53 protein-coding genes, 2 pseudogenes and 2 riboswitches (1 of these 57 running past the window's edge) are annotated in these 57,671 nt (G+C 57.9%); of the genes and pseudogenes, 52 read left to right on the forward strand and 3 right to left on the reverse strand.

From position 1 onward, the window contains the following. The 52 genes and pseudogenes from ACTQ3R_RS11400 to ACTQ3R_RS11655 form a co-directional block, all read left to right on the forward strand. The coding region (locus ACTQ3R_RS11400; RefSeq protein ID WP_441779437.1) for a hypothetical protein at positions 1-850 on the forward strand (850 nt) is incomplete at its 5' end. Beyond that, positions 847-1,251 carry a hypothetical protein gene (locus tag ACTQ3R_RS11405; protein WP_441779436.1) on the forward strand — a complete coding sequence of 135 codons (405 nt, stop codon included), beginning with the start codon at positions 847-849 and terminating at the stop codon, positions 1,249-1,251. The genes ACTQ3R_RS11400 and ACTQ3R_RS11405, both read left to right, overlap by 4 nt. A 129-nt stretch (positions 1,252-1,380) precedes the next feature. Beyond that, a complete protein-coding gene (locus tag ACTQ3R_RS11410) occupies positions 1,381-1,719 on the forward strand; it encodes a hypothetical protein (RefSeq protein ID WP_441779435.1) in 339 nt (112 codons plus the stop codon). Beyond that, positions 1,716-2,678, forward strand: coding sequence for a DNA adenine methylase (locus tag ACTQ3R_RS11415; RefSeq protein WP_441779434.1), 963 nt, complete (start codon positions 1,716-1,718; stop codon positions 2,676-2,678). Before ACTQ3R_RS11410 ends, ACTQ3R_RS11415 begins: the two co-directional genes overlap by 4 nt. Before the next feature lie 29 nt (positions 2,679-2,707). Beyond that, positions 2,708-3,229 (forward strand): hypothetical protein, encoded by a 522-nt coding sequence (locus tag ACTQ3R_RS11420; RefSeq protein WP_441779433.1) that lies wholly within the window; start codon positions 2,708-2,710, stop codon positions 3,227-3,229. Continuing rightward, positions 3,226-3,957, forward strand: coding sequence for a DUF3849 domain-containing protein (locus ACTQ3R_RS11425; protein ID WP_441779432.1), 732 nt, complete (start codon positions 3,226-3,228; stop codon positions 3,955-3,957). Before ACTQ3R_RS11420 ends, ACTQ3R_RS11425 begins: the two co-directional genes overlap by 4 nt. A gap of 13 nt (positions 3,958-3,970) precedes the next feature. After that, on the forward strand, positions 3,971-4,585 hold the full coding sequence (locus ACTQ3R_RS11430; protein ID WP_441779431.1) for a hypothetical protein: 615 nt from the start codon (positions 3,971-3,973) through the stop codon (positions 4,583-4,585). Positions 4,586-4,666: 81 nt separating this feature from the next. Continuing rightward, a complete protein-coding gene (locus ACTQ3R_RS11435; protein ID WP_441779430.1) occupies positions 4,667-5,584 on the forward strand; it encodes a cell wall anchor protein in 918 nt (305 codons plus the stop codon). Then, complete coding sequence (locus tag ACTQ3R_RS11440; protein WP_441779429.1) at positions 5,581-6,363, forward strand: class D sortase; 783 nt, start codon at positions 5,581-5,583, stop codon at positions 6,361-6,363. The genes ACTQ3R_RS11435 and ACTQ3R_RS11440 overlap by 4 nt, the downstream gene beginning before the upstream one ends. 112 nt (positions 6,364-6,475) lie before the next feature. Next, the gene (locus tag ACTQ3R_RS11445) at positions 6,476-7,288 is read left to right on the forward strand and encodes a CAP domain-containing protein (protein ID WP_441779428.1); all 813 of its coding nucleotides are present in this window, start codon (positions 6,476-6,478) and stop codon (positions 7,286-7,288) included. 84 nt (positions 7,289-7,372) lie between these two features. Next, positions 7,373-12,097 carry a SpaA isopeptide-forming pilin-related protein gene (locus tag ACTQ3R_RS11450; RefSeq protein WP_441779427.1) on the forward strand — a complete coding sequence of 1,575 codons (4,725 nt, stop codon included), beginning with the start codon at positions 7,373-7,375 and terminating at the stop codon, positions 12,095-12,097. Between the two features lie 63 nt (positions 12,098-12,160). Next, on the forward strand, positions 12,161-12,496 hold the full coding sequence (locus ACTQ3R_RS11455; RefSeq protein WP_441779426.1) for a DUF3852 domain-containing protein: 336 nt from the start codon (positions 12,161-12,163) through the stop codon (positions 12,494-12,496). A gap of 91 nt (positions 12,497-12,587) precedes the next feature. Next, positions 12,588-12,854 carry a type II toxin-antitoxin system Phd/YefM family antitoxin gene (locus tag ACTQ3R_RS11460; RefSeq protein ID WP_441779425.1) on the forward strand — a complete coding sequence of 89 codons (267 nt, stop codon included), beginning with the start codon at positions 12,588-12,590 and terminating at the stop codon, positions 12,852-12,854. Further along, positions 12,847-13,155, forward strand: a complete 309-nt coding sequence (locus ACTQ3R_RS11465; RefSeq protein WP_441779424.1) for a type II toxin-antitoxin system RelE/ParE family toxin — start codon at positions 12,847-12,849, stop codon at positions 13,153-13,155. The genes ACTQ3R_RS11460 and ACTQ3R_RS11465 overlap by 8 nt, the downstream gene beginning before the upstream one ends. 22 nt (positions 13,156-13,177) lie before the next feature. Further along, a complete protein-coding gene (locus ACTQ3R_RS11470; RefSeq protein WP_441779423.1) occupies positions 13,178-13,543 on the forward strand; it encodes a nucleotidyltransferase domain-containing protein in 366 nt (121 codons plus the stop codon). Positions 13,544-13,615: 72 nt separating this feature from the next. Further along, positions 13,616-14,512, forward strand: coding sequence for a conjugal transfer protein TrbL family protein (locus ACTQ3R_RS11475; protein WP_441779440.1), 897 nt, complete (start codon positions 13,616-13,618; stop codon positions 14,510-14,512). Between the two features lie 14 nt (positions 14,513-14,526). Next, positions 14,527-16,347: pseudogene (locus ACTQ3R_RS11480) on the forward strand (DNA cytosine methyltransferase). 75 nt (positions 16,348-16,422) lie between these two features. Beyond that, positions 16,423-16,734, forward strand: a complete 312-nt coding sequence (locus ACTQ3R_RS11485; protein ID WP_441779422.1) for a hypothetical protein — start codon at positions 16,423-16,425, stop codon at positions 16,732-16,734. Between the two features lie 62 nt (positions 16,735-16,796). Further along, the gene (locus tag ACTQ3R_RS11490) at positions 16,797-17,060 is read left to right on the forward strand and encodes a hypothetical protein (protein ID WP_441779421.1); all 264 of its coding nucleotides are present in this window, start codon (positions 16,797-16,799) and stop codon (positions 17,058-17,060) included. Beyond that, the gene (locus tag ACTQ3R_RS11495; RefSeq protein ID WP_441779420.1) at positions 17,057-17,635 is read left to right on the forward strand and encodes a hypothetical protein; all 579 of its coding nucleotides are present in this window, start codon (positions 17,057-17,059) and stop codon (positions 17,633-17,635) included. The genes ACTQ3R_RS11490 and ACTQ3R_RS11495 overlap by 4 nt, the downstream gene beginning before the upstream one ends. After that, a complete protein-coding gene (locus ACTQ3R_RS11500) occupies positions 17,628-19,454 on the forward strand; it encodes a VirB4 family type IV secretion system protein (RefSeq protein ID WP_441779419.1) in 1,827 nt (608 codons plus the stop codon). Before ACTQ3R_RS11495 ends, ACTQ3R_RS11500 begins: the two co-directional genes overlap by 8 nt. Continuing rightward, a complete protein-coding gene (locus ACTQ3R_RS11505; protein ID WP_441779418.1) occupies positions 19,454-20,518 on the forward strand; it encodes a M23 family metallopeptidase in 1,065 nt (354 codons plus the stop codon). The genes ACTQ3R_RS11500 and ACTQ3R_RS11505 overlap by 1 nt, the downstream gene beginning before the upstream one ends. Positions 20,519-20,528: 10 nt before the next feature. Further along, complete coding sequence (locus ACTQ3R_RS11510) at positions 20,529-20,840, forward strand: hypothetical protein (RefSeq protein WP_441779417.1); 312 nt, start codon at positions 20,529-20,531, stop codon at positions 20,838-20,840. 132 nt (positions 20,841-20,972) lie between these two features. Then, positions 20,973-21,251: a DUF6103 family protein gene (locus tag ACTQ3R_RS11515; protein WP_418506589.1), complete on the forward strand. Its 279-nt coding sequence runs from the start codon at positions 20,973-20,975 to the stop codon at positions 21,249-21,251. A gap of 1 nt (position 21,252) precedes the next feature. Then, complete coding sequence (locus ACTQ3R_RS11520) at positions 21,253-22,266, forward strand: hypothetical protein (protein WP_441779416.1); 1,014 nt, start codon at positions 21,253-21,255, stop codon at positions 22,264-22,266. Between the two features lie 614 nt (positions 22,267-22,880). After that, positions 22,881-23,318, forward strand: a complete 438-nt coding sequence (locus tag ACTQ3R_RS11525) for a hypothetical protein (protein ID WP_441779415.1) — start codon at positions 22,881-22,883, stop codon at positions 23,316-23,318. Further along, a complete protein-coding gene (mobP3, locus tag ACTQ3R_RS11530) occupies positions 23,300-24,892 on the forward strand; it encodes a MobP3 family relaxase (protein WP_441779414.1) in 1,593 nt (530 codons plus the stop codon). Before ACTQ3R_RS11525 ends, mobP3 begins: the two co-directional genes overlap by 19 nt. A 29-nt stretch (positions 24,893-24,921) precedes the next feature. Then, positions 24,922-25,821, forward strand: a complete 900-nt coding sequence (locus tag ACTQ3R_RS11535) for a DUF3991 and toprim domain-containing protein (RefSeq protein WP_441779413.1) — start codon at positions 24,922-24,924, stop codon at positions 25,819-25,821. After that, positions 25,818-27,680 carry a type IV secretory system conjugative DNA transfer family protein gene (locus tag ACTQ3R_RS11540; protein ID WP_441779412.1) on the forward strand — a complete coding sequence of 621 codons (1,863 nt, stop codon included), beginning with the start codon at positions 25,818-25,820 and terminating at the stop codon, positions 27,678-27,680. Before ACTQ3R_RS11535 ends, ACTQ3R_RS11540 begins: the two co-directional genes overlap by 4 nt. After that, positions 27,677-27,970: a helix-turn-helix domain-containing protein gene (locus ACTQ3R_RS11545; RefSeq protein WP_441779411.1), complete on the forward strand. Its 294-nt coding sequence runs from the start codon at positions 27,677-27,679 to the stop codon at positions 27,968-27,970. Before ACTQ3R_RS11540 ends, ACTQ3R_RS11545 begins: the two co-directional genes overlap by 4 nt. A gap of 666 nt (positions 27,971-28,636) precedes the next feature. Continuing rightward, positions 28,637-31,006 (forward strand): LuxR C-terminal-related transcriptional regulator, encoded by a 2,370-nt coding sequence (locus tag ACTQ3R_RS11550; RefSeq protein ID WP_441779410.1) that lies wholly within the window; start codon positions 28,637-28,639, stop codon positions 31,004-31,006. Positions 31,007-31,071: 65 nt separating this feature from the next. Further along, positions 31,072-35,451, forward strand: a complete 4,380-nt coding sequence (locus ACTQ3R_RS11555; protein WP_441779409.1) for an S-layer homology domain-containing protein — start codon at positions 31,072-31,074, stop codon at positions 35,449-35,451. A 255-nt stretch (positions 35,452-35,706) separates the two neighbouring features. Next, positions 35,707-36,651, forward strand: coding sequence for an S-layer homology domain-containing protein (locus ACTQ3R_RS11560; RefSeq protein WP_325284746.1), 945 nt, complete (start codon positions 35,707-35,709; stop codon positions 36,649-36,651). A gap of 297 nt (positions 36,652-36,948) precedes the next feature. Then, the gene (locus ACTQ3R_RS11565; RefSeq protein WP_325284745.1) at positions 36,949-37,230 is read left to right on the forward strand and encodes a helix-turn-helix domain-containing protein; all 282 of its coding nucleotides are present in this window, start codon (positions 36,949-36,951) and stop codon (positions 37,228-37,230) included. Positions 37,231-37,854: 624 nt separating this feature from the next. After that, a complete protein-coding gene (locus tag ACTQ3R_RS11570; protein WP_325284744.1) occupies positions 37,855-37,998 on the forward strand; it encodes a hypothetical protein in 144 nt (47 codons plus the stop codon). A gap of 77 nt (positions 37,999-38,075) precedes the next feature. After that, a complete protein-coding gene (locus tag ACTQ3R_RS11575; RefSeq protein ID WP_441779408.1) occupies positions 38,076-39,647 on the forward strand; it encodes a recombinase family protein in 1,572 nt (523 codons plus the stop codon). Next, positions 39,647-40,390 (forward strand): recombinase family protein, encoded by a 744-nt coding sequence (locus ACTQ3R_RS11580; RefSeq protein WP_441779407.1) that lies wholly within the window; start codon positions 39,647-39,649, stop codon positions 40,388-40,390. Before ACTQ3R_RS11575 ends, ACTQ3R_RS11580 begins: the two co-directional genes overlap by 1 nt. Beyond that, entirely contained in the window at positions 40,387-42,006 is a 1,620-nt protein-coding gene (locus ACTQ3R_RS11585; RefSeq protein WP_325224750.1) for a recombinase family protein, read from the forward strand. The genes ACTQ3R_RS11580 and ACTQ3R_RS11585 overlap by 4 nt, the downstream gene beginning before the upstream one ends. 16 nt (positions 42,007-42,022) lie before the next feature. Next, on the forward strand, positions 42,023-42,769 hold the full coding sequence (locus tag ACTQ3R_RS11590; RefSeq protein ID WP_441779406.1) for a metallophosphoesterase family protein: 747 nt from the start codon (positions 42,023-42,025) through the stop codon (positions 42,767-42,769). Positions 42,770-42,921: 152 nt separating this feature from the next. Beyond that, a pseudogene (locus ACTQ3R_RS11595) lies at positions 42,922-43,257 on the forward strand (DUF1016 N-terminal domain-containing protein); the annotation flags it as partial. Between the two features lie 88 nt (positions 43,258-43,345). Then, positions 43,346-43,825, forward strand: a complete 480-nt coding sequence (locus ACTQ3R_RS11600) for a low molecular weight protein-tyrosine-phosphatase (RefSeq protein ID WP_325224744.1) — start codon at positions 43,346-43,348, stop codon at positions 43,823-43,825. Then, positions 43,812-44,702 (forward strand): BRO-N domain-containing protein, encoded by an 891-nt coding sequence (locus tag ACTQ3R_RS11605; RefSeq protein WP_325224741.1) that lies wholly within the window; start codon positions 43,812-43,814, stop codon positions 44,700-44,702. The genes ACTQ3R_RS11600 and ACTQ3R_RS11605 overlap by 14 nt, the downstream gene beginning before the upstream one ends. 333 nt (positions 44,703-45,035) lie before the next feature. After that, the gene (locus ACTQ3R_RS11610) at positions 45,036-45,770 is read left to right on the forward strand and encodes a hypothetical protein (protein WP_441779405.1); all 735 of its coding nucleotides are present in this window, start codon (positions 45,036-45,038) and stop codon (positions 45,768-45,770) included. 99 nt (positions 45,771-45,869) lie between these two features. Beyond that, the gene (locus tag ACTQ3R_RS11615) at positions 45,870-46,505 is read left to right on the forward strand and encodes a YcxB family protein (RefSeq protein WP_441779404.1); all 636 of its coding nucleotides are present in this window, start codon (positions 45,870-45,872) and stop codon (positions 46,503-46,505) included. 221 nt (positions 46,506-46,726) lie between these two features. Continuing rightward, a complete protein-coding gene (locus tag ACTQ3R_RS11620) occupies positions 46,727-47,653 on the forward strand; it encodes a LysR family transcriptional regulator (protein WP_441779403.1) in 927 nt (308 codons plus the stop codon). A gap of 152 nt (positions 47,654-47,805) precedes the next feature. Further along, on the forward strand, positions 47,806-49,047 hold the full coding sequence (gene gltS, locus ACTQ3R_RS11625; protein WP_441779402.1) for a sodium/glutamate symporter: 1,242 nt from the start codon (positions 47,806-47,808) through the stop codon (positions 49,045-49,047). Between the two features lie 88 nt (positions 49,048-49,135). After that, positions 49,136-50,050, forward strand: coding sequence for a glutamate formimidoyltransferase (gene ftcD, locus ACTQ3R_RS11630; RefSeq protein ID WP_441779401.1), 915 nt, complete (start codon positions 49,136-49,138; stop codon positions 50,048-50,050). A gap of 16 nt (positions 50,051-50,066) precedes the next feature. Continuing rightward, entirely contained in the window at positions 50,067-50,702 is a 636-nt protein-coding gene (locus ACTQ3R_RS11635) for a cyclodeaminase/cyclohydrolase family protein (protein WP_441779400.1), read from the forward strand. 58 nt (positions 50,703-50,760) lie between these two features. Then, a riboswitch (THF riboswitch) is annotated at positions 50,761-50,854 on the forward strand. Between the two features lie 102 nt (positions 50,855-50,956). After that, the gene (locus tag ACTQ3R_RS11640; protein ID WP_441779399.1) at positions 50,957-51,550 is read left to right on the forward strand and encodes a HutD family protein; all 594 of its coding nucleotides are present in this window, start codon (positions 50,957-50,959) and stop codon (positions 51,548-51,550) included. Continuing rightward, the gene (locus tag ACTQ3R_RS11645) at positions 51,543-52,409 is read left to right on the forward strand and encodes a bifunctional 5,10-methylenetetrahydrofolate dehydrogenase/5,10-methenyltetrahydrofolate cyclohydrolase (RefSeq protein WP_441779398.1); all 867 of its coding nucleotides are present in this window, start codon (positions 51,543-51,545) and stop codon (positions 52,407-52,409) included. The genes ACTQ3R_RS11640 and ACTQ3R_RS11645 overlap by 8 nt, the downstream gene beginning before the upstream one ends. Before the next feature lie 19 nt (positions 52,410-52,428). Beyond that, positions 52,429-53,694 (forward strand): bifunctional folylpolyglutamate synthase/dihydrofolate synthase, encoded by a 1,266-nt coding sequence (locus tag ACTQ3R_RS11650; protein ID WP_441779397.1) that lies wholly within the window; start codon positions 52,429-52,431, stop codon positions 53,692-53,694. Between the two features lie 12 nt (positions 53,695-53,706). Continuing rightward, positions 53,707-53,805, forward strand: a riboswitch (THF riboswitch). Positions 53,806-53,883: 78 nt separating this feature from the next. After that, the gene (locus ACTQ3R_RS11655; protein ID WP_441779396.1) at positions 53,884-54,441 is read left to right on the forward strand and encodes a folate family ECF transporter S component; all 558 of its coding nucleotides are present in this window, start codon (positions 53,884-53,886) and stop codon (positions 54,439-54,441) included. Between the two features lie 60 nt (positions 54,442-54,501). Here ACTQ3R_RS11655 and ACTQ3R_RS11660 read toward each other — a convergent pair whose 3' ends face one another. The 3 genes from ACTQ3R_RS11660 to rsmA all read right to left on the reverse strand — a co-directional run. After that, entirely contained in the window at positions 54,502-55,170 is a 669-nt protein-coding gene (locus ACTQ3R_RS11660; protein ID WP_441779395.1) for a YoaK family protein, read from the reverse strand. A 70-nt stretch (positions 55,171-55,240) separates the two neighbouring features. Then, positions 55,241-56,848, reverse strand: a complete 1,608-nt coding sequence (gene pckA / locus ACTQ3R_RS11665) for a phosphoenolpyruvate carboxykinase (ATP) (protein ID WP_441779394.1) — start codon at positions 56,846-56,848, stop codon at positions 55,241-55,243. A 148-nt stretch (positions 56,849-56,996) separates the two neighbouring features. Continuing rightward, on the reverse strand, positions 56,997-57,671 hold the 3' portion of the coding sequence (gene rsmA, locus ACTQ3R_RS11670; RefSeq protein ID WP_441779393.1) for a 16S rRNA (adenine(1518)-N(6)/adenine(1519)-N(6))-dimethyltransferase RsmA. It continues 195 nt past the right edge of the window; the window shows 675 of its 870 coding nt (coding positions 196-870); the start codon falls outside the window, past its right edge; its stop codon occupies positions 56,997-56,999.

Below are 57,671 nucleotides of genomic sequence, written 5' to 3' on the forward strand. Positions count from 1 at the left end.
GGCGGTCAGCGCAAAAACAGACTGCTATCATGTGGTGGAGGCCGCGGATGACGCCCAGCTTGGCCGCTTCTACGCGGAAAACGACTTTGTGCCGGAACTGGAGGGCATATCCAACGAGGTGTTCGAAATGCTGGACTTCGCCGGCATCGGAAGAATGATGCGATGCAGCGAAAACGGCGTTTTTGTGAACAGTCTGTATGTACTGCGGGATGGCGAGCTGACCACCGTGCCGCCCGTTCAAAAGACGCTGCCGGGAAAGCCGGGATACCTCTTTCGGCTGACCCTCGGCCTGTGCCCTGACTTCGGCGGCGACCGCACGGCGGTGCTGGATCTGCCCGCGTCAGAAGAAACGCTGGCTGCGGCGCAGGAGCAGCTCGGCACCTTGAATTGGGAAAACACCGTTGTCCTCAACTATGACGGCATCATCCCCAATGTGGCAACATTTGCCGACCTACCCATGGAAATGGAATCCTTCAACGAGTTTACCAAAGCGGTGAAGGACATCCCTGCCCGACAGGTGCAACTCCCAAAGCTGAAAGCGCTGCTGGAGCAGTTTGAGGTACGGGACATCGAAACCGCCCTGTTCCTGACGGAGCATCTGGCGGACTACATCCTCACGCCAGACTCGAGTTCCCCGCAGGAAACAGCCATTGACCGCCTGCGCTTCATGACGGATGACCACTCGGCAGAGCTGCTGCTCTCCCATGTGAACCTCTACGCCTACGGCTGCGACCTCATCAAGGAGGACAACGCCGTCCTCTCGCCTTACGGCCTGCTGCGCCGTGCGGACTATCAGCCCATGCTGACACCAATGCAGGAAACACAAAAAATGGAAATGAAAATGAAATGAACAAGGAACAATTTCAAGAAAAGTATAAGCTCTCCTTGCCGCTCAAGACGCGGAAGGAATTCGAAGTGGCCCGCCGCAGGATGGGCGCTCTGACCAAGGACGAAAAGACGATTCTCTCCGCCATGGTTCTGCAAAAGGGCGAGACGGAGGCTGGGGAGATCCTTGCAAATTCACCGGAGCAGTTGAGTGATTACACGGTTCTCAAGGGCGTCAACAGCTACGCCGCGCTGGGCAGATATTATCTTGCCAACGAAACCACCGTCCCGGAAGAGCTGTACGAGTACATGGATCTGGGCGCGCTGGGCTGCCGCTATGAGGACGCGCATCCCGGCGTGTTCATTGGCAGCGACTATGTGCGGTATCCCCCGCAGAAACAGAAAATGGAAATGAAAATGAAATAACACCGTCTTGACCCGCGAACGCGGATCAGGATCATTATAGGGGCCGTATTCCCGGATGGGGAAAGCGGCCCCTTCTTTTTACGCGCATTGTCCCTTCCTCCGGGAGTACAACCCCGGAAAGGAGCAAATGTGCCGATCAACAAAATCCTCGCGGAATATCTTGACCAATACCACAAAGGCGAAGCAAACGCGGTCACCAGCCGAGAACTGGAATATGCGTTCGGGATGCGCGGTTCTGAATTGCGCCGAGCGGTTAACGTTCTGCGCGTTGAGCGTATCCCTATTTGCAGCTTTGAGGGCGGATACTACTATGCCGCTACCTCAGAGGAAATTCGCCGCACCGCCCTCCAGCTTCAAAGCCGCGTCAACAAGATCGCCGCCGCGGCGCGCGGTATGATCGGAGCCCTGCCGGACTATGAGGATACCGGTCAGCTCTCCCTGCCGCTGGAGGGAGGTGATAGCGCTTGAGCAGCTTTATCCCCTGGGTAGGCGGTAAGGGCAAGCTGCTGTGGATCATCAACAAGCTGATGCCGGATCACTATAAGCGTTTCATCGATGTGTTCGGTGGCAGCGGCACGGTGACAATGAGCCGTCCTATCCAGCGGGGCTGTATGGAGGTCTACAATGACTACAACGGAAATCTAACGAACCTCTTCTGCTGCGTGAAGAACCGTACCATGGCGCTCTTAGCGGAATTGGGGTTCCTGCCGCTGAACACACGGGATGACTTCAACGTCCTCTATAAATTTTTCTCAAAGGATGAGATCACGGATGATTACCTGCAGGAGGAAATGGATCTGACTGAGGTATTCTTAGATCCTCCCGACGCGGAAGCCATCCGTGCCCTCATGTTGGAACGCGCGCCACGCGGAGATATTCGCCGTGCCGCGGATTACTTCAAGCTGGTGCGATACAGTTTCAGCGGCGGCGCCAAGTCCTTCGGCGGTAAGCCCTGCGATATCCGCCGCTTCTTCCATCTGATTTGGGAGTGCTCCCGCAGGCTGGCCAATGTTGTCATTGAGAATAAGGACTTTGAGGAGCTGATTCGCCAATATGACAGGAAGAATGCCGTACTTTACTGCGATCCGCCCTACTATATGGCAGAGGGCTGCTATCCGGTAGAGTTTCCGCTGAAGGATCACCAGCGGCTTCACGATGTGCTCATCGGGAGTGAGGGTTACTTTATTGTTTCGTATAACTATCAGGAATACATTTGCGATCTCTATCAAGATGGTTGCTTTATTTTCCGGACCTCGCGCCCAAACAGTATGTCGCAAAGGGCAGGAAGTGAATATGAGGAAATCATCATCACGAACTATGATCCCCGCAAGGCTTGCTGGCAGCTCTCCTTGGAAAACCTGCTGGGCGGTGACGGCGATACCCGCTATGAGATGATCCACGAGCCAAAGTGCCCATTGAAATGTTAAACAAATCAAAAAAAGAGGAGGCAAACATCATGAAATTCCATTTGAACCATGACCCCGCGAACAAGACCCTTACCATTCCCCGCGCCGCGCTGCAGCTCTCCGGCCTTGCAGATGTCAGCGACCTGATCCTCCATACCGACAGCGGCTGTGTTCTGTTGCTGCCGGGAGATCCCACCGTGGCAGAGCTGCTGAAAACCATTTCTCTGCTTTCCACCGTAACGCCGCAGCTGATCTCCCGTCTGGCGGAGCGAAGCCAGATGGCAATGGAGACCGGAATGACGGAAACGGCGTGCGGCGCCTGTGAACACGAACCCCACTGCTCCGGCCTTGAAATTCCGCCCTGCCAGCTGGCGGAGGCGGGGATCTCGCCCACTGCCGCGCTGGAGTCCTTTGTAGAGGAGGGCAGAGTCATCGTGCAGGCAGCGGAGAAAACCGCCGCGGATGTGCTCATCGACGAGCTGGACGATGATGTTCGCACCATGCTGGAGGATTCCGGTGTGCGGATGGAGGGCGTATGCCGCCTGCTGGAAAAGGAGGAGATCTCAGAATGAATGACACCTATCTCTACCCCTATTCCTCTGCCGAGGCGAGAGATCGGAACGAGCTTTCCCTCTGGCGGGAGAGCCACAAGGCGAACATCGCCTGCCGCAACGCCATCGAGGACACCATCCGTCAGAATTTCGACGGAATGCATCTGAACAAGGACTGCCTCACGCCGGTGCTGGAGGAATACGGCTACAAGCGCACCGCATGGGTGCTTGCCAACACCCTGCACGAACTCAAGTGGGATGGGCGTTTCGGCCATGCCAACAAGCAGTGGGCGGAGCGCGCCTGCATTCCCAAAGACATCAACCACAACAGCGATTTTGTTGTCCGAAGCCATCCGGCCGTGCTGGATGGCTTCGTCACTTTCTACCGCAAGGCGGTGCAGGCGCTGAATCTGTTTGGCGCGGAGCACTGCGTTGGTGACCGTGCGAAGCAGGACTTCACCGGAAAGGTGCTGGTGCTGTCACCGGATGTACTGCGGGAGCAGTATTGGGGGCAGGATTACCAACTTCTGTATGCTCGGAGCGGTTTTGGATGCGAGCCGCATTCCAGTGGTCGAGCAGTCTTTGCCACCTGCCTCTCAGACGGCGAAACAGCCAGATGGAACCGGGAGGATTTCATCGGCGTACTGGATGTCAAATTCCTGCCGGAATGGGCGCGGGAAAAGCTGGAGGAGTTGAAAATGCAGGAACAGACGGATGCCCCCACAATGGGCGGCATGAAAATGAAGTGAGGAGGATACTTGCATGAGCATGACCTATTACACCGTGGACGATCTTCGGCCCGGAAGATCCGGCTGGGGTGTGAAGCGTTTTTCTACATTGAATGATGCGATTTCCCATTATCGGACACTCCCTATGGATGGGGCCCGCGTCCTCGGCATGGCGGATGATGCCCACGCCTATGAGCTCATCCGCTGTGTGCGTCTTTTCCCCGGCGATGCCCAGGGTGAGGATGTGCTGGCGGCAGATTACCGGCGCGGCGGCTTGACGAAAAAGAATCCCGCCCTGAAAGACGCGCTGGATATTTGCTTGGAAAGCCTGCGTCCCCGTTTTCTGCTGGAGCCGGAGCGCCTGATACCCGTTCCCCAGCGCAAGAAGCTGCGGAAAGAACTGCGGGAGGCCCTTCTCTGGCAGGGCTATGAAGAAAACTACGATTCCGCCATCCGTGCTGTTTTTGTGGGAGGCACTGGCTGGCTCTCACCCCAGGATGTGAAAAAGCAGCGGCAGCTTCCCCTGGTGCTGCGCTACCGGGTAGACGGCATGACGAAGGATGGGGCCTACCTCTCCTTAGAAGTGGAGCCTTGGGAATATGACCTCCTGCTGGAGCAGACAAGAAATCACTATACTCTCCCATTCTAACAGCTTCGGCTTTGAGATGGAAAAAGACGCGGCTGGCTGCCGCGCCTTAAACCGTAATTATTATTGTAGGAGGATAACAACATGAAACGAATGCTTTCCCTTTGCGCCGCGGCGCTGTGCCTGACCCTGACGCTGACGCCCACCGCGCTGGCAGCGGACTTCGAGCCTGCGGTGCCGAACGCCAAGGTCTGCTACCCCACCGCCATCGTCCGCAGTGACGATGGCACGGAACTGAAAAAGATCTATGATCTGAGCCCCGAAGATGATCCTGCCGGTATCCCCCGCTCGGACTTCCGACAGGACGGTTTCCACTACACCATGACAGACCTTTTGAAGCAGGAGCTTCCGGAAAATGAGAGCCGTCAGCATACGGAGCACATTTCCGTTGAAAGCGCCAAGAAAGATATGGAATCTGTGTTGGCGCTGCTGCCACAGGAGCGGGAATTCATCACGGATGACGGTCTCATGGGGACCCTGACGCTCCGACTTGATACCGTGCAGGTGGAGCCGTCCGGCTACGGCAGCTCCACCAAGGAAATCTCCACCAAGCGCAGCTACCCCAATCTTGCCGAGCAGGATACACAGTACATCCCCAAGAGCATTGAGGATGGCGGCAGGACTCTAACGCTCACGGACATCCAGTGGCAGACGGACAACACCGCCAATCTGGACGGCTACGCTGTGGCAGACCGCTACACGGCCGTTGCCACCTATTCCGGCAGCGCCACCAGCAGCTATGTGAAAGGCTATACCGTCACGGCGGATTATACCGGAACCGTCAGCCGGATCGCCTTGAACCGTGTCCGCTATGTGGCTATCTTTGAGGGAACGCCCATCCAGCCCACGGAGTCTGCGGAGACACCCGCCACGGCATCCGCTTTCCGCTGGTCTTATGTGCTCATTCCCATTGGGATCGTGGCCGCGGCAGGCGCGGGCGTCGGCGGCGCGCTGCTGGTGAAGCACAGAAAAGAAAACGCGGATGAGGAGGATACAGAATGAAAAAGATCATCACCCTTTGCCTGAGCCTTTGCATGACAGCAGCTCTGGCGGCTCCGGCGTATGCGCTGGAATACAGTATCGCCGCGCCGGACGATTATGACTTCGGCAAGGACACATCTATTGAGGTCATCCACACGGCGGACGGCGGCGCTATGAAAAATGCCGACATGAGCAAAAACGCAGCGCTCATTCCGCCTGTTTTCGGCTCGGAGAGCATGAACGCCCTCCATACCGGCGAATACCTCACGCCCAACCTTGCCCCCGGTGGTGTTCCCGCGTCCGGCGCGGTCAGTGGCGGCAGCGCCGCCGCTGTTGTCACACACGGCAGCACGGTGATTGGCGGCAGCGGCTATCAGCCCACTGTGCTGTTCACGGAGGTGACAAGCGACCTCTATTACAAAAACGGCTCCCTCGGTAGATTGGAGATCCCCACGCTGGATCTGAGCGTCCGTATTTATCAGGGAACGGGCAGCAAGACGCTTGCCAAAGGTGTCGGACACTTCGAGGACACCTCCATCTGGAACGGCAACGTCTGCCTCGCCGCTCATAACCGGGGCGCCAACAGCTACTTCGGCCAGATCCACACGCTGGACATCGGGGATAAAATCACGTTGACCACCAAGCTGGGCACCCGCACCTACAAGGTAACGGATGTTTTCAAGGTCAGCGAAACGGATCGCAGCGGCCTTGCGGACTCCGGCGAAAATATGCTGACGCTCTACACCTGCGTCCGCAACCAGCGGGACCAGCGCTGGTGCGTTACCGCAGCGGAAACTTGATCTTTCTCCCTTTTGCCGAATCAGTTCTGTTCGACTTCTGCCCCTCACTTGTGATATGGTGAAGCTGCGAAGAAGATTTTCCCACATGCACAGTTAGAATGGAGGCAGAAAGATGAACGAGAGCAAAAATGTGAGAAAGAATGTCAGTATGATGCTCACCGGCATGGTGATCGGCGCGGCGCTGACCGGCGGCTCTATCGCAGTCGCAGCCGGGATCGCGGCAGAACCGACCTGGCAGCCCATCTTTGTGGATGGTCAGCAGGTGGAAATGGAAGCCTACAACATTGCGGGACACAACTATGTGAAGCTGCGGGACATGGGCGAACAGGTCGGTTTCAATGTATACTGGGACGCGGTCAACGGTTGTGTGCAGGTAGAAAGCGGAAAGCCCTACACCGGTGAAGCGCCAGCAAAGGCAGAACCCGATAAACCGGAATCGCAGCCAGAACCCACAGCCCCTGCCAATGATGCCGATGTGGACGCCATGAAACAGGACATCATTGACCGCACCAACGCGCTCCGAAAGGAAAACGGCATCGCGGCCCTGACCACCAGCGACAAGCTCATGCAGGCGGCGCAGGTGCGGGCCGATGAAATGGCTGCCAGCGGCGCATATTCCCACACACGCCCGGACGGGAGGAAATATACCACGGTCACGGACTGCAAATATGTCGGGGAGAACATTTGTCAAATCCCCCTTATTTATCTGGCCCAGCAGAACACGACCTTGCATGAACGAGCGGTCCTTCTATGGTCCAACTCAGATGGACACAGAAAGAATATGACAAATGCCGACTATGGAGAGATCGGCGTTGGCTTGGCAAAGGGCAGGGATGAAAACGGACTTGACTGCTGGTACTGCGTCCAGCTCTTCCTGTGGAATGGCTACTCCATAAGCTGGGTGGATGCTCCGGCAGCCAAGTAAAATCAAATCACATCAACGAGAAGCAGATCGAGAAATCGGTCTGCTTCTCCATTATTTCTAAATGACAATAAGGAGGAACCAACCTTGAAAGCATTGAGAACAAGGATCATGTCGGCGTTTCTTGTCATTATGACATTATTGACGCTGCTTCAGACTTCCGCACTGGCCGCATCCGGCAGCGGAACGGGCATCAAGCCCACCGACAACACCAACTACTGGACAACACGACTGCTCCATGACGGGACTCCCTACAGCTATAAGCCTCCTATGGCGGCAGGCAAGCTGCTTTACTGCCTTGACCGCGGCTACGGCTACCGCTGGGGCACTGCCAGCTTTCTGAATAGCTACACCTATACCTCCGCCACCGGAGCGGACGCGGATACCGTGCTGAAAACGGCGCTGGCGCAGAGCGGCATGGGTGAGCTGGATGCCCAGCAGCTTGAAAACTTCAAATGGATGATGACCTACATTGTCGATTACAAAGGAGAGATCCCCGGCAGCCTGTTCATGGCCGCGCAGACCTATGTATGGGACCACCAGACCTTCAAGGGCGAGGGCGACGGTGACATTGACGCCGGTGGTTTTGCCAACGCCGACACCTATGAAACCTATCTTGGCTATATCGATTGGATGCTAAAGGAAAAAGCCAAGGAGGACGCGGAGTTCCAGAAGCAGATCGAGAAATACGCCGCCCAGGGAACGGTTGCTACGGTCGTTGAGGATGATGCCGCAAAGTGGGCGGTTTTCGCAAAATCCAGCGTTAAAGGCCGCCAGAGCTTCTTCGGATATTATGCGCCAAGAAAATTGGTCACTACTCCCACACAGCCAGGAGAGCCGGATCGTCCACCTGCTGGCGATGCGGACATTACCTTGAAGAAAGTTGCCGCAGGAACGACCCAAGGTCTGGATGGCGCTGTATTCAACATCTATCGGGATGGACAGATCGTCGGCAGCGCCGTAACCAAAAACGGCGGAATCATTGAAGTCAACGACATCACCAAGGGCCTGTGGACATTCGTGGAAACCGAAGCGCCCGCAGGCTACTGCACCGATCCTACCCCTCACAGCGTCTACGTGGATACCACAGATGGCGACAAGCAGTACACCGTGACCGCCGAAAACCACAAGCTGCCCGATATGAAGATCACCAAGAGGGACGCCATGAGCGGCAACCCGATTGCCGGTACGGTGTTTTCCATTAAGTCCGTCACCGGCAATTATTCCACCTCCGTCACGACTGGCGTGGACGGCTCCGCCACGCTCTCCTCTATCCCCGCTGATGTTTATGTGGTGCGAGAGGAATCCGTGCCGGAGCCGTACATCGTAACCAATACCGAGCAGACCGTGGCGCTGCGCCCCGGCAAGACCAGCGAGGTCACCTTTGTGGACTACGAAAAGCCGGGTCTTGAGATCATCAAGAAGAACATCGCCAACGGAGAACCCATCGAGGGCGTGACCTACCGCATCGAGCAGATCGACGGCAGCTTTTCCACCAGCGCCACCACGGACGGCGCGGGGCGCATCTTCCTCGCTTCCATCCCCGTGGGCAGCTATCGCATCACGGAGAAAAATGTGCCTTCCCATGTCATTCTCTCTGAGATCCCCCAGGAGGTCTATCTGGAAGCGGGCTGCACCAGAACGGTGACCTTCTTCAACGCGGTCAAACCCTCCCTGACGATCCTGAAGCGAAACAGCGTCACCGGCGATCCTCTCTCCAATGCCAAATTCCATATCTATTACGGCTCGGACAATACCACCACCGGCGAGATCAACGACCTCGGCGTGTTCACAACGGCCTCTGATGGTAAAATCACGCTCACCGATGTAAACCGTGGCTGGTACAAGCTGGTGGAGGAGTCCGCTCCCAAGGGCTTCGGCATTCAGGGCAGCGGTGTCACCGAGTTCTATCTGGAAGCCAATACCTCCAAGACCGTAACGGTGGACAATGTTCCTCACAGTGCCCTCGTTGTGTACAAATATGACGCCAAAACCGGAAAAGGACTGGAGGGCTGCCGCTTTGAGCTGCGCTATCTCAGCGGCAATACCAGCGGAACAGGCGGCACGGTCATCGGGACCTATGTGACCGGCCCCAACGGAGCGTTCACCGTGACAAACCTTAAAAAAGGCACTTATGTCTGTCAGGAACTCGAAAGCGACGGAAATCACATCATCGACCGCGAACCCCAGACAGTGTGGATCTCCGGCGAGGATCAGGATGTGGTGACGCTTCGCTTCGGCAATGCCCCGCTGGGAAGTTTGCTCATTACAAAGCTGAGCGACGACAGCAAGCACGAACCGCTCTCCGGCGTAGAGTTCCTGTTGACCGACAGCAGCGGCCATTATCTCGGCAATGACAACGGCCGCTTCACCACCAATGCCGCGGGCGAAATTCTGGTGGATGGTCTGGAACCCGGCATGACGGTCATCGCCCGTGAAGTCCGGGCAAAAACGGGCTACCTGCTGGATGACAGCCCCCAGCATGCCCTCATCAAAAGTGGCGAGACTGCCCATTTACAGTTTTTGAACCAGCCTGCCGGAAATCTCATCATCCGCAAGGTCAGCACCGGTCCCAACAAGGAGCCTCTGGAGGGTGTCGAGTTTAAGATCACCTATGCGGATGGCAGCTTTGTCCCGGACGCCAACGGCGAACTGTCCAGCAACGGCATTTATTACACCAATAAATCCGGTGAGATCCGCATTTCCGGCATCGTCGGCACCGTGGTAGCAACGGAAACCAAGACGATTCCGGGCTTCACCATTGATGAAGCGACCCGCACACAGACGGTGGTCGTCAATCCCAACGACACGCAGACGCTGACCTTTTACAACAAACCCACTACAACATTGATTCTCCAGAAATACATTTCCGGCACGAAAAATGAACCGCTTGCCGGGGTACAGTTCCTTGTGACGGACTCCTCCGGTGCGGTAGTCGGCCCCAACAACGGCTACTATACCACCGACGCTGCAGGCCAGATCGTCATTGAGGGGCTGACCGACGGCATGACTGTTACCGCAAAAGAGGTCAAATCTGTGGACGGTTTCGTGCTGGACGGGACGCCGCAACGCATCAAGATCGACCAGAGCCAGTCTCCCCAGCGGCTGACCTTCTGGAATGAGCGACAGGGCGCGCTCATCATCAACAAGCTGTCCTCTCTGGACCGCAAGACGCCGCTGGAGGGCGTTACCTTCAAGATCACTACGGCTACCGGCGAGTTCGTCCCCGACGAAAACGGAAAAATCAGCTCCAACGGTCTGTACTATACCAATGAAAGCGGGCAGATCATCCTCAAGGGCGTCACCGGTACACTGGTGGTAACGGAGGAAAAATCTATTGACGGTTACACCATCGACGAAAATACCCGCACCCAAACCGTTGTAGTCAACCCCGACGATACGCAGTCTCTGTACTTTTATAACGCCCCCATCGGCGGCGTGGAGCTTATCAAGGTCAATGCGGCGGACGAGACTCAGCGCATCCCCAACACCACCTTTGAGATCCGCCGTGTCAGCGATGGCGGTCTGGTGGATACCGTCATCACCGGAACAGACGGCCGCGTGTATGTGCCCTTGGCGAGCGGCAGCTACTACGCCGTGGAAACCAAGGCGGGCAAGGGCTTCCAGCTTGACAGCACGCCCGTCTATTTCACCGTGGAGGATGGCAAGACCACGACCAAAACGGTGACCAACAAGGCCATCTCCGGCATCCTGATCCACAAGGTCAACGCCGTCACCGGCGAGGGCATCCCCGGCGTGTCCTTCCTCCTCTATGACAGCGGCAACAATCCCATCGCGCAGGAAACCAGCGATGACCGGGGCTATGTCCGGTTTGAGGGACTGGAGGATGGCCGCTACTATCTGCGTGAACTGGAAAATGAGGGCTACATCCCCGACACGCAGAAAAAGACCGTGTATGTGAAATCGGGCGAAACCACGGAAATCGAGTGGAAGAACACCCCTATTACCGGGCAGATCCAAGTGGCGAAGGTCAGCGCCGACTACAACTCTATGAACGGCTGGCCCGCTGGGGCACCCATTCCCAACACCGTCTTTGAGATCTACAACGCCCGCACCAACCGTCTGGTGGATACCATCCGAACGGACAAAAACGGCTTGGCGGTGAGTAAGCCTTTGCCTCTGGCACGGTATAAGATCGTGGAATCCAAGGCGGCGGAGTTTTACGGGCTGGACAAGACGCCCATCGAGGTGGAAATTGAGTACGCCGGTCAAATCGTCAAAGCAAGCATGACCAACAAGAGCCTGTCCACCAATGTTTCCATCAAGAAAACCGGCTATGTGGAGGTCATGCCGGGGCAGCTCGTCCGTTACAATTTTGCCGACATTGCCAACAATTCCACCACGGCGCTGGAATCTTTCTACTGGCGCGATACCCTGCCCATCAAGGCGGTTCGGCTCCAGACCATCTATACTGGCACGTGGAATACCCCCGGAAATTATAAGATCGTGTACAAAACCAATCTCAGCGGGGAGAGCTGGCGCACGCTGGCGGATAACCTGAGCACATCCAAAAACTATGTGCTGGATGCCTCTCCCGCGGCGCTGGGGCTTGCCGCCAACGAGTATGTGACGGAGTTCATGGCATCGTTTGGCATTGTTCCCGCCAACTTCCGGCAGGTGGAACCGCCCCGCGTGGACTGCAAGGCCCTTGCCAAGCTCACCGGCGGTACGCAGTTCGTTAATCAAGCTGACGCAGGCGGCGTCTACAATGGGCAGTGGATCATGGCCACCTCCCGTTGGGTCACCAGAGTTTATGCCCCCAGCAAGCCTTTGCCCCGCACCGGTTATTAAGGACTAACACACCGGATGCCGCTCCGCAAGGGGCGGCATCCCCAAATTAAGGAGGTTGAGATTTTGAAACACAAAAAAATCGTGATTTTGGCGTTGGCGCTCCTGCTCCTGACCGCACTCTGCTGCACCTCCGCCCTCGCCGCGGGCGGCGATGTGGCAGGTGCTGTGGAGCAGACATGGAAGGAGGCCGCTACGCAGATTAAAAGCGTGGTGGAGAAGGTGGTGTTCCCGGCGCTGGATATGATCCTCGCCATCGCGTTCTTTGTCAAGCTTGGCGGCGCATACTTTGATTTTCGCCAGCGAGGTCAATTTGAATGGACCGGCCCTGCCATCCTCTTTGCCTGCCTCATCTTCACCCTGACGGCCCCGAAATACATTTGGAGCATCATCGGCATCTAAGAGGTGCAAGGGTAAGGGTAATGGTAAAAATCAGTTGCGTAATATCTTGTTTCTGATATAATAATATCAGAAATATCGGGAGGTCGATGTTATGAATTTGAAACCCTCTACTGCCCTTCGGAATGACTACCAGCAGGTGGCAACTCTGGCAAAAGCATCCGGTGAGCCGATCATCATTACCAACAAAGGCGAAGCCGACTTGGTTTTACTGAGCGTGGAAGCCTATGAGGAACGTGAAAAAATGCTGGACCACCGCGCAAGTATTTTAGAAGCGGAATTTTCCCGCTTAGCCAGCGCCCCCACTTATAGTGTTGAGGAAGTACGCAGCCGTTTGAAGGAGAAATACGAAAATGCCTAAGTATCAGGTAGAGATACTGCTTGCCGCATGGCAGGATATTGACAGGATCTCGGATTTTCATCTGAAAATGGTTGGCGCCGCTTCCGCAGAAAAAATCACCGACAACATTTTAGATACGCTGGCAAAGCTCGCCTCTTTTCCGTACATGGGCGCGCAGCACCCTGACCCGGAGCTGGCCCGGTTGGAATACCGCAAGGTCATTTGCGGAGATTATGTCTGCGTTTACAAGGTGATCGAAAACCACGTCTATGTTTACCGCATTGTCAATGGCGCGACAGACTATCCCCGCCTTTTGAAATGATCACTGTTTTGGGATGATGAATATGTCGACAGAAAACGAGTATTTAGCAAAGACGGAATCCTTGCAAAACGAATTGGAGCCGGTGTGCCGGGTTATCACGGAAACTGTCAAAGCCGAGGCAATTTATCTCTTTGGCTCCCGTGCTTATGGTACGCCAACCGATGATAGTGACTACGATTTGTGCGTCATTATCCCGGAAAAATCCATGCGTCCGGCAGACGCGATCAAGACGATCCGCCGCGCGCTCCTGCCACTGCAAACCATGTCTTTGGATATACTCGTATACCGTGCCGATACATTCTTCCGCCGCGCGCAAGGCGCGACTATGGAGCGCAAAATCAAGCGGGACGGCATCCCCCTATACGAGAACTTCTCCCACAAATCATAATACCAATTATTGCGACAAGGCCGTCGCCCGAAAGGGCGGCGGCCTTGTCGCGTCTCCGGAGGTGAATGAACAATATTTATTTGGGATTTTGTCGCCGCGACAGTCCTGGATCAGCTCATGGACTGGGTCTATGGGCAGGCCATAGGCTTTCTCGGCAACTTCTTTGCCCTCATGGGCAATATGGGCGTGGAACTGTTCGAGCTGGAATGGGTCAGCGCCATCGTCCTCTTTTCCTCCCGCCTCGCGTGGGCGTTATTTACGGTCAGCGTGGTGGTCTGCGCCTTTGAGTGCGGCATCGAATACTCCGCCGGCAGGGGCAATTTACAGCAGACTGCCCTGAATATCATCAAGGGCTTTCTGGCGGTGAGCCTGTTCACCGTCGTCCCCGTCCGGCTCTACGCTTTGTCGGTGTCGCTGCAGGGAACCTTTTCCGCGGGGCTTACCGGCTACGGTCGGAGCATTGGCGAAGTGGGGCAGGATATCATCACGGAGCTCAATGAGATTCAGTCCCTGTCGGATGTGGTGAACAGCTCCCACTTCGGCCTTGGCATCATCACCAGCCCCATTATGCTCCTTTTTTGCGTGGTTCTCATGGGCTATGCGGTGCTGAAGGTGTTTTTCGCCAATCTGAAACGCGGGGGCATCCTGCTCATCCAGATCGCGGTGGGAAGCCTTTATATGTTCAGCGTCCCGCGTGGCTATCTGGACGGCTTTATGGGCTGGATGCGGCAGGTCATCGGCTTGTGCCTGACCGCCTTCCTCCAGTCCACCATCCTCGTTGCGGGACTTATGGTGTTTAAGGATCACGCGCTGATGGGCGTGGGGCTTATGCTCTCGGCGGGAGAGGTGCCCCGCATCGCTGGCAGCTTCGGTCTGGACACCACGACAAAGGCCAATATTACGAGCGCCGTGTATACGGCACAGTCCGCGGTGAATGTGACGAGAACCATCGCCGCGGCAGTCAAATGAGAAAGGGTGATGATATGACACAGTCTACAAGAAAACTTACGATGGGGAGCCTGTTCGACGGTATCGGCGGGTTCCCTCTGGCTTCGGTACGATGCGGCATCGAGCCGATCTGGGCCAGCGAGATCGAGCCGTTCCCCATACTGGTATCAAAGATCCGTTTCCCTCGCATGGAGCAGATGGGAGACATCACAAAGCTGAACGGCGCGTATCTGCCGCCTGTGGATATTATCTGCGGAGGCAGCCCGTGCCAGGACTCAGCGTGGCCGGAATGCGCGCCGGATTGAACGGTGCGCGTTCCGGCCTTTTTATGGAACAAATACGAATCATTCAGGAGATGCGAGATGCAGACAGAAGATCTGGAAGGACAGGAGTCCATATTCGACCGAGATTCGGGATCTGGGAAAATGTCGTCGGTGCTCTCTCAAGTGGGCGGGACGCTGAAACGGGTCAAAAAAAGCCTGGGGCGGATTTTCAAAAAGTCCTCGAAGCGTTCCTCCAGGTTGAAGAACCACACCTTCATGTTGTTAGACCTGAGACCGGGCGCTGGGAATATGCTGGGGGCATATTGGGAGTACGATCCTCCATGGCTTGGATCGTTTGGGATGCTCAACACTTCGGAGTGCCCCAAAGACGTCGTCGAGTGTTCCTTGTGGCAGATTTTGCAGGCTACAGCGCCATCCCGATACTCGCTATCCCAGACAGCGTGCCTGGGCATCCTGCGCCGCGCAGCCTGCCGCGGCAAATCGCTGCCACCCTTATTGGAAGTAGCTTTGCGTATGCAGGCAGGGCTTGACCCGCCTGTCCCTATGTTCGGTGAAGTGAAAGCCTACCATATCAATCAGCGCAATGAAGGCATTGACCTGGACGGTGTGTCCGGTGCATTGATGGCAACGCAGAACCTCCAAATGCAGACCTTTATCACAAATCCCGGCAGCAGTCAGAGTGGTCCGCAAAAGCAGATCGCATTCGCCGCCAACCAGCGGGACGAGGTGCGGGATCTGCACGATGTAGCAGGTGCGCTGCAGGCCCAGCCGGGATTGAAACAACAAACCTTTGTCGCTGGATTTTCTGCTGGAGCTGGCGCGAGCGCCGGAACCATTGGATATCAGGAGAATGTAGCGCCCACGCTGAAGGGCAGCCCCAGCGGGAACTGTATGCCCAGTATCCTCTGCATCAATGATCAGGGTGGGCAGATCATGGAGTGCAGTGAGAACGTCACCGGAACCCTGCGGGCACAGGAGCACGGACACCAGCCTCTGATCCTGCGTCCGACAGGACCCAAAGTTTATGAAAACCATGGCATTGATGGAAGATACACGGGGCCGCATGATGTAGCGCCCACAATGTCCGCCCGCTACGGGACCGGAGGGAACAACATTCCTCTTGTACAGCAGGAGGAAGTCATCTGCATTGCGGGCAACGCCATCGACCGCCAGCCGCAAAACGGCGGCAACGGCTTCGGCTGGCAGCGGGACATTTCCTATACCCTGACCACCTCGGATCGCCACAGCGTCTATGCTCGTCAGCGGGTAGATCAGTTCAAGGATGATGAGATCGCCTCCACGGAGAGCGCACGGCAGCATAAAGATGCCACGGACCTCATCTGCCAGCCATCCTCCACATGGGATGCGGATTGCCGGAATCTCATTCGCCGCTTAACGCCTTTGGAGTGCGAACGGCTGCAGGGCTATCCGGACGGTTGGACCGATGTTCCCGGCGCTTCGGACTCCGCACGCTACAAAGCCCTCGGCAACAGTGTTGCCATCCCCTGCGTGGAATACCTCATGCAGCGGGTCGCTATGGTCATTACGCTTGATTTGGAATGGGATTTTTAGTTGGCTTTGGTCATAGCTTTCGCACTTGCTTTCGGGTATCTTAGCTTTACCATTCAAAAGACGGGAGGAACTGCTATGGCAGAAAAAACGCGCAACCTCTGTGCTGAAATTCCCTTGGAGCTGCACACCAAGGTACGGCAGCGGCAGGCGGAATCCGGCGAGACACTGAGCCGGTACATGACCGTGCTCATCACAAAATTTTATGAAATGGAGGAAAAGGTGAAGATGGACAAGGACAATGTGAGGACGGTGGCGTTTCAGGTGCCCACCGAGCTGTTTGAGCAGTTCAAGGCATACCTCAAGCGGAACGGCATCAAGCAGAACGCCTTCTTCCTGGACTGCATCCGGCAGGCGCTGGCGGAGGACACCGGCGCCGCCGAAGAATAAGAAATACATCGTGCGAACCGCTGCTGAGATTCTCGGCAGCGGTTTCGCTTTGGAGGAACAAAATGTTTATTTACCCCGAAAACCTGAAAGCCAAGCCCATGCTGTGGCTCTGGCTGCTGCGGGACATCGCCGTGATCGGCATCGGCGCTTTGCTCTCTGTGCTGGCGCTGACACAGGGCCTCGGCATGGGACTGCTGGTGGTCACGGTGCTGTATGCCTTCCTCACCATTCAGGTGGATGGCTCCAGCATTCTGGATTTCCTGCGCCGTGCTGCCCGCTTTCTCTTTCTATGCCAACAATATTACGAATGGAGGATGGATCTATGAACCGCAAACAGAAAAGGGAGCTGCGCCAGCGGCAGTCGACACGGCAGCTCATGGGCATCGTCCGTGTGACGCCCCACGGCATCGTGACAGATTCCGGAGAGCGGGTCTTCTTCCTGATCCAGCCGGACAACCTCTCCGTCCTGTCCCCGGAGGTCATACGGGGCCGTGTCCGCTCCCTTACCATGCTTCTCAGCACCCAGCCATCGCTGGAAATTCTGGCGCTGGACTCCCGTGAGTCCTTCCAGCGGAACAAGGAGTATTACCAACGGCGACTGGAGGAGGAAACGGAGCCTGCCGTGCGGGAGCTGCTGGAACGGGACATGGCCCATCTGGACGCCATCCAGTTCTCCTCCGCCTCCTCCCGCAAATTTGTGCTGGTGCTCCCACTGGATGAAAAATCCGGTGCGGACGAAAGCGCACTGCGGCAGTTGGATAAAAGCATCTGCGACCATGGGCTCCGTGTGCGTCTGGCGGAGGAACAGGATGTCAAGCGCCTGCTGGCGATCTACTACCGGCAGGATCTCACCACGGAGGTATTTCGTGATCACGATGGAGAGGAGTATGTACATGTCTAAAAAGAAACAGAAGAAGAAAAAGAAAGCGCCGGAGCAGGTGCAGCGTCCGAAGGACTTTCTGGATATGATCGCGCCCGCGGCGGTGAAGTTCAACACAGATCACTTCATCCTTGGCAGCCGGTACCACACGGCGATGGCGCTGAAAAGCTATCCGCCCATGACGGATGAGCTGGCGCTGCTGCGGGGCCTTGGCGATATGGGCGGCGTCAATCTGCGCCTGACGGCAAGACAGGTCACGCCTGCCGAGGAGGACGCCATCCTCCACGCCGCCACCAACAAAAGCCGCATGGAGCGGAGCAACACCAACGATTACAAGCAAAGCGTCACGGCGGAAGCCAACCTGCGGGATATGGCGGAGCTGCTGGCAAAACAGCGTCAGGAAAAGGAGCCGCTCATCCACTGCGGCGTGTATCTGGACATTGCCGCCACGGATACGGAAAAGCTGCGCGCGGCGCGGGACACGGTATCCGCCCAGTTGGTCCGCTCCCGCATGGGCGCCGATCCGCTGCTCCTGCGCCAGCGGGAGGGCTTTCTCTCCGCCAACCCCGCGGGCGGCAGTCAGCTTGCCAATTTTGCAGAACGTGTCCTGCCTGCCAGGAGCGTTGCCAATCTGTACCCCATGAACTACTCCGGCAAAACCGATCCCAAGGGCTTCTTCATTGGCCGTGACCGCTTTGGCTCCAACATCATCGTGGACTTCGACCGCCGTGCCGCCGACAAGACCAACGCCAGCGCCCTGATCCTTGGCAACACCGGCCAGGGCAAAAGTTATCTTCTGAAGCTCCTGCTCTGCAATGTGCGGGAGGCGGGCAAAAGCGTGATCTCTCTGGACTCCGAGCATGAGATGGAGGACGAGTGCCGCGCCCTGGGCGGCTGCTTTTTGGACTACCTCAGTGGGCAGTACCGCATCAACCTGCTGGAGCCCCGCTGCTGGGATGATGGCAGCGGGCCGGACGATCCGGACGCGCCGGACGCTTTCCGGGGGACGCTGCTCTCCCAGCACATCTCCTTCCTGCGGGATGTGTTCCGTGTCTACAAGGGCTTTGACACGCCCCACATTGACACGCTGGAGCTGATGGTGGAAAGCCTATATAAAAAGTGGAACATCACCGACCGCACGGACTTCGCGTCGATGCAGCCGGAGGATTACCCCATCCTCTCCGACCTGTACGATACGATCCAGGATGCCTATGACAACTATGATGCCGCCGGTCTTTACCCGCGGGAGATGCTGCGGGATCTGCTGCTGGGGCTCCATTCCATGTGCCGCGGTGCGGATGCCCGGTTCTTCAACGGGCATACCAATATCGACCGCTCCAAATTCCTCGTTTTTTGCGTCAAGGGACTGGATAACATGGCGGAAAATCTGCGGAACACCCTGCTGTTCAGCCTGCTGTCCTATATGTCGGATCAGCTTCTGACGCTGGGCAATTCCGTGGCCGCCATTGACGAGTTATACCTGTGGCTGTCCGATCCCACCGTCATCACCTACATCCGCAACGCGCTTAAAAGAGTACGAAAAAAGGAATCCGCCCTGTTCCTTGCCAGCCAGAATTTGGAGGACTTCACCCAGCCGGGGATACGGGAGCTGACACGCCCCCTCTTTTCCATCCCCGTCCATCAGTTTATCTTCAACGGCGGCAACGTGGATAAGAAGTTTTTCATGGATAACCTCCAGTTAGAGGAATCCGAGTATGCCCTGATTCGGGACCCGCAGCGCGGCTCCTGCCTCTACAAATGCGGCAACGAGCGGTATCTCTTGCAGGTGCAGGCCCCGGAGTACAAGCAGGCCATCTTCGGAACGGCAGGTGGACGGTAATGGCGGTACCCGTCGCGGCACTGGCGAAAATCGCCGCTGCCGCTCTCTCAGACGAGGACACCCGGCGAAAGCTGGGCTGGATCGCAGCGGCGATCTGTTCACCGTTGATCCTGACGCTGGCGCTGATCTGCTCTCTGCTCTCCGGCAGCGCGGAGCATAACAATTCCGCTGTTCTGCTGTGTTTCCACGGCGGAACGATCCCGGACAAAACGCCTGCGGAATATGTCGCCTACATCGAAGATATGCGCCGCAGCTTCACGCTGCTGGACAGCGCCATTGATGCCGTCAATGACATGACGGAGAACAGCAACAGCCTTGACGGTATCCGCGTCAAGGCTGTTTTCTATGCCATTTTCTTTGGAGAGGACGCACCGAGCAAGAGAGCGCATAAGCAGTTCGTGGACTGCTTTGTGACCTATGAGGAACGCGCCCGCACCGTTACCGGCGAGGACGGGACAGAAACCGAGGAGAGCTACACCGTAGCCGTTCCCATTACGGATATGATGAAGGTCTACAGCAATATTGAAAACGTGCTCCATTTACAGATCTCCGAGGAGCAGAAGTCCAACGCCGACAGTGTGTACAATCTGGCGCGCTATGGTGTTGCCAATGGCGTGGATGGCTGGATACCCGGTGCGAATGTGCCGTACATTGGCGCGGACGGTTTCTGCTCCCCCATCGGTTCAGGCTGGGAGCGCCGTGTCACCTCTGAATTCGGCAACCGCGTCGATCCCATCACCGGAAAGCGCAAGGGACACGGCGGCATGGACTTGGCAGTCCCCACCGGCACGCCCATCCGCGCCGCGTTGCCGGGGACGGTGACGATCTCCAAGTACAACGCTGGTGGTTATGGCTACTATGTCATGATCGACCACGGCAATGGCCTTGCCACGTTGTACGGCCACTGCTCCAAGCTGCTGGCAAAAGCAGGCCAGACAGTGGAGGCGGGAGACATCATCGCCCTCTCCGGCAGCACCGGGCGCTCCACCGGTCCGCACCTCCATTTCGAGGTGCGTGTCAACGGGGAGCGGACGAATCCCAGAACGTATTTGCCGAAAGGCTGAAAGGAGGGAAATGACGATGAACATGGCTCGTTATGAGCAGGAAACCATTATCGGCTTCAACGAGGAAGAAAAGACCGCCGTGATTTACACTCACAACAAGGTACTGCGTCAGAAGCTGGAAGCGCTGGCACGGGACAGGCCGGAGGATTGCAGGCTCGTCAAAGTGTCCCGCGGTGGGCGGGCAGTTGACTACACCATCCCAAAATCATGGATAAGGATCGCGCCGCCGCGGATCGCAAGTGAAGCGCAAAAAGAGGCAAGCAGAAAGGCGTGTGAAAAGGCCGTTTCTGCCCGTCGAAAAACCCCGCGCGGGGATAATTGAGACCGCGTACGACCGCCGGAGGGTAGTGATACCACCCACAACACAAAAACACCAAAAAAGCATGGAGCACAGCGACATGGAGGCGCTGGGCTTCCAGCTCCGCGACTACTATGAGGAGGTTGAATAACAATCATGAAAAAAGAAAACGTTACGATTTCATTCGAGAGTGAGCAGCTTGCCGCTCTCGAATTTTCACTTAAAAAGAAGAACACCAGCGTGCAGGCGCAGTTGGAGGAGCTGCTCAAATGTCTCTACGAATCCGAGGTGCCGGAGCCGGTGCGGGAGTATCTGGACAGCCGCGCGGCGCCCGCTGCCCGCCCCCGCCGTCCGGCAAGGCCGGCGAAGCCGCAGCCGCGGGAGGAGCCTCCCTCCGCGTTGGCGCAGCCCACTGACGAAAGGAATGGTGAGTGAGATGGCAGATCATGTAGACATCACACTGTGGATCGACCGGCGATGGAAGGATGCCATCGAGAAGCATCTCAAGGATGAAACCTTGCAGGAGCATCTGGAGGATGTGCTGGATGAGCTGTGCAACCAACTCCCGGAGCGTGAGTATGAGCGCATCAGTGCCGAGATCTACGCGGAGGACGTCGCGGAGCGTGAAGCGAGGGAGGCTGCCCGTACCTACGCCGCCTACCATGTGGTAGAGAACGGACAGGAGTGGTACTTCAAAACCTCGCCCGGTGAGGAACTGCTGGATGCCGCGGAAAGGCTGCGCGGCTATGTCACCGGTGAGAAAAGCACTGCGCTGGATCTGTTCATCAAGCTGTTCGCGGATGGGCGTCCCATCACAGCGCAGGAGTACGACGCACTCACCGCCCTTCGCATGGAGAACACCGGCAAGGTGCGCGGCGTGTTCGACGTCAACTTCGACAAGCGGGAGTTCTCCGCCGTACACATCATGGACGGCTGGCAGACCTGGGCGATGCGGGATGTATCCGTGGCGGCGTATCATGCCACACGGTCGCAATTCGCGTCGAGCGATGATCAGTGGCGAAAGCTGCTGGAGCATCTGAGCGGTAAGGAGATCACTTCGGCGGGACACCTCTCCACGCGGAATTTTTCTTTCGGTGATGAGATCATCGAGTCGGACGGCAAGCTCAATTTTTATGTGCAGACGGAGTTCGATGTGGACGCTGTCTTCGGCACCTTCGTCTGCACGGACAAAAACGATGACTGGCTCAACATCTACGCCAACTATGACATCGCGGAGGATAGACCCTGCGACACGCTGGAGCTGTGCCTCTGCAAAGCGGACGGCACAGAGGAGAACTGGAACTACCAGCTCAACGCGGCGGAGCGGGAGGTGCTGGCACGGAAGATGGAGGCGTTCTGCCAGGAGCAGACCGGCATGAGTCTCCGTGACTACGCACAGCAGCTCCGAGAGGAACCGGAACAGCAGCAGGGGCCGGTGATGAAACTGTAAGCACAAACACAGCAAGGCTGAAGCGCTCACGGCTGCGGAAGCGACAGCGTCCGGGCTGCGCGTGCCTGCGGGGCCGCGACGCCGGAGAAAGCGGACACACGCCATAAGGCGTGCATCCACTTCCTCCGGCTGTTCTTTCGGTGGCAATTTTGCTGACAGCACAAAACCACGCTGTGGCCGAGAGAAGACCCCGTGTTTCGCCGTGTGAGCCGCTGTGTGCGCGGTTGGGGCCTGGGGTGGCGTGTGTACCCGCTGATGCCCTTTGAAACGAGCGTTGCGGCGTTTGTGGGCGATGTGTGAAAAGGCCCGGTGAATACCGCTCCGGCTATGGGGAACTGAGCCTTTGGGGATGCGTATTTCCCTCCCGGCCATGTCCTGTTTCAGAGGCTTTCGCCCCTTATTTACCCGTTCGATAAAAGCACAAGATAAAGGACCGCAGTCGTAAGCGCCCGCGGTCCGCCCACAAAGCCCCGCAGTGCGGGGCTTTTTCGCGCTTTCCAAAGCGCAGTCTATTTCAGCACATTTCAGAAAAACCGCAGTCTGGTTTTCAAAAAGGCACGGTGTTTCCGGCATTCGCGCCCCTTTTGACCGACGGCAAGGAAAGGAGAACACCAATGGAAGAAAAAGTGAAAAGGAAAACGACATTTTGGCTCCCACCCGACATAATCGACCGCATGGATGGTTGGCTGAAAGCAGACAACTGCCGCAGCCGCAATGAATTCGTAGAAAAGGCCCTGCGCTTTTACATGGGCTATCTCGGCTCGGAGGACAACACCGCCTACCTCTCCCAAGCCATCCTCACCGCCATTCAGGGTACGCTGGACGACAACAACAATCGACTCTGCCGTATTCTTTTCAAGTGCGCGGTGGAGCAGAACATGATGAGCCACACCATCGCCGCCCACTTCCGTACCGATCCCATCCACACGCGGGAGCTGCGGGCCTACGCCGTGGATGAGGTGAAACGCACCAACGGTCAGGTGAGTTTTGAGAGCGCAGTGCATCAGCAGCGCCGCATTGAGCCGGAGGAAGAATGGCCCGGATTGTACTGATCTCCCCCTACCTCAAAGGAGGGAAGAACGCCGCGAAGCTGGCCCAGCGCACACGCTACGTTGCCACCCGTCCCGGCGTGGAGCTGCTGGCGGATGAGCGCAGCACACTCCCCGCCACAAAAAAGCAGCAGAATTTTATCACACGGCTGCTAAAGTCCTTCCCATCCTGCTGGGAGCTCATTGAGTACGAGGAGTATCTGGATCACCCCACCCAGGGCAGCGCCTCCGCGTTCATCCAGCAGGTGCAGGAAGACTACATGGAGGCGCTGGATCAAAAGGAAAATTTCATCGACTACATCTCCCACCGCCCCGGCGTCCAGAAGGACGGCGAGCATGGTCTGTGGGACGCCCACGGCAAGGTACAAAATCTCGTGCGGGCGGTACGGGAGGTAGCGGAGCACACCGGCAACGTGTGGACGCCGGTGATCGCGCTGCGCCGTGAGGACGCGGAGCGGCTGGGCTATGACAGTGCGGAAAGCTGGCGGGCGCTGGTGAACGCCTCCGTCTGTGACATCGCCGCGGCGTATAAGATCCAGCCGGACAACCTGCGCTGGTATGCCGCCTTCCACCAAAAGCCGAATCAGGTGCATATCCACATGATCCTCTTTTCCGCAGACCCAAAGGAAGGGTATCTCACCAAGGATGGCATCCGGCAGGTGAAGTCCGCCTTCGCCAGACGGATCTATCACGCGGATCGGATGCACATCTATCAGCAAAAGGACATCGCGCGTCAGGAGCTACAGGCGCAGACCCGCAAGGCAATGGTGGAATGCATCGCGCGGTTGGGCAGCGGAGCGGTCGAGAACCCGCGGCTGGAGCAGCTCACCGAGGAGTTAGCAGAGCGTCTGCTGACGGTCAAGGGCCGAAAGGTCTACGGCTACCTGCCGCCAAGGGTCAAGGCCATCGTGGACGCCATTGTGCAGGAGCTGGCGAAGGACGAGCGGGTGTCCGCCGCATACGAAACATGGCAGACGCTCTACGAGCAGGTGTGTCTGGACTACGATCAGCGGCCGCCCAAGCGGTTGCCGCTCTCTCAGCAAAAGGAGTTCCGGAGCGTCCGCAACATGGTCATTCAGAAAACGCTGCAATGGATGACGGAACGGCAGCGGTACGCGGACGCGCGGAGATCTTCTACCACATCGGTGGAATCCATTTCGCCTGAGAATTCCGCGGCGGCCACGAAAGCCAAAGCAGAATCCACAGCACCAGCCGTTCCCGCACAGCCCAAATCTGACCGTGCGGCCAGCGCCACATCGGAAGATTCCGGCTCCGCTGACGCTGCCGCCTCCAAAGATGCCGCGCCGCCCGTGGGCGAAGTAACTCCGACGCACTCACAGCCATCCGGTCAAGCAGGGCAAACCGCACCGGCAGGAGCGGAGTACCATGCCCCCACGGTGGGCGAAACTGTTGTGCGGATGCTGCACCACATGAGCAGAATTTTTGAGGACAACAGCAAGCTCGATCAGATCCACCGAGGGTTGCAGATCGACCGCAAGCGCCGTCAGGAATTGCAGCGCAAGCGGCTGGCAATGGGACACAAGCCGGACGACCATGAGGAGCAGACATTCAGATAGCGCAAAGCAGAATTATGAAAGGAAATATCATGAGCCAATTTATTTATTTCACGCCGGAGGAAAAGGCGCGGGCGCAGAACACGGATCTCGTGTCGCTGCTGCGTGCCCAGGGCGAGCGACCCGTGCGCTCCGGCCGAGAGTTCCGCACTCCCAATGATCCCAGCATCACCATGCGGGGCAACAAATGGTTCGACCACTCCGCGCGCGTCGGCGGCTATGCCGTCAGCTTCGTCCAGCGTTATTACCGTCTCCCTTATCAGGAGGCGGTTTTGCTTTTGCTGGGCCGGAAAAACGGAAAATCGTATGAGCAGGCAAAGCCTACAAAGGAGGCTCCGAAGCCCTTCGCGCTGCCGGAGCCTTACGGAACCATGCGGCGTATGTACGCCTACCTCATGCGCCAGCGCCACATCGACCGGGAGGTCATCTCCTATTTCGCACATGAAAAGCTGCTCTACGAGGACACACATCACAACTGCGTTTTCGTGGGGCTGGATGGCAGCGGCGAGGCGAAACACGCCCACATCCGCAGCACCAACAGCGAAGGCCGGGTGTTCCGCATGAACATCGAGAGCAGCGCCAGCGAGCACTGCTTTCATAAGGACGGCACGGATAAGTCCCTCTATGTGTTCGAGGCCCCCATCGACCTCCTGTCCCACATCACCCTCTACCCATACGGCTGGCAAGAGCACAGCTACGTCGCCTGCTGCGGGACATCCATCCATCCGGTGCTGGAACGGCTGCGGCAGAATCCCAAGCTGGACACGGTGTACCTCTGCCTCGACAACGATGACGCGGGCAATGACGCCTCCGACCGCATGACGGATACGCTGGAGGACATGGGCTTGGAGGTACAGCGGCTCTGCCCGGTGCGTAAGGATTGGAACGACGATCTCCGGGCCAAATTCGAGAAAAAGGAGAACCAACCATGAATGGGGATACCTGGATCTTCCTCGCCCTCTGCGGCGGACTGCTGGTGTTTTTGCTGGCGGCGTCCTTCCTCTCCAAAAGCTACTCCCTCAACAACATCAAGAGCAAGACGGTGGGCGACGGTCAGCACGGCACGGCGCGGTGGGCGACGCCCAAGGAGATCGGCAAGACCTACCACACCGTACCCTTCCGCCCCCGCCGCTGGCGCAAGGGGAAGGAACTGCCCACGGAGCAGGGGCTCATCCTCGGCAGCGTGGGCGGTGATAAGCGTAAAAGCAAGGGAGGTTTCCTCCGGAAAGCCTCCCGCAAGCTGCTGGAAAAGCTGCGCCGTCCTGTGGCGGGAAAGCAGAAACGGAAACCGAAGAAAAAATCAAAGGTGCTTTCAAAAATCAAAAAGATGATCGAGGAGCAGGGGGATATCCGGGCGCTGGTGGACAGCGACGACATCCACTGTCTGATGATCGGTGCCTCCGGCGTGGGCAAGACGGCGTTTTTCCTCTACCCCAATCTGGAATATGCCTGCGCCTGCGGCATGAGCTATCTGGCGCTGGACACCAAGGGGGATCTGGCGCGGAACTACGGCGCCATCGCCTCCCGGTACTACGGCTACCGGGTTTCCGTCATCGACCTGCGGAATCCCACCCGCTCGGACGGCTTCAACTTTCTGACGTTAATGAATCACTACATGGATATTGCGAGAGCAGATCCGTCCAATTTGGCGGCGCGGGCCAAGGCGGAGAAGTACGCCAAGATCCTTGCCAAGACCATCATCAGCCCGGACGGTGACGCCTCTCAATACGGGGATAACGCCTACTTCTATGACAGCGCCGAGGGATTGCTGGCGGCCGTTGTGCTGCTGCTGGCGGAATTCGTGCCGCCAAAGGACGGAGAGCCGGAAAAGCGGCACATCGTGTCGGCCTTCAAGCTGGTGCAGGATCTGCTGGCGATGCCGAGCTCACGGGGCAGAAACGGCTTTCAGCTGCTGGTGGACATTCTGCCGCCGGAGCATAAGGCACGGTGGCTGGCGGGCGCCGCGCTGACGGCGGCAGATCAGGCGATGGCCTCGGTCATGTCCACCGTCCTCTCCCGCCTGAACGCCTTTCTGGACACGGAGCTGGAACAGGTCATCTGCTACGACAGCCCCATCAACGCGGAGATGTTTGCCGCTGAAAAGTGCGCTATTTTTCTCATTCTGCCGGAGGAAGACCCCGCCAAGAATTTCATCGCGGGCCTTATGATCCAGAACCTCTCCCGTGAGCTGTTCTCCGTGGCGGACGAGCATGACGGCAGGCTCAAGAACCGCGTGGTACTGTTCTGCGATGAGCTGGGCACCATGCCGCCCTTCGACATCCTGCCCCTGTTCAGCGCTGGCCGCTCCCGCGGCCTGACGCTGGTTCCCATCATCCAGAGCCTTGCCCAACTGGAAAAGAACTACGGAAAAGAGGGCGCGGAGATCATTTGCGACAACTGCCAGGACACCATCTTCGGCGGCTTTTCGCCCCAGAGCAAAACCGCCGAGGCCCTCTCCGCCGCCCTTGGCAGCCGCACGGTGCTCTCCGGCTCCGTCAGTCAGGGCAAGGAGAGCAGCCAGTCCTTGCAGATGATGGAGCGCCCGCTCATGACACCAGACGAATTGAAGTCCATCCCCAAGGGCGAATTTGTGGTGATGAAAACGGGAACACATCCCATGCGGACGAGACTGCGCCTGTTTTTGGATTGGGGCATCACCTTCGACCCAGACGGATACCGGATGCCGGAGCGGGCGGCCAGAAAAATCGCCTATGTGAACCGCGACGAACTGGCCCGCAGTATCCAGAACCGCCGCGAAAACAGCCCTTACAATACGGAGGATACCAAATGAGCAAATTCAATTTCATTTACGCCGAGGAGCATCTAAGCCACCGAGAGAAGACGGTCTATATCTACCTCCGGGATCGCGCGGACGCCTCCGGCATCTGCTGGCCGGGGATCAAGACCATCGCCGGTGAGCTGGGGCTTTCGCCCCGCACCGTCCAGCGGGCACTGGCAGATTTGGAACACAGGCAGCTCATTGAGAAGCGGCAGCGCCACCGCGCCAACGGCAGCCTTACCAGCAATCTGTACCGCCTGACAGCGGCAAAAAAGTCACAGCCTCCCGCCAGTGGACTGTGACCTTTTACGAAAATTTTGTCAGGAGGGTAGCGTCATCATGGCGCATCCAGAAGAACCTACTCTACCGGAGGATACAGGACAGAGAAAGAACAAATAATACTATCTAACCATACTCCCTATTGACATGGTATTCCGGGACAGTGCCAAGAAGCTGACGAAGGAGGAGTACGACCGCCTTCTCGCCGCCGCGCGGGAGAGCGATTAGGAACGCCTCGCCCTCATCATGGAAACGCTCTGCGCCACGGGCATTTGCGTGTCCGAGCTTCGCTATATCACCGTGGAGGCGGCACTGGCGGGACGGGCCACCATCACCCTCAACTGTGATTCACCTGTGACGCGGCAAAAAGTGACAAGGCTCTATAAGCAAACACTGAATCGCACAGAGCAGGCATTTTGGTCTGCTGCTGTGCGATTTTTTCACCGGGTAGAATGCCAATCTGCACAGGCGCTTACTATGCAACGCCATTCTTAGCATCTACGCATAGTGCATCGACAGGAACATAGCGCATCGCGTCTCATACTTTGGACGGATTTACATTTTTCAAGGGCTTTGGTATAATAAAACGAAAAAATTATAGGGCAGAGGTTTATGACAGCGAGGGTACCCTCGCTGTCCCACGGGGTTCCCCGTGGGACAATTCCTCTCTGCCGCAGGGAGGGAAGTCCGTGACCGACAAAAGTGCCATCATCGTCAAGCTGTCTACCGCACAGGCGTTTGAGACCCTTTGGAAACGCGGCAGGGTGCTCTTTTTCAGCGCACCCTGCGGCTTCGGAAAGACAGTGCTGGCCGATACGCTGTTGGATGGGCGGCCCGTTCTGCGGCTGAACGCGGCAGATACCGGCTTTGCGCTGCCCTCTCTGGAAGATGCGTGGGACATCCTGCTGATCGACAACATTCAGGATATGCAGGAGGAGCAGGACTGGAATGCCCTGTGCGAGCTGATCCGCGCCTGCCCTGAGCGCCGCTTCGTCCTGCTCTCCCGCGGCACGCCGCCGGGGAGCCTCATGGCCTTTCAATACACGGGGCTGATGACGGTGCTGGAGGCCGACGACCTGCTCTTTGATGCGGACGATGTGCGGCGGCTGCTCCTGCTTTACGGCGTGGAGGCGGCAGACAGTGAGATTGACGGGATACTGAAAGAAACCATCGGATACCCACTGGGCGTGGCCATCACGGCGCGGCATCTGTCCGGCGGAAAGCATTTTTCACCGGAGATTGTGGCGCGGGTGTTCCGGGAGGTGTTTCTCTACTTCGAGACCGCCATCTACCGGCGCTTTGACCTGCCGGTGCGCCGTTTTCTGCTGGAGCTTGCGCCGTTTGAGAGCTTCGACCTGGAAATGGCGCGGATGGTCAGCGGCGATCCACGGGCCGGCGACCTGCTGGACTGGCTGCTGCGCTATACCACCATGTTCCGCTGCGACGACCGCCAGCACTATCACTTCTGGTCCGGTTTCCGGGAGTTCCTTCTCTGGGAGATGGAGCGGGAATACACAGAGGAAAAGCGCCGCGCGCTGCTCAGCCGCGGCGGGCTCTACTACGAGCTGAAGGAGGACTACGCCCGCGCGCTGGAATGCTACACCAGCGGCGGCGACCACTCCAAGGTGTCCGAGTTGCTGGTGCGCAATGCAGAACTCCACCCCGGCATGGGCCACTATGCCGAGATGGAAAAATACTACCGAAGTCTGCCGGAGGCGGAAATTCTCGCCTCTCCCTCGCTGATGCAGGGCATGAGTATGCTCTGCGCGCTGGCCATGGATTACGAAGGCTCGGAGCGCTGGTACGGCGAGCTGCAAGCATTTGCCGAACACTGCGGCAGACAGGATGCCGCCGGGAAGCAGGCCCGCAGCCGCCTTGCGTGGCTGGACATCTCCCTGCCCCAGCGGGGCGTGAACGGCTTGACGGAAACCATCCCAGCTGTGTTCCGGCTGCTGATGAACAAGGAAGTGACGCTGCCGTCCTTCTCCGTCACCAGCGCCCTGCCCAGCATCATGAACGGCGGCAAGGACTTCTCCCCGTGGAGCAAAAAGGACGACCTGCTCTACAAGACCCTCCGCATCCCCGTGGAGGCGGTGCTGGGGCGGGACGGCGTGGGTCTTGCGGACTGCGCCATCGCCGAGAGTAAGTTTGAAAAGGGCGAGGACGTCGCCGGTCGGATGCTGTCCCTTCTCCCGCAGCTCAACGAGGTGCGCAACCGCGGCGCGCCGGACACGGAGTTCGCCGTCAGCGGTCTGCTGGCCCGCAGCCAGCTGGCAAACGGACAGCCCACCGACGCGCGGCGCACCATCGAGGTGCTCCGCGAACGCTTTGCCGAGCGGGGCCTGACCCGGTTTTTCCCCAACATGGATGCCATGCTCTGCCGCCTTTCGCTGCACACGGGAGATATCGATGCGGCGGACGCGTGGTATCGGGAAAAAGCGCCCCGAGAGCCGACGCATTTGAACGTCATGCGGCGCTACCAATATCTCACCCAGGCCATGGCGGAGCTGGCGGACGGCAGGCCGGACGCGGCGCTGCTGACGCTTGCCCCGCTGGAGCCGTACATCCCAAACTGCGCCCGCATCATCGACGGGATTCACCTGAACATTTTGACGGCCATTGCCCTGCACCGCAAGCGGGACGAGGGGTGGCGCGGACGATTGATGGCGGCGCTGGACGCGGCGGCGGAGTACCGCTTCATCCGCACCGTCAGCGTATACGGCACGGCGGTGCTGCCGCTGCTGGAGGCGCTGGACTGGGACGGTGACAAAGCATGGCGCAAGCGGCTGATGGCGGCGGTGCGGACGCAGGCGGCGTTTTACCCCCATTTCCTCGAACCCCGCCTTGCCCCCGGCGAGGAGCTGACACCCACGGAACTGCAAATTCTCCATCTGCTCTGCGCGGACAAAAGCAACGCGGAGATCGCCCGGATCATGGACGTGAAGCTGCCGACCGTGAAGACCCACGTCAGCCACATCCTCGACAAGCTGGACGTGAAGCGCCGGGCGGAGGCCAAAACCGCCGCGAAAAAGCTGCATTTAGTGCAGGACGACCTGTAAAAATAGCATCCGGCAGATGCCGGATTTCCATATAAAAGCAAGACGATTTTTCAAGGAGGAAGAATATGAAAAAACGAGTATTGAGTATGCTCATGGCGCTGGCTCTGTGCCTGAGCCTGCTGCCCACAGCGGCGCTGGCGGCAGCCCCGGAGGAACAGTTTTCCGGTCTCACCCCCGGCGGGACCTATTGGTTCGACCTGTCCGGGGCGGGCATTCCGGGCGAAAAGAACGGAAATTTGCCGGACGATTCCCTTCACTGGGTTCCCTTCACCTACGCGGGCGCCGTGGACGCCTATGTGCTGAAGGCGGCTTCCAGCGGTGTAAAGAACGCTTCGGAGCAGGCGGCAAGCACGAATGACCCCAATGGGCAATACGGCTACACCTATGACCACAGCCTGTTTATCGCGGACTACGCCGTGACCCATAAGGTCAGCTGGGATACCCTGAATGGGGAGAAACTGATTTTTGGAAAGAGCTATACCAGCGGCGGCGTGGACTACACCCTCCGCGCGCCCTCGGCGGGGAGCAGCGGCGACGGCGATTCGGGCGGCGCCCCGAGAAGCAACGAGTGGGACGCGATTTTGGACAAAAACAGCGTTGATATCAAAAACTGGAACGGTATGTATTCCTGGGGGCAGGATACTGCTGACCTGGTTGACCAGTATGATTCTTCGTTTCGCGCGCACCGTGGGTACGACCCGGCCCGCGGCTGGGATTCCGGCGATGCTACGATCCAGTTCGCGGTCGTCGGTTTCCGCCCCGTCCTTGAAATTCTGAACCCTGACACACTGGGCCCTGACAGCCTGACGACCGTCACGCTGGACCTGAACGGCGGCTCCATCGGCTCCATCACCGGGACGGTCAATTTGGCGGTGAAGTCCGACTTCAATCTTGCCCTCCCCGGCGGCAAGGACGTAACCCGCCCCACCGGGAATACCGGCGCCTACTTCAAGTGGCAGGACAGCAACGGCAACTTCTACGAGCCGGGCGAGCCGGTCCCCGCCAACGTGACCCGCCTGACCGCCCTGTGGGCGCCGCCCGAACAGTTTTCCGGTCTCACCACCGGCGGAACCTACTGGTTCGACCTGTCCGGGGCGGGCATTCCCGGCACGGTGAACACCGGAAACATCCTTGGCGCGACTTCCTTGCCGGATACGACGCTCCACTATGTTCCCTTTACTTATGCCGGAACGATAGAAGCCTACAAGCTCACATCGGAGATGGCAACGACTGAGGGATATGCAGAGCAGAACAAATATCCCCACAGCCTGTTTGTGGCGGACTATGTCGTAACGAATGATGTAAGCTGGAATACCCTGAATGAGAAGAATCTGATTTTTGGAAAGAGCTATACCAGCGGCGGCGTGGACTATACCCTGTGTGCGCCGTCTGTGGGAAGTGGTTCTACAGGTTCGGACGATTCCGAACGCATCGTGCCCCAAAGCAATGAATGGGACACGATGCTGAACAAGGACGACGAATATATCCAAAACTGGAATGAAATGTTTTCGTGGGGACAGGATACTTATTCTGGCGACGCGTCGTACCGCGCGGTTCGCGGGTACTATTCGGCCCGCTCCTGGAATTACCGCAGAGCTGCGTACTGGAACGCGATCCTCGGTTTCCGCCCCGTCCTTGAAGTCCGGAACGCTGAGACACTGGGCTCTGACGGGCTGAAAGCCGTTACCCTTGACCTGAACGGCGGCCATGTGGGACGTGATGCTACTGCTGTTACTGTCAATTTGGCGGTGAAATCCAGCGGGACATACACCGCTCCCAGCAGCGACGGCCTGACCCGCCCCACCGGGAACGACGGCGCCTACTTCAAGTGGCAGGACAGCAGCGGCAACTTCTACGAGCCGGGCGGCACTGTCCCCGCCGACGTGACCAGCCTGACTGCCCGGTGGGAAAAGCAGGTTCCCACGCTGACCGCCCCCACCGCAAACACTCTGGTCTATAACGGCAGTGCGCAGGCGCTGGTCACCGCCGGTACTACAGCGGACGGCACCATGCAGTACAGTCTGAATAATACAAACTGGAGCGACAGTGTTCCCACCGGCACCACCACCGGCAGCTACACCGTTTATTACAAGGTCGTGGGCGACAGCAACCACACCGACAGCGAGCCGGCTTCGGTCAGCGTCACCATCGCGCCCAGGTCCATTGCGGACGCTTCGGTCACGCTGGGTGAATCGCTGACCTACAACGGCTCCAGCCAGACCCAGACGGTTACCGTGAAGCTTGGTGAAGTGGATATCACCAGCTCCTGCAACGTGTCCAACAATGTGCAGACCAACGCCGGCAGCTACACCCTGACGGTCACGGCCAAGGACGGTTCCAACTACACCGGCAGCGTGACCAAGGACTTCACCATCGCCAAAAAGTCCATCACGCCCACCATTGAAGTGAGCGGAACCTACACCTTCACCGGCAGCGCCATCACGCCCGCCTTCACGGTGAAGGACGGCGACACCGCTCTGACCGCAGATGATTACACCGCCGTTTTCGCCGACAACATCAACGCCGGCAGCGGCAAGGTCACGGTCACGGAAAAGACGACCGGCAACTACACCTTCAGCGAAGCGCAGCAGAGCTTTACCATCGGCAAGGCCGCCGCGCCGACGCTGGACAACATTTCTGTCAGCCAGAAGTACACCGTGACCACCCAGCAGAGCAAAGACATCGGCCGAGCGGGGATGCCTGATGACGCCGGCACCCTGACCTATACCAAAGGAACCATGTCCTGTGGTGATGTCGTTTCTATAACCGACTGGGATGTGGATAACACCGGAAAAGTGACCTACACCCTGTCCAGCAGCATGCCCAGCCGCGCGACCCTGCGGGTGGTCATCTCCTCCGACAACTATGAGAACGCCACCGTCGAGGTCAATATCGAACTGACGGAAAAGGATGTTCCCACGGTCAGCGCCAACGACATCACCGTGGCCTATACCGGCTCCGCTGTTCCGGACAGCGCCATTACCGGCACCGCCAGCGTGGAAGGCAGTTGGAGCTTCAAGAACGCGGCTCCCGTGAAGGTTGCGGACAGCAGCGACAGCGTGACCGTGGTGTTCACCCCCGCGGACACGGACACTTATGAAACGGTTGAGGATTTCATCAAGGTGACCATCAACAAGGCCACCCCCACCGGAACGCCCGCTTACACCGCCATCACCACCGGCGGCAAGACTCTGGCGGACGCGGCGCTGGCTATCGGCACCATCACGCCGACCGGCGGCTCCATCGCGTGGGACGTTGCCGCCGACACCGCTGTGACAGCCAACACCGCCTACAACTGGACTTATACCCCCACCGACCCGGACAACTACAACCATCTGACCGGCAGCATCACGCCTTATGTGGTGTCCTACTCCGGTGGAGGCTCCTCCGGCAGCTCCAACACCACCACCAAAACGGAGAAGAACCCGGACGGCTCCACCACCACGACCGTGACCGACAAGAAGACGGGCACCGTGACCGAGACCACCAAGAACACCGACGGCAGTACCACCGTTGTGGAGACCAAGAAGGACGGCACCGTCACCGAGACCAACAAGACCGCTGACGGCACCACCGGCACCGTGGTCACCGACAAGAACGGCAGCGTAACCGAAGTGAAGTCCACCGTTTCCACTGCTGCCGCGAAGGAAGCCGCCAAGACCGGCGGGGCCGTGACCCTGCCCGTGGAGGTTCCCGCTGTCAAGACCACCGGGGACGCTCCCGCCGTGGAGGTTTCCGTGCCCAAGAGCACCGGCTCCGTCAAGGTGGAGATCCCCGTGGAGAAGGTCACTCCCGGCACTGTGGCTGTCATCGTGAAGGCCGATGGCACCGAGGAGATCGTCAAGACCTCCATTCCCACCAAAACCGGCGTGGCGCTGACCCTGGATGGCTCCGCCACTGTGAAGGTCATGGACAACGCCAAGAAATTCTCCGATGTACCCGCAAGCCACTGGGCCGGCGACGCAGTTGCCTTCGCCTCCGCCCGGGGCATCACCGGCGGCACCTCCGACACCACCTTCTCTCCGGACGCTTCCTGCACCCGCAGCCAGATCGTCACCTTCCTGTGGCGGGCCGCCGGGTCCCCTGAGCCCAAGGGCTTGAGCAACCTTTCCGATGTTCCCGCCGACGCCTACTACGCCAAGGCGGTGGCCTGGGCATTGGAGAACGGCATCACGGGGGGAACCGGCAATGGCATGTTCAGCCCCGACGCCACCTGCACCCGTAGTCAGAGCGTGACCTTCCTCTATCGCGCAGCCGGGTCTCCCACGGCTTCTGATGACATCGCGTTCGGCGATGTTACCGCTGAGAGCTACTATGCCGACGCCGTGGCCTGGGCCGCGCAAAACGATATCACCGGCGGCATTGGCAGCGGGCTCTTTGGACCTGCCAATGAGTGCTCCCGGGCTCAGATCGCGACCTTCCTCTGGAGGGCCATGGCTGAGTAAATCAAGCAACTGCCAGATCATCCATTCGCTGGCATAATTCCACAAAGGACAGCGCGGCGGACGGTCAACAACACCGGCCTCCGCGCTGTTCCCTTTTCACCCCAGGAAACTCTGTACGCCATTCACACGCCGACCATTCAGGCCCAGTCCTCCAGCGGTTCTTCCTCCGGTGGCGGAGGATCTTCCTCTGGCGGCTTCAGCAGCTTCGGCGGCGGTTCGTCCTCTGACCGTGACAATTCCGGCAGCACCGGAAAGGTGGAGACCACCACCAAGCCCGACGGCACCAAGGTCCAGACCGAGACCAAGAAGGACGGCATCAAGGTGGAGACCACTACCGCCAAGGACGGCAGCACTTCCAAGACCACAACCAATCCCAACGGCAGCTCCGTCACCGAGAACAAGGCCGCTGACGGCTCCACCGGCACGGTGAAGACCGACAAGCACGGCCAGACCACGGTGGAGACCCAACTGAGCGGCAAGGCTATCGAGGACACCAAGAAGAACGGCGAGCCCGTCAAGGCCCCTGTTGAGGTCGAAGCCACCCGGAATTCCAATACCGCGCCCGTGGTGAACATCGGAGCACCCAAGAGTGCAGGTGAGACCAAGGTGGAGATCCCTGTCACCAATGTGAAGCCCGGCACCGTGGCCGTCCTCGTCCATCCTGACGGCACGGAGGAGATCTTGAAGGACTCCGTTCCCACGGAGGACGGCATCCGGCTCACCGTGGACGGCAGTGCAACGGTGAAGATCGTGGACAATTCCAAGGACTTCATCGACACCCGTGAGCTCTGGTCGAGGGATCAGGTGAACTTCGACGGCTCGAACCCCAACGGCAATGTCACCCGTGAGCAGCTTGCCGCCATGCTTTATCGCTATGCCGGGTCTCCCGCTGTGAGCGGCTCCCTGCCGTTCTCCGATGCGGGCAGCGTGAGCGATTACGCACAGAATGCCCTCATTTGGGCGACGCAAAACGGCATCCTCAACGGCTATGCGGATGGGCGCGTTGTGCCTGCGGCAAACTCCCAGCGCTCGCAGGTGGCGGCTATGATGGCGCGGTTTATCCAAGAACGCAGAGTAAACAAACCACCTTCCCATCAAAGCAGCTTTCACAAGGACGAATCGGAGGGCACTTATGATTGGATATTGGATGAATTCGCCTGTCTCCCTCTCCGCCTCCGCGCGCGGTCAAATGGGCCGTAAGGACCGTCCGACGAGATAAATCCATATTAGGCAAAGCTGTAAAGTGAGGGCATCTGCGTTGCCCGAAAGGGCAGCCGACTTCTAAACCACGGCAAGATAGCGGGGCGCGTTGTCCTGTGGCTGCCCCGCCGCCTTGCCATGTGCAAGTACAATCGCATAGAAAACGAGAGCATCGCCGTTGGTATGTCATACCGCGGCGATGCTCTTTTTCATAGCCATGTCGTTCTCCGCTGCCGCGGCCCGCCTCCGACTTCTGAAATTTGGAACTTACAAATTTTTCAGAAACGGAGGAAGAATATGGGCTTTGAACAAGGGGCTTACGGCGCGAGGATCAAGCAGCTCCGCATCGGCAAGGGACTCACGCAGGAGCAGCTTGCGGAGAAAATGAACGTGACAGGAACCTATATCGTGAAGATCGAAAACGGTCAGCGGACGGGATCGGTGGAGCTTGCGGTTGAATTGGCTGTTTACTTTGGCGTTTCTCTGGACTATCTTTTGCTGGGCGGAGAGCACAGCGACAAAAAGCGGGCTGTCCAGATCGTGATCGCGTTTCTCTCTGAATTGGAGGCAGAACTGTAAAACCTGACTAAGAGTGTAAGAAACCTGCCATCTTGTCTCTGTTGCGCGGCAATATTTAGAGCTACAATTAGACCAAAGCTAAAGACAGCTTTTCATCTGAACCTTGAAAAACACCGCCCCAGGCGGTCATATCCGGTGACTGGAATACCTTTGCTGACGGCGTGAGCGTCAGACCGGGTGCGCGAGGACCACCTGTGCGGATCATTCTCCGCATATTAGGACGGCCAATGGAAGGTGCAGAGCGATACCCACCCAGGTCAAATGCAGCTTTGGCAGGCTGCTTCGCCATGACCCCGTCAGCTTACAATGATACTCCTGTACGCAGCTCCGAGAGAGCCTCGGAGGGGTGAAACCCCCGTGACGCGCGCCAGCGCGGTTCCAGCCGCCGCCCTTGCCTGGGGAAGTAGTGTCGAATACAGGCAGCAACGCAAGAGCAAGAGGGCCGCTCCGCAAGGAGCAGTTCCGCCCCGATACGGAGCGGCCCTTTCCACCTTGCGGCAGAAGTATGGGGATCGTCCGCTTCTTTCTTTTATTTGGACGGCCTGTGATCGATTTCTCTCCTTATCCACCGGACGATCCTCATATTTGTGCCGCAGGGCAAAATCCAGAAAAAGAGGTGCTGACATGGATCAGAACATCAATTATTACGGCATCATCCTTCTGCTGCGCCAGCTTTTGGAAAGCGGCAGCTTCAGCGAAAAGGAGCTGCGGAGGGTGGCGGCACGGATCGCCGCAGACAGCGGCGCGGACATTATGATTTCTCTCTGATTTTTCTTCAACTTTCAGTAGCTTTCTGAACAAGGCTGTGGTAGTGTTTGTGTTGCGAAAACAGGAGGTGAACAGGCATGGCGGAAAAGCATCTGACAGACGGCACAACGGCACTGGCAGCGCAGCCCCGCGTCATCAAGATCGAGGCGGCGGAGAAGCCGGAAAACGCGCGGCTGCGGGTAGCGGCCTATACCCGTGTCAGCTCTGACTCCGATGACCAGCTCAACTCCTTCGCGGCGCAAAACCGCTACTACGCCGAGCTGATCTCCGGCAAGGCTGAATGGCGCATGGTGGATATCTACGCCGACGAGGGCATCACCGGCACCTCCGCCGCAAAGCGGGAGGACTTCCAGCGCATGATGGCGGACTGCCGCAGAGGGCTCATCGACCAGATCCTCGTCAAATCCATCTCCCGCTTCGCCCGGAACACAAAGGACTGTCTGGAGGCGGTGCGGGAGCTGAAGGAGCTGGGCGTCAATGTCCGCTTCGAGCGCGAGGGCATCGACACCGCCAATGTGAGCAGCGAGCTCATCACCGCCATCTATGCCGCCTTCGCCCAAAAGGAGAGCGAATCCATCTCCGGCAATATGCGCTGGAGCTATCAGCGCAGGATGGAAAGCGGCGAGTTCAACACCTGCCGCGCCCCCTGGGGCTTCCGGCTGGACGGGAAAAGCCTTGCTGTCCACGAGGAGGAGGCCGAGATCGTGCGGCGCATCTTCCTCGAATACCTCTCCGGCAGGAATCCGCGGGAGATCGCGGAAATCCTGAACGCCGAGGATACATCGGGACGGATATGGAAATATAAGTCTGTGGATTACATCCTGCAAAATGAGCGTTATGCAGGCAATGCCCTGCTGCAAAAGCGATACACGACCGCCACCCTCCCCAAGCAGCAGAAGATCAACCACGGGGAGCGCGAAATGTACTATGTGGAGGATAGCAACGAAGCCATTATTCCACAGGAGCTATTCGACCGCGCAAAAGAACTGCGGAAAAGACGCAGCGTCGGGCAGGCTGTCACCCATGGAAGGCTCTGCGTCCAGATGCGCTGCTCCTGCGGTTCCCGCATCCGGACAAAGCGGGTCAATGGCAGATGGTACTGGTGCTGCTGTCGGCACGATGAAAAAGGCGACTGCGCCATCAAGCCCGTGCCGGAAGCGCAGACGGAGGAAGCCTTCTGCCGCCTCTACTATAAGCTCAAGCATCAGAGCCTCCCCATTCTGGAGCAGATGCTTGAAACCCTCCGGACGATCCGTGATCGCAGACTGCTCTGGAGCGAGGACATCGTTTCTCTCAACAAAAAAATATCCGAACTCTCCAGTCAGAATCAAACGCTGGCCTTTCTCAAGCAAAACGGTCTCGTTGATCCTGACATTTTTATATCCAAAAGCAACGAGCTGATCCGTAAGCTCCGACAGGCCAAGCTGGACAAAGAGAAGCTGATGGATGCCGAGGGGGATGCCACCGCCCAGCGGACGCGGGAGCTGATAGCCCTGCTGGAGGATGGGCCGGACTTCCTCGACCACCCCAACACAGAGCTGTGCGGCGCGCTGGTTGCGGAAATCATCGTGGAGAGCAACGATGCTCTCCGCTTCCGCCTGCATAACGGGCTGGAGCTGCGGGAATCCATTGAGAGGACGGTGCGATAATGGGAAACCGAAAGCAGCCCTTCGGCTACCGTATGACGCTGGGCGAGATCACGATCCTGCCGGAGGAAGCGGATCTGGTACGATTTATCTTCCAAGGCTACAGCACGGGAGCCACGCTGGGGGAGCTGACCAAGGCACTCTGCCGACAGGAGATCCCCTACTATGCGGGGCGGACATGGAACAAGAACATGGTCTCCCGCATTTTAGAGGATGACCGGTACATCGGAGAGAAAGGCTATCCGGCGCTCATCGAGCCGGAGCAGCTCCGCGCGGTAGCGAAAAAGAGGATGGCAAGAGCCTGTCCGCCGCAGAAAACGCCAGCACAAAAGGCTCTGCGTCGGCTCTGCGGCGCACCACCTCCCGCGCGGGTTGAGAAGCTCGTCACCGACCTGCTCAACGAGCTCATACGCTGCCCGGACCGCGTCCGGCCAGCGGCATCCCAAGTAGCCACGGCCTGCGGAAAAACACGGGAGGAGCTGAACTCCGCGCTGGAGCGGCAGCCCATCGACGAGGACAACGCCAGAGCGTTGCTCCTTCAACTGGCGGCAGAGCAGTACGACACCATTGGGAACACGGAATACGAAACCGTGCGGCTGCGGCGGCTGCTCACCGGTCGAATGCCCATGACGGAGCCGGATGCGGAGCTGCTGCAAAGCGCGGTGTCAAAGGTGCGAGTGACGAACAAATGCGTGACCGTGACGCTGAAGAACGGACAGGTCATAGAGAGGAGAGATGAGCCGTGAACGAAACCGCCCCAAGAGTCATTAAGATCCCGGCAAAGCCGGAGTCAGAATGGAAAACGGATGCTCAGCGGCAGCTCCGGGTAGCCGCCTACTGCCGGGTCTCCACCAAGGAGGAGGATCAGGCAAACAGCTACGAGGCGCAAAAGGAATACTACACCGACAAGATCATGTCCAACCCCGCGTGGACCATGGCGGGCATCTTCGCCGACAAGGGCATCACCGGCACCTCGGTGAAAAAGCGTGAGGACTTCATGCGTATGATCCGCCACTGCCGCCAGAGGAAGATAGACGTCGTCCTCACCAAATCAGTCTCCCGCTTCGCTCGCAACACGGTGGACTGCCTCTACTACACACGGGCACTCAAGGAGCTGGGCATCGCCGTCATCTTTGAAAAGGAGAACATCAATTCGCTGGAGGAGGACAGCGAGCTGCGCATCACGCTCTCCGGCGCCTTCGCGCAGTCTGAGAGCGAATCCATCTCCGCCAATGTCGCATGGGGGAAACGCCGCGCTATGGAGAGCGGAAAGGCGACCATCCAGTACAAATACCTCTATGGCTACCGCAGGGGCGCGGACGATAAGCCGGAGATCATCCCGGAGGAGGCGGAGGTCGTCCGCTGGATCTACGAGCGATACCTCGCCGGGGCCAGTACACGGATGCTGCGGGACGAGCTGCATGAGCAGGGCGTGATATATTCCGAGAAGTCACCGCAATGGACGCTGCCTCATATCAAGAGCATCCTGCGGAATGAGAAATACTGCGGCGATGTGCTGATGCAGAAGACCTTTCAGCAGGATGTCATCAACCGCAAGGTCATCAAAAACACGGGGCAGCTCCCCATGTACCTCATAGAGAACCACCACGAGGGCATCGTCAGCCGCGAGAAGTACGATGCGGTGCAGGCGGAGATGGCGCGGCGCAAGGCGGCAAAAAGTCCCTCCAAGAGAGCCTCCACCGGTCTTGCCGCTTACACCAGCCGCTACGCCCTCTCGGACCGTCTGGTGTGCGGCGAGTGCGGAACGCTGTACCGCCGCTGCACATGGACGCGCCCCGATGGAAAGCGGGTCGTGTGGCGCTGCGTGAGCCGTCTGGACTACGGCAAGAAATACTGTCACAGTTCGCCCACGCTGGATGAGGCACCGCTCCAGCAGGCGATCATAGCCGCACTCAACACCGTCCTGCCGGACTTGGATGGCCGCATCCGCCAAATCACGGAGGCGTTGGAGGCGGAGGTCATCCCGTTCCCCGGCAGCGGCATGAGCCTTGGCGACATCGACCGCAGACTGGCAGAGTTGGAGGCACAATTCCAAAAGCTGCTGGAAAAGGCGGCGGATGATCCCATCGCCTATGGGGATCAGTTCAAGGAGATACTGGACGAGCAGACCGCGCTAAAGGAGCTGCGGGCAACCATCCTTGCCGAGAGCAAAGAACACGCTGAAGCGGATCGGCGCATCAAGGATGCCGCGGGGATGCTGGAAAACGCCGTGCCCCACATCGCGGAATGGGACGAGAGTGCCATCCGGCAGCTGGTGGCACAGGTGAAGGTGCTCTCCAAGAACGAGATCAGCGTGACGCTCAAGAGCGGCATCGAGATCCGCCAGAGCATATCAAACTAAAAAAGGAGATGGAAAAATGGTATTTGTGACCGGCGATTGTCACGGAAATTTTGCAAGGTTTGAGCAAAAATGCTTCCCGGAACAAGCGAACATGACGAAGGATGACACGGTCATCATCACCGGCGACTTCGGCGGCGTGTGGTTTGGCGACAGCCGCGACGATGAAACGCTGGACTGGCTGGAACGCCTGCCCTTCACGCTGGTATACGTCTGCGGCAACCATGAAAACTATGACGCGCTGGCGAGATACCCCGTAGCGGAGTGGCGCGGCGGCAAGGTGCACCGCATTCGTCCTCATGTGCTGCACCTGATGCGCGGCCAGATCTTCGAGCTGGAGGGTTACCGCTTCTTCACCATGGGCGGCGCAAAAAGCCACGACATCGAGGATGGGATTCTGGAGCCGGATGCCCCGGATTTTGAGCGAAGGCTCATGACGCTCCAGCGCAAGCCCAGAGCGAGATACCGCATCAACCATATCTCATGGTGGGCGCAGGAGCTGCCATCCGATGAGGAATACGCCGAGGCGCGGCGAAACCTCGACGCGGTCGGCTGGCAGGTGGACTACATCATCACCCACTGCGCTCCCACCAGCATCGCCCTCATGGGGACCCGTCACAACGAGGCGGACCGGCTCACGGACTTCCTGCAAGAGGTACGGGAAAGAGCAAAATACCACTACTGGCTGTTCGGCCATTATCATGACAACAAAGCCATTGATGAAAAGCACATCCTACTCTGGGAGCAAATCGTGCGGGTCATCTAAAGCAGGTCAAAGCAGAGGAAAACACGGTGACACCGCCGTGCTTTTCTCTGCTTTGAGCGTTGATCAGGCGCACCGCGCCGGAAAGGAGAAAGCCCATGAATATCCGCAAGCCAACAGACTACACCGCCATGTTTGCCGCACTGGACGCGCTCATGGCAGCGCAGCTCCCGCAGATGGAATTGTACTGCGAGATCGGTCGGCTGGTCAGCCGCAGGAGCGAAAAAGGCGCGGCTGTCGCGGCGTCGGAATACCTGCAAGCGGCCTATCCCACAGCCGAGGGCTTTTCTCCCCGCAATGTGCGCCGTATGCGCGCGTTTTACGCAGCCTACGAGGAATCCCCTGAAATCATGCGGCAGGCGATGTGCCTCGGCTGGACGCGGAATGTGGCGATTTTAGAGGGGTGCGGTAGCAATGAGGAACGGGCGTGGTACATCCGGGCCGTGCTGCACTTCGGCTGGAAGAAAGCAAAACTGCTGGCCGCCATAGAATCTCAGGCGTGGCTGCATTCTTCTCTCGACGAACAGGCGGTTTCCTGCTATACTGGTGAAAAAGATGTAACACGGGAGAGCGAATGCAATGAAAAAGATACTCTTTGTGTGTCATGGGAATATCTGCCGCAGCCCCATGGCCGAGTTCGTGATGAAGGACTTGGTGCAGAAGGCGGGGCTGGCGTCACAATTCCATATCGAGTCGGCAGCTACCAGCCGGGAGGAGCTCGGCAACCCGATCTATCCCCCGGCGCGGCGCAAGCTGGCGGAGCATGGGATCTCCTGCGACGGCCACGCGGCGCGGCAGCTCACCAATCAGGACTACGACAAGTACGACCTGCTGATCGGCATGGACAGTGCCAATCTGCGGAATATGCACCGTATCTGCGGCGGCGACTTCGCCAGCAAGCTGCGCCTCCTGATGGACTACACCGACCGCCCTGGCGATGTTGCCGACCCGTGGTATACCGAGGACTTCGAGGCAACTTGGCAGGATGTGCTGGAAGGGTGCCAGGGACTGCTGAAAGAATTATTGCAGGAGCGAGGTGAACAGAATGGCGCAGAATGATAAGATCCAGCTATTCGAGGACAAACGCATCCGCACGGCGTGGGATGAAGAAAAGGAAGAATGGTACTTTTCCATCGTTGATGTGGTGGCTGTTCTAACCGACCAGCCAGACCAACGCGGCGCAAGTAACTATTGGGCGAAACTGAAGCAGCGTTTGAAAGAAGAAGGCGCAGATCAGTTGCTGACAAATTGTCAGCAACTGAAAATGAAGTCGCCCAAGGATGGAAAACGCTACAATACCGATGTGGCTGATACGGAGCAGCTCCTCCGTATCGTCCAATCCATTCCTTCTCCAAAAGCAGAACCGTTCCGCACCTGGTTAGCACAGGTTGGTCGGGAGCGCATTGAGGAAACCATCGACCCGGAGCTGACCATCGAGCGGGCATTGGAAACCTATCTCAAAAAGGGGTACACCCGTGAGTGGATCAACCAGCGGCTGCAGGCCATCCAAGTCCGTAAGGAACTGACAGATGAATGGGATGCACGCGGCGTGCAGAAAGGCGTGGAATACGCCATCCTCACCGATGAGATATCCCGCGCGTGGTCGGGGATGTCCACCCGCCAGTACAAAAACCTGAAAGGGTTGAAAAAGGAAAACCTCCGTGATAACATGACCACGCTGGAGCTGGTGCTGAATATGCTGGCAGAGGCCACCACCACACAGTTTTCAAAGGATCGAAAGCCCACAACTTTTCAAGAAAATCTGGAAGTAGCCAAAGCTGGTGGTCAGGTCGCCGGACGAACAAGGAAAGATATTGAGTCACAGTCCAATACGCCGGTCATCTCCCCGAAGAACGCCGCGCAGCTCAATCAGGTCGTGACTGACCTTCTGGAAGGAGCAGCCGCGGATACGAACGAGATGCCAGAGAAAAAATAGCGTTTTTGTATAACGGTTTTTCATGCGGCCAATTGGCAGCGTTTGAATGCGCCTATCAAAAAAGTTTGAGAAAAGTTGAAAAAGACCGGAGAATTCCGACATACACATGGTATTTTTGAGCCGGGGGTTCAAAAATCTACAGTGGTACAGCATGACACGTCGGAGCAAGCGATATAAAGCTTGCTCCGACGTCTTTTTATCTTCTTGACACATCGGAATAAGAGGCATATAATACCTCTTGAAAAGAGGCGTTGGTGTAAGACTGGAGCAGGAGAGCTGCGAGGGGACTGTGCACCCGGCCATGGAACAGAGCTTGAAAGGAGTGGGAAGGGGATGACATGGCAGGACGAATTTATCAAGGCTTGTCTGAAAAAGGTGCCGGATGGAGAGTACCGGCGACGGAGTGAAATGGAGCTGCGGGAACACCTTGAATCCCTGGTCCAAGAACGAAACGCAGCGGGGATTGGCGAGGAACAGGTCCAGCAGGAGGTCCTCTCCCGGATGGGAGACCCGGTCCGGCTGCAGAAGGCTTATCGGGCGGAGGGCTTGCGGCGAAAAGCACTGGAGCCCCGGTATACAGTGGAATGCTGGCTGCTGGGTGTGGTGTGGATGGATCTTTGCTGGTTTGTGTTATGGTTATTGCTGGCAGCGGTGGGTTTTTACAATGATTCGGGGGCATTTCCGCTCTACGGCCACCCAGAGCGTATCGCCTTTGTGGGAGTAGTGCTGGCAGTTTTTCCGACGCTGGCCAGTGGCTGGTCTTTGTCCAGCGCCCTGCGGTTTCATCCCCGTCCGAGACGAATGGTTTGCATCTGCCTGGGACTGATCTGGTTGGTGACTTGTTTCGAGCAGATGGGAGTCAGTGCCCTGGCCTATGGTATCCCTGTGTGGAGGCTGGGGGCGTTATTTGAGCGGATTTCCGGTGGTACCGACCCCACCTTTCCCTGGTTTACCCCTCTGTATGCGGGGCTTTGGCTGGTGTGGTGCTTGATGCTGGGAATAGGACTGCCATGGGTACACCAAGCCTTAGAGACATACCGGACAGGGAAGAGACCCGGCTGGAATTAAGAGTTATTCAGAATTTCTTCATGATGTACAAGTGCTCTCTATGCTATACTCTCCTGGATGATCAGATGGATTTTTCTACGTGACGGAAAGGAGCCCATCATGGAGTTTTTGTTTCAACTTTCTCCCTATTGTGATCCGTCTTTGAAGGAGCAGGTCAGCAGTGCTCTTGAGAAACAGACAGAATTGCGCGCAAGAGCACAGTACCCGAAGCTGTGGCGCATAACCGACTGTTGTAGTGCCAGAAAAGGGAACAAGACTCTTTCCCCAAAACAGCGGATACGGTATCGGATATACGGTGTTTTACTGGTTGTGATGGGGATCGTTCTGGTTGTCCCAGGACTGATGGAACCAAAGGAGTTGTTGCTTCCCCTGATCGCTGGGATTGCGGGGATTTTGACGGGGCTTTTTACCCTGTGGGTCGTTGGTGGGAAACAGAGGCAGGACAAGCAGTTTGACCAAGCCGCTGAAAAACTGCTGAAGGGCTTTGCGGCCCCTCTTCCGGCACAGGTGCGCTTTACTGAGGAGGGGATGGAGCTTGCGGGAAAGCTGGCAGTCTCCTATCCTGAGATTGATTTTGCAGCTGAGACAAAGGACCTGTATCTGCTGACTTGGCACGAGAAGGTGACCATTTTACAAAAGAAAGACCTTAGGGCAGAGAACAAAGCGTGTTTTACGTCCTTTCTGCGAGAACAAATAAGTGGTCACGGAACCTTTTACAGCGTTTCACCTGAATGAGTTCACTGGACTCCCAAAGCGTGGGGAAGGAAAGCGTGGAAGCGAATGTGGCAAGTGTGCGGACAATTCCGGGAATTGTACTGGAATTGTCCGCTTCTTTTGTGAAAATGTGATGAAAATCTGACAAGACTGAGGGAGAGCTTGTGTTTTTTACGAAAGTTGATATAATAAAATATACAATAATACTTCCATTGCTATATATAAAAGGTATGGTGAAAGCGATGAATTTCAGACAACTGGAATACTTTGCCGCGGTCGCTGAGGCCAAGAGTATCTCCCGAGCGTCACGGGAACTCCATGTAGCCCAACCCCCGATCAGCCGCCAGCTGGCCCTGCTGGAGGATGAGCTGGGGGTGCAGCTGTTTCTGCGCAATAACAAGGGAATTGAGCTTACTGAGGCAGGGCGGTGTCTCTACCAACAGAGCGAGCAAATGTTCCAGAATCTGCGGTTAATGGCGGACAGCGTTCGGGATGTGGATGCGGGACTGCGGGGCCAGGTGAAGCTGGGGGTCATTTATTCCGACCTTCCCATGGTGATGGAGCATTTGAAGGTCTATCACCAGGAGTATCCCCAGGTGGAACTCTACATCCGCATGGGCTCTCCCAACGACCTCATCGACGATCTGAACCGAGGAAAACTCCATGTGCTCTACCTGCGCAGCCAATCGGAGGAGGCAACGGGCCTGGGGGAGAAGATTTTAGGGGAGGATTCTCTGGAGCTGGTGATGAACGGGCAGACCGATCCCGCTCCTGGGCAGAGTACCGTTCCCATTGAAGCATTGCGCGGGGTGCCCATGTGTCTTCTGCGGGGCGATGACCTGTGGGGTTACAGCAACAACCTGAAAAATGAGTGCCAGCGGGCAGGATTTACCCTGGAGGTGGTCTGCCAGTGTTATGACACGCCTATGGCTATGCAGATGGTTCAGGCAGGATTTGGAGTAAGCTATCTGCCCAGGTCGATTGTCAAGACTATGCCCAATTCCGGGGTATATACAAAGCCGGTTCAGGGGTTGGCAGCCAGGTCTTATCCCGTGCTGGTTTGGACGGAAAATATCTACTATGCCAGCTGTGTCAAGCGCTATATCGCAATGGCCGGCGGAGGCAAGGAAAAGCTACCCCGTCCGGGAGAGGAAAAACCATTGTTCTGATTAAAATTATTAATCGGATTGCAAAAAACACCTTTGCCGCAGGGTTGAAAAATTGGTGATAATTTAATATAATAAATAAGTAATTCTAGGCTGAATGGGGAGAGCGTTCAGCAGAATCACAGAACAATTTCATCATAAAGGAGAGAGAAACTATGACGTTTGAAATCGTGGAAAATGTCCTGACTATCAATACCAGTGCCATCATGACGACGGCAATGGCAGCTATCGTTTTGCTGATCGGTTACTTCATCAAGAGCAAGGTCAATGCGCTGAACAAGTACTGTATTCCTGCTCCTGTGGTGGGTGGCTTCCTGTTTATGTTTGTCACATTCGCCGGCTATATGGCCAATGCGTTCACCTTTAACTTTGATACCTCCTACCAGGACCCCTTCATGCTGGCGTTTTTCGTCACTGTGGGTCTGGGTGCCAGCTATAAGCTGCTGGCCAAGGGCGGAATCCTGCTGATTATTTACTGGCTCATCGCGGGCGTCATCTCCATCTGCCAGAACACCCTGGGCATCGCTGTGGGTAAGCTGGTAGGCCTGGAGGCCCCCTATGCCCTGCTGTCCTCCGCCATCTCCATGATCGGCGGTCACGGTGCTGCTCTGAGCTATGGCGGCGACTTTGTGGAGATGGGCTATAGCCAGGGTTCTCTGGTAGGCGCTGCCGCGGCTACCTTCGGCCTCATCTCCGCGGTGCTCATCGGCGGACCTCTGGGCCGCCGCCTGATCGTCAAGTATGATCTGAAGCCCGATGAGAGCGATAACTTCACCTCCGATGTGGACAAGATCAACGCCGCCACCGGTGAGGCTCTGTCTGCCCTGGACGTGATCAAGAATGTCACTGTGATCCTGGTTTGTATGGCCGTTGGCACCCAGGTGTCCGGCTGGATCGGCTCTCTGATCCACATGAGCTTCCCCACTTACGTAGGCTCCATGTTTGTGGCCGTGATCGTACGTAACCTCAATGAGGTGTTCCACTTCTATAACTTCAGCTTCTCCCTGGTGGACGGCATCGGCGATGTGATGCTCAACCTGTATCTGGCCATCGCCCTGATGACTCTGAAGCTGTGGGAGCTGGCTGGCCTGATCGGCGGCGTGTTCGTGGTCGTGATGTGCCAGGTGATCTTCATGGCCCTGATCGCCTACTTCGTGGTTTTCCGCCTGCTGGGCAAGAACTACGATGCCGCGGTTATGTGTGCCGGCCTGTGCGGCCACGGCCTGGGCGCCACCCCCTCCGCCATCGTGAATATGACCGCCGTGACCGAGCGCTACGGTATGTCCCGCAAGGCGTTCATGGTGGTTCCCATCGTAGGCGCCTTCCTGGTGGATATTCTCTATCAGCCCCAGACGCTGATGTTTATCCGCTTCTTCGTTCCCGGTTTCGAGGGATAATCCATTTTGACACTCAAGCCATGGGCCAGACTCTCCCAAACCCGCGGCTGAGGAATATGTATACTTAAATATGTAGGAGGAAAACGAAATGGCAAAGTTAGTTGAGTGCATCCCCAATTTCAGCTGCAGCAAGGAAAAGGACGAGGCTACTTATAACGCTCTGGTAGAGGCCGCCAACAGCGTGCCCGGCTGCACCCTGTTTGATGCCCAGACCGACGGCAACCACAACCGCTGCGTGTTCACCCTGATCGGTGAGCTGAGCGCCATCGAAGAGGTGGCCTTCCGCCTGACCAAGGTCGCCACCGAGCGCATCGACATGAACAAGCACAAGGGCGAGCACAAGCGCATGGGCGCCACCGATGTTATCCCCTTCGTGCCCCAGTCCAAGGACGTGACCGTTGAGGAGTGCGTGGAGCTGTCCAAGCGCGTGGCTCAGCGGATCTGGGACGAGCTGAAGGTCCCCTCCTTCCTGTATGAGGACTCCGCTACCCGTCCCGAGCGCCGCAACCTGGCTACCTGCCGCAAGGGCGAGTTCGAGGGCATGCCCGAGAAGCTGCTCCAGGAGGATTGGGCTCCCGACTACGGCGAGCGGAAGATCCACCCCACCGCCGGCATCACTGCCATCGGCGCCCGTATGCCCCTGGTCGCCTTCAACATCAACCTGGCTACTTCCGACGTTGAGGTCGCCAAGAAGATCGCCAAGGTCATCCGTGGTTCCTCCGGCGGCTTCCGCAGCTGCAAGGCCATGGGCTTCATGATGGAGGACCGCGGCATCGCCCAGGTTTCCATGAACATGGTCAACTATGAGGACACCCCCCTGTATGTGGTGTATGAGATGGTCAAGTCCCTGGCTGAGCGCTACGGCACTTACATCATCGACAGCGAGATCGTGGGTCTGACTCCCGCCAAGGCTATGATCGACTGCGCCGAGTTCTACCTGAAGGCTAAGGACTTTGATTGCCACAACCAGATCATGGAGTATCACCTCCTGGACATGAAGTAAGAAGGAGAAGCACGAGATGAAATTAGCTGAAATGCAGGTTTCCCAGTTTTGTGACGTTCTGGCCTCTGACGCTCCCGCTCCTGGCGGCGGCTCCACTGCCGCTCTGGAGGGTGCTCTGGGTGCTGCCCTGACCGCCATGGTCTGCGGCCTGACCACCGTGGGCAAGAGCAAGGAGAAGTATGCTGAGTATCAGGAGTTCGTCATCGAGGGCCAGAAGAAGGCCCTGGACCTGAAGGCCCGCTTTGTGGACGTGATGGACCGTGACACCGAGGCCTTCAACGTGGTCTCTGCTGCTTTCGGTATGCCCAAGGCCACCGATGAGGAGAAGGCTGCCCGTTCCGCCGCCATCCAGAAGGGCCTGGAGGGCTGCACCGCCACTCCCTTTGAGATGATGGAGCTGTCTCTGGAGACTCTGGAGCTCACTGCCGACCTGCTGGGCAAGACCAACGACAGCGCCGCCAGCGACCTGGGCGTGTCCGCCCTGTCTCTGCGTGCCGCCATCCAGGGCGCCTGGCTGAACGTGCTCATCAACATCGGCTCCCTGAAGAACAAGGAGCTGGCTGAGGACTATCGCAAGAAGGGCGAGGCCATGCTGGCTAAGGCCCTGCCTCTGGCGGACAAGATCTACGCCGCTGTGGAGTCCAGCCTCTAAGAAACACCATGCTCTCCCGGGGAGAAGCTCCCCGGGAGAGACACAATAAAATAAGCCCGACAGAGTAGGTTCAGCGCGTCAAGTGCCGCCGGATGGGAAGTTGCCGACGGACGAAGGAGCGATTCCGCGTTGCTGCAGCCCCCTCCGCTGCCATGGGAGATAAGCCCTCTTTGCGTGGCAGCGCCGCGTGGGAGGGACATTTTTTGCCCTTTCGCGCTGCGCAGGCCACCGGAAATAGAAAGGATGTGTCCCGAATGGAATGGACTTTGCTGACCCAGGAACAATATGTGACGACCCTCTGGTCTGGTGGTACCACCACTCAGCTGGCCATCGCCCCCGAGGGGGCGGTGTATGCCGACCGGGATTTTCTCTGGCGTTTGAGCTCCGCCAAGGTGGAGCTTCCCCACTCTGACTTTACCCCCTTGCCCGACTACAACCGCCTCATCTCCATTGTCAAAGGGGAGATGGAGCTGAAAATTGGGGACGGGGAGCGCTTCCCTCTGGAGCCCCTCCAGGTGTGCGCCTTTGATGGCGGCGTTCCGGTCGAGTCCTGGGGCCAGTGCTCTGACTACAACCTGATGATGCGCAAGGGAGCCTGTGAAGGCTGCGCCCAGGGGCTGAAGCTGAAGAAGGAGAGTTCTCTTACCTGGTCCGCCCCTGTCTTTGCCCCTCAGGCCCATAAGAACCTCACTCTGGCCGTTTACTGCGCCAAGGGTGATGTGACCGTAGGCGGAGTGACCGCCCAGGAGGGCCAGATGCTCTTGTGCCGTGAGGCCAGCCCGGAGTGGGTGGAGATGACCACCCAGAACGGCGCCGATCTTATGTGCGCGGCGATCTACTATGGCTGAGCTTCTCTCCGGCGCTCCGGTAGCCGCTGAGCTATGTGCGCGCGTAAGCGCCGGGGTGGCCCAGCTGCGAGAGCATGGGGTGACCCCAACCGTGGCCATTGTCCGGGTGGGGGAGCGCCCAGCGGATGTAAGCTACGAGCGTGGCTTCGCCAAACGGGCCCAGTCCCTGGGCATCGGAGTGGAGCGTCTGCTTCTGCCGGATACGGTGGGGGAGAGAGAGCTCATCGCGGTGCTGGAAGAGATCAACCAGAATCCACGCCTTCACGGCTGTCTCCTCTTTCGGCCGCTGCCAGGGCACTTGAACACCCCGGCTGTGCTGGGAACCCTTCGGCCGGAGAAAGACATTGACGCCATGACCAGTGCCTCTATGGGCGGGCTCATGGTTCAGGGGACCCCTGGTTTTCCACCCTGTACGGCCACCGCCTGTATGGAGCTGCTGGAGCACTACCAGATTGCGCTCCAAGGCCGGAATGTGGTCATGGTAGGGGCGGGGGTGACAGTGGGAATGCCCACTGCCATCCTGCTGATGAACCGGGGAGCTACCGTGTCCGTATGTAATATCTATACTGACCCCCAGCGCATGGCAGAGCTGTGCCGGGGGGCGGACATCATTATCTCCGCCGCCGGAAAGGCGGGGCTCATCGGTCAGGACCACCTCTCCCCTGGACAGGTGGTCATCGATGTGGGCCTGAGCCTGGGGGCGGACGGTAAGCTCCACGGAGACGTAGATTTTGAAGCGGCCGAGTCTGTTGTGGCCGCCATTACCCCGGTGCCGGGAGGGGTGGGGGCAGTGACCTCTACCGTCCTGGCTGCCCACACGGTCCAGGCAGCCCTTCGGGGGCAGAGCTTGGGCATTTAAGAGATAGGAGGCGCAGCCAATGACTGCCCAGGAAGCGGAACAGAGGATACACGAACAGGCCTGGATCGGCCGCACACCGGGTCTGGAGCGGACCAGGGAGCTGTTGGGACGGCTGGGTGATCCCCACATGGGGCTGAAATTTGTCCACATCACCGGTACCAACGGGAAAGGTTCTACTGCCGCCATGGTTTCCAGTGTTCTACAGAAGGCCGGGTTCAAAACAGGCCTTTACACCTCTCCTCACTTATGGTATTTCGGGGAGCGGTTCCAGATCAACGGTGTCCCCATTGCTGATACGGACCTGGGACGTATTACCGAGCTGGTGCTTAAGGCCGCCCAGAATATGACTGACCCAGCGACGGAGTTTGAGCTGATGACCGCTGTGGCTATGGTCTACTTTAAGGAGCAGAATTGTGACATTGTGGTGCTGGAAGTAGGCCTGGGAGGCCGGCTGGACTCCACCAACATCATTCCCGCCCCGGAGGTGGCTGTCATTACCAATCTGGGGCTGGAGCACACGGACCAGCTGGGACATACCATTCCTCTGATTGCCAAAGAAAAAGCCGGGATCATTAAGCCTGGCTGCCGCTGTGTCCTCTACCACCAGAGCCGGGAAGCGGAAGCAGTGGTGGAGGAGGTCTGCCGGGAAAAGGGCGTGGAGCTCACCGTCACCGACCTTGCATCCATCCAGGTGCTGGAGGCGGGGGCCCAAGGCCAGCGCTTCCTTTACCGGGGAGTGGAGTACCGTATCCCCATGGTGGGGGCTTACCAGGTACGAAACGCTTCCACTGCCATTGAAGTGGTGGAGGCCCTGCGCCGAGGAGGCTGGATGATTGCGCAAGAAGCCCTTTCCCAGGGACTGGCCAAAGCCGCATGGCCCGGCCGGATGGAGCTGGCACATCAAAAACCGGATCTCATTATCGATGGCGGCCATAACCCACAGTGTATGGAGGCCATCGCCCAGAGCCTTCCCCAGCTCTATCCTGGAAAGAAGATCCGCTTTTTGGTGGGCGTTATGGGAGACAAGGACTATGGGGATATGATGGACAAGCTTCTGCCCCTTGCCCATAGCTTTGTTACCCTCACGCCCGATAGCCCCCGTGCGCTGAGCGCCGGGGATTTGGCTGCCTTTCTGAAAAGGAAGGGGGCCCAGGCCACTCCATGTGAGAGCGTGGAGGAGGGTCTTCACACCATTTTGGCACAGAGTTCCCCCGAGGATGTAATTTGCGCCTGTGGTTCCCTCTATATGGTGGGGGAGCTGCGTCACTTGCTGGGTCTTTGTTAAGATCCTGTACGTAACAGAATAGGAGGGCCGCGTGAAGTGTCAGCCGGATGGGAAGTTGCCGCTGAACGAAAACCGATAAACGGTTGCGATGGTCCCTCCGCTTCCGCTGTCGTCAGAGGAATTCTCCTTTGCGGCAACAGAAGAGAACAGAGAAAATCCGTATGAAATGCCGAAAAGGAGAATATGATTATGAAGCACGCCAAACTCAAAAAGCAGGTGCAGATCATGGTGACCTGCGCCATGCTCATTGCAATCCAGATCGTCCTGGTACGTTTTATTTCCATTCAGACTCCCTTCCAGCGCATCAGCTTTGGCTTTTTGCCCCTGGCTATGGCCGGCATCCTCTTTGGTCCTGGTTATAGCTGCTTGGTGGCTGCCGTCGCTGACTTTTTGGGAGCTGTTCTGTTCCCCGTCGGCCCGTTCTGGCCCGGCTTTACCATCGTCACCGCCTGCTCCGGCCTCATCTACGGTCTGGTGCTCCATGAGAAGCCCGGCGCCAACTGGAGCCAGCGCAAGCGTATCTTCCGGATCATCCTGGCTGTGGCTATTATCAATATTTTTGTCCACATTGGCCTGGGTACCCTGAATTTGGCCATTATGTACAACAAGGGATTCCTGGTTCTGCTTCCCGGCCGTATCGCCAAGAACCTTATTATGATCCCCATTGAGTCCGCTTGCATTTCTGCCATGCACATGATGCTGGTGCAGCCCATGACCCGTCGGGGCATGGTGCCTGGTCTGCGCTAAACAGAAACAATCAGCCCCCGGCTCTCGCTTGAGAGCCGGGGGCTTTTTACGATTGGGATATTACTCTTTTACAGGGCGGAACAGCAGGAAAAAGACCGCCAGCAGAGGGAGACAGGCACAAAGGGCCGTCTGCGCCCCAAAGGCCAGAGACAGCCGCCCACAGAGGATTGCCCCCAGGGCAAAGGCCAGGATGAGCCGGTAAAAGACGGTAGCCTTTTCTCCGGACTGGGGGTCGGGGAGGGCCAGGAACTTATAGAGCAGCTCTGTGCCGCTTCTCAGGTTGCCCGTACACATAGTGGTGGCCCCAGCGCAGCCCCGGAATTTGCGGAAGGTCTCCAACTGAACGGCGCTGGTGAAGGAGATCAGCACATTTGCTGCCCAGTCGGGCTCTCCCTGGGGGAGAAAGGATACCAGCACCAGGACCCCACATTCTGCTGCCACCAGAAACTGCCGCCAGTGGAGCCAATTGGGCCGGCCGGACACATGGCGGCGGATGGCCTCGGCGGTGAGGATGCCAAAGAAAAAGGCCAGGATAGGCAGCAGATAATGGAAAGCCATGGACCACCGGCCCATGGACAGGTGGACGCACAGCTGAACGATGTTTCCTGTCTCAGCTGTGGCAAACACCGCACCCCGGTTGACAAAGCTGTATGCGTCCAGCATGCCGCCGGCAAAGGCCAGCAGCAGCCCTACCATCAGAGAGTCTGACATCTGTTTTTCGTGGGCCATGCCCTCACCTCCAGAGCACAAGCAGGGCGCCGCGGAAGCGGCGCCCTGAATGATGTTTTGATTGTTTGGATTACTCAGCCTTGGGGCCAGCAGCAACCAGAGCCTTGCCAGCGTCGTTGGTGGTGTACTTGGCAAAGTTCTTTACGAAGCGGGCAGCCAGATCCTTGGCCTTGGCGTCCCACTCAGAGGGATCGGCATAGGTGTTGCGGGGATCCAGAATGTTGGTGTCCACGCCGGGCAGGGCGGTGGGGACCTCCAGGTTGAAGTAGGGGATGGTCTTGGTCTCAGCCTTGAGGATGGAGCCGTCCAGGATGGCGTCAATGATGCCGCGGGTGTCCTTGATGGAGATACGCTTGCCGGTACCGTTCCAGCCGGTGTTCACCAGGTAAGCCTTGGCGCCGGACTTCTGCATCTTCTTCACCAGCTCCTCACCGTACTTGGTGGGGTGCAGCTCCAGGAAGGCCTGGCCGAAGCAGGCAGAGAAGGTGGGGGTGGGCTCGGTAATGCCGCGCTCGGTGCCGGCCAGCTTGGAGGTAAAGCCGGACAGGAAGTAGTACTGGGTCTGCTCCGGGGTCAGGATGGACACGGGGGGCAGCACGCCGAAGGCGTCGGCGGACAGGAAGATCACGTTCTTGGCGTCGGGACCGGCAGACACGGGCCGGACGATCTTCTCAATGTGGTCGATGGGGTAGGAGACACGGGTGTTCTCAGTGACGGAGCTGTCGTTGAAGTCGCAGTGGCCGTTCTCGTCCACGGTGACATTCTCCAGCAGAGCGTTGCGCTTGATGGCGTTGTAGATGTCGGGTTCGGCATCCTTGTCCAGGTTGATGACCTTGGCGTAGCAGCCGCCCTCGAAGTTGAACACGCCGTTGTCATCCCAGCCGTGCTCGTCATCGCCGATGAGCAGACGCTTGGGGTCAGTGGACAGGGTGGTCTTGCCGGTGCCGGACAGGCCGAAGAACAGGGCGGTGTTCTCGCCGTTCATATCGGTATTGGCGGAGCAGTGCATGGAGGCAATGCCCTTCAGAGGCAGGTAGTAGTTCATCATAGAGAACATACCCTTCTTCATCTCACCGCCGTACCAGGTGTTCAGGATGACCTGCTCACGGGAGGTGATGTTGAAGATGGCCGCAGTCTCGGAGTTGAGGCCCAGCTCCTTATAGTTCTCCACCTTGGCCTTGGAGGCATTGTAGGAGATGAAGTCGGGCTCGAAATTCTGAAGCTCCTCAGCGGTGGGCTGAATGAACATGTTCTTGACGAAGTGGGCCTGCCAGGCTACCTCCATGATGAAGCGGATGGCCATACGGGTGTCCTTGTTGGTGCCGCAGAATACGTCCATCACATAGAGCTTCTTGCCCGACAGCTCCTGAATGGCCAGCTGCTTACAAGCTTCCCAGGCCTTCTGGGAGGCGGGCTTATTGTCGTTCTTAAACTCGTCGGAGGTCCACCACACGGTGTCCTTGGAGTTCTCGTCCATAACAATAAACTTATCCTTGGGGGAGCGGCCGGTGTAGATGCCGGTCATTACGTTGACGGCGCCCAGATCGGTGACCTGGCCCTTGTCATAGCCCTCCAGACCGGGCTTTGTCTCCTCCTCAAACAGGAGCTCATAGGAGGGGTTGTAGACAATTTCAGTCACGCCGGTAATCCCGTACTTGCTCAGATCAATGGTAGCCATTTTGCACGACCTCTTTTCTGTAATGATCTTCCAGCTGCCCCAACCGGGGTCAGGGCGGCGGGAGGAAGTCCTAACCATAACGTACTAATCATACACGGTAAAAAGAATAAAGTCAATTATCTGGGGCGCTGTAATTTTGTTATAGGAATTATTGCTCTTTGCCTATCTGCCCCTCCAGAGCACGGGCAAGGGCAGCAAACTGAGGGATACCCAGCCGTTCGCCCCGCACGTCTCCAGGAAGGCCACAGTTCTGGATGATTTCCAGAAGCTCCTCCTTGGAGAAACGGGAGCCATATGCTGCGCTCAGGGTATTGAGGAGGGTTTTTCTCCGCTGGGCAAAGGCGGCCTTTACCACCCGGAAGAAGGCAGCCGGGTCGTCAATTTCCTCGGGCAGGGGCCTGGGGGTAAGACGCAGGACAGAGGAGGTCACCTTGGGGGCGGGGATGAAGCACTCCGGGGGAACATCGAAAAGAAGTTCCGTCTGGGCGTGAACCTGGCAGTAGAGGGAAAAAGCGCCATAGTCCCCTGTGCCGGGGGCGGCACAGATCCGCCGGGCCACCTCCCGCTGGATCATCACCGTGATGGACTGAAAACACCCCGCCTCCAAAAAGGCGGTGAGCACGGGAGTGGTGATGTTGTAGGGCAGGTTTGCGCAGGCGATGGGGCAGAGACCGGAAAACTTTTCTGCCACCAGGGCAGGAATGTCGGTTTTTAAAATATCCCCTGGGACGATTTCCACGTTGTCCCGGTCGGAAAGGGTCTCCTTCAAAATAGGCAGCAGGGAACGGTCCAGCTCCACAGACACCACCTGATCCGCCAGAAG

This window comes from Lawsonibacter sp. LCP25S3_E2 (assembly GCF_052117285.1).
In the GTDB taxonomy this organism is placed as follows: Bacteria; Bacillota; Clostridia; order Oscillospirales; family Oscillospiraceae; genus Lawsonibacter.

Coding starts and splice junctions, on each gene's coding strand:
- ACTQ3R_RS11405 (WP_441779436.1), top strand. CDS start 847: ATGAACAAGGAACAATTTCAAGAAAAGTATAAGCTCTCCTTGCCGCTC.
- ACTQ3R_RS11420 (WP_441779433.1), top strand. CDS start 2,708: ATGAAATTCCATTTGAACCATGACCCCGCGAACAAGACCCTTACCATT.
- ACTQ3R_RS11425 (WP_441779432.1), top strand. CDS start 3,226: ATGAATGACACCTATCTCTACCCCTATTCCTCTGCCGAGGCGAGAGAT.
- ACTQ3R_RS11430 (WP_441779431.1), top strand. CDS start 3,971: ATGAGCATGACCTATTACACCGTGGACGATCTTCGGCCCGGAAGATCC.
- ACTQ3R_RS11435 (WP_441779430.1), top strand. CDS start 4,667: ATGAAACGAATGCTTTCCCTTTGCGCCGCGGCGCTGTGCCTGACCCTG.
- ACTQ3R_RS11440 (WP_441779429.1), top strand. CDS start 5,581: ATGAAAAAGATCATCACCCTTTGCCTGAGCCTTTGCATGACAGCAGCT.
- ACTQ3R_RS11445 (WP_441779428.1), top strand. CDS start 6,476: ATGAACGAGAGCAAAAATGTGAGAAAGAATGTCAGTATGATGCTCACC.
- ACTQ3R_RS11460 (WP_441779425.1), top strand. CDS start 12,588: ATGAATTTGAAACCCTCTACTGCCCTTCGGAATGACTACCAGCAGGTG.
- ACTQ3R_RS11465 (WP_441779424.1), top strand. CDS start 12,847: ATGCCTAAGTATCAGGTAGAGATACTGCTTGCCGCATGGCAGGATATT.
- ACTQ3R_RS11470 (WP_441779423.1), top strand. CDS start 13,178: ATGTCGACAGAAAACGAGTATTTAGCAAAGACGGAATCCTTGCAAAAC.
- ACTQ3R_RS11485 (WP_441779422.1), top strand. CDS start 16,423: ATGGCAGAAAAAACGCGCAACCTCTGTGCTGAAATTCCCTTGGAGCTG.
- ACTQ3R_RS11490 (WP_441779421.1), top strand. CDS start 16,797: ATGTTTATTTACCCCGAAAACCTGAAAGCCAAGCCCATGCTGTGGCTC.
- ACTQ3R_RS11495 (WP_441779420.1), top strand. CDS start 17,057: ATGAACCGCAAACAGAAAAGGGAGCTGCGCCAGCGGCAGTCGACACGG.
- ACTQ3R_RS11500 (WP_441779419.1), top strand. CDS start 17,628: ATGTCTAAAAAGAAACAGAAGAAGAAAAAGAAAGCGCCGGAGCAGGTG.
- ACTQ3R_RS11505 (WP_441779418.1), top strand. CDS start 19,454: ATGGCGGTACCCGTCGCGGCACTGGCGAAAATCGCCGCTGCCGCTCTC.
- ACTQ3R_RS11510 (WP_441779417.1), top strand. CDS start 20,529: ATGACGATGAACATGGCTCGTTATGAGCAGGAAACCATTATCGGCTTC.
- ACTQ3R_RS11515 (WP_418506589.1), top strand. CDS start 20,973: ATGAAAAAAGAAAACGTTACGATTTCATTCGAGAGTGAGCAGCTTGCC.
- ACTQ3R_RS11520 (WP_441779416.1), top strand. CDS start 21,253: ATGGCAGATCATGTAGACATCACACTGTGGATCGACCGGCGATGGAAG.
- ACTQ3R_RS11525 (WP_441779415.1), top strand. CDS start 22,881: ATGGAAGAAAAAGTGAAAAGGAAAACGACATTTTGGCTCCCACCCGAC.
- mobP3 (WP_441779414.1), top strand. CDS start 23,300: ATGGCCCGGATTGTACTGATCTCCCCCTACCTCAAAGGAGGGAAGAAC.
- ACTQ3R_RS11535 (WP_441779413.1), top strand. CDS start 24,922: ATGAGCCAATTTATTTATTTCACGCCGGAGGAAAAGGCGCGGGCGCAG.
- ACTQ3R_RS11540 (WP_441779412.1), top strand. CDS start 25,818: ATGAATGGGGATACCTGGATCTTCCTCGCCCTCTGCGGCGGACTGCTG.
- ACTQ3R_RS11545 (WP_441779411.1), top strand. CDS start 27,677: ATGAGCAAATTCAATTTCATTTACGCCGAGGAGCATCTAAGCCACCGA.
- ACTQ3R_RS11555 (WP_441779409.1), top strand. CDS start 31,072: ATGAAAAAACGAGTATTGAGTATGCTCATGGCGCTGGCTCTGTGCCTG.
- ACTQ3R_RS11565 (WP_325284745.1), top strand. CDS start 36,949: ATGGGCTTTGAACAAGGGGCTTACGGCGCGAGGATCAAGCAGCTCCGC.
- ACTQ3R_RS11570 (WP_325284744.1), top strand. CDS start 37,855: ATGGATCAGAACATCAATTATTACGGCATCATCCTTCTGCTGCGCCAG.
- ACTQ3R_RS11575 (WP_441779408.1), top strand. CDS start 38,076: ATGGCGGAAAAGCATCTGACAGACGGCACAACGGCACTGGCAGCGCAG.
- ACTQ3R_RS11580 (WP_441779407.1), top strand. CDS start 39,647: ATGGGAAACCGAAAGCAGCCCTTCGGCTACCGTATGACGCTGGGCGAG.
- ACTQ3R_RS11590 (WP_441779406.1), top strand. CDS start 42,023: ATGGTATTTGTGACCGGCGATTGTCACGGAAATTTTGCAAGGTTTGAG.
- ACTQ3R_RS11600 (WP_325224744.1), top strand. CDS start 43,346: ATGAAAAAGATACTCTTTGTGTGTCATGGGAATATCTGCCGCAGCCCC.
- ACTQ3R_RS11605 (WP_325224741.1), top strand. CDS start 43,812: ATGGCGCAGAATGATAAGATCCAGCTATTCGAGGACAAACGCATCCGC.
- ACTQ3R_RS11610 (WP_441779405.1), top strand. CDS start 45,036: ATGACATGGCAGGACGAATTTATCAAGGCTTGTCTGAAAAAGGTGCCG.
- ACTQ3R_RS11615 (WP_441779404.1), top strand. CDS start 45,870: ATGGAGTTTTTGTTTCAACTTTCTCCCTATTGTGATCCGTCTTTGAAG.
- ACTQ3R_RS11620 (WP_441779403.1), top strand. CDS start 46,727: ATGAATTTCAGACAACTGGAATACTTTGCCGCGGTCGCTGAGGCCAAG.
- gltS (WP_441779402.1), top strand. CDS start 47,806: ATGACGTTTGAAATCGTGGAAAATGTCCTGACTATCAATACCAGTGCC.
- ftcD (WP_441779401.1), top strand. CDS start 49,136: ATGGCAAAGTTAGTTGAGTGCATCCCCAATTTCAGCTGCAGCAAGGAA.
- ACTQ3R_RS11635 (WP_441779400.1), top strand. CDS start 50,067: ATGAAATTAGCTGAAATGCAGGTTTCCCAGTTTTGTGACGTTCTGGCC.
- ACTQ3R_RS11640 (WP_441779399.1), top strand. CDS start 50,957: ATGGAATGGACTTTGCTGACCCAGGAACAATATGTGACGACCCTCTGG.
- ACTQ3R_RS11645 (WP_441779398.1), top strand. CDS start 51,543: ATGGCTGAGCTTCTCTCCGGCGCTCCGGTAGCCGCTGAGCTATGTGCG.
- ACTQ3R_RS11650 (WP_441779397.1), top strand. CDS start 52,429: ATGACTGCCCAGGAAGCGGAACAGAGGATACACGAACAGGCCTGGATC.
- ACTQ3R_RS11655 (WP_441779396.1), top strand. CDS start 53,884: ATGAAGCACGCCAAACTCAAAAAGCAGGTGCAGATCATGGTGACCTGC.
- ACTQ3R_RS11660 (WP_441779395.1), bottom strand. CDS start 55,170: ATGGCCCACGAAAAACAGATGTCAGACTCTCTGATGGTAGGGCTGCTG.
- pckA (WP_441779394.1), bottom strand. CDS start 56,848: ATGGCTACCATTGATCTGAGCAAGTACGGGATTACCGGCGTGACTGAA.